This window comes from Variovorax gossypii (assembly GCF_003965815.1).
GTDB lineage: Bacteria > Pseudomonadota > Gammaproteobacteria > Burkholderiales > Burkholderiaceae_C > Variovorax > Variovorax gossypii.
In genome coordinates this window covers 218,226-264,779 of record NZ_RXOE01000009.1, presented here as the reverse complement: position 1 = coordinate 264,779, position 46,554 = coordinate 218,226, and the positions used below count along the sequence as shown (strand labels likewise).

Annotated in this window: 30 protein-coding genes (1 of these 30 cut by a window edge); 12 read left to right on the top strand and 18 right to left on the bottom strand. The window is 68.9% G+C overall.

The annotated features are described in order from the left end of the window. Nucleotides 1–8 precede the first annotated feature (8 nt). Entirely contained in the window at nt 9–878 is an 870-nt protein-coding gene (gene fghA / locus EJP69_RS26360) for an S-formylglutathione hydrolase (RefSeq protein WP_126473235.1), read from the top strand. Between the two features lie 24 nt (nt 879–902). Next, nucleotides 903–1,508, top strand: a complete 606-nt coding sequence (locus EJP69_RS26355) for a glutathione S-transferase family protein (RefSeq protein WP_126473223.1) — start codon at nt 903–905, stop codon at nt 1,506–1,508. Between the two features lie 193 nt (nt 1,509–1,701). Here EJP69_RS26355 and EJP69_RS26350 read toward each other — a convergent pair whose 3' ends face one another. Then, the gene (locus tag EJP69_RS26350) at nt 1,702–2,268 is read right to left on the bottom strand and encodes a TetR/AcrR family transcriptional regulator (RefSeq protein WP_126473221.1); all 567 of its coding nucleotides are present in this window, start codon (nt 2,266–2,268) and stop codon (nt 1,702–1,704) included. A 211-nt stretch (nt 2,269–2,479) separates the two neighbouring features. Between EJP69_RS26350 and EJP69_RS26345 the strand changes: the two genes are divergently transcribed. Then, nucleotides 2,480–3,046, top strand: a complete 567-nt coding sequence (locus tag EJP69_RS26345) for a hypothetical protein (protein WP_126473219.1) — start codon at nt 2,480–2,482, stop codon at nt 3,044–3,046. Nucleotides 3,047–3,246: 200 nt separating this feature from the next. Here the strand turns inward: EJP69_RS26345 and EJP69_RS26340 are convergent, their stop codons facing one another. The 3 genes from EJP69_RS26340 to EJP69_RS26330 form a co-directional block, all read right to left on the bottom strand. Next, nucleotides 3,247–6,339, bottom strand: coding sequence for a bifunctional diguanylate cyclase/phosphodiesterase (locus EJP69_RS26340; RefSeq protein WP_126473217.1), 3,093 nt, complete (start codon nt 6,337–6,339; stop codon nt 3,247–3,249). Then, nucleotides 6,336–7,355, bottom strand: coding sequence for a TRAP transporter substrate-binding protein (locus tag EJP69_RS26335; RefSeq protein WP_093199649.1), 1,020 nt, complete (start codon nt 7,353–7,355; stop codon nt 6,336–6,338). The genes EJP69_RS26340 and EJP69_RS26335 overlap by 4 nt, the downstream gene beginning before the upstream one ends. A 356-nt stretch (nt 7,356–7,711) precedes the next feature. Then, entirely contained in the window at nt 7,712–9,142 is a 1,431-nt protein-coding gene (locus EJP69_RS26330; protein WP_126473216.1) for an MFS transporter, read from the bottom strand. 137 nt (nt 9,143–9,279) lie between these two features. Here EJP69_RS26330 and EJP69_RS26325 point away from each other — a divergent pair, with 137 nt between their 5' ends. Then, nucleotides 9,280–10,203 (top strand): LysR family transcriptional regulator, encoded by a 924-nt coding sequence (locus EJP69_RS26325; RefSeq protein WP_126473214.1) that lies wholly within the window; start codon nt 9,280–9,282, stop codon nt 10,201–10,203. A gap of 109 nt (nt 10,204–10,312) precedes the next feature. Here EJP69_RS26325 and EJP69_RS26320 read toward each other — a convergent pair whose 3' ends face one another. From EJP69_RS26320 to EJP69_RS26305, 4 genes are read right to left on the bottom strand one after another with little or no spacing between them, the layout of a single operon-like run. Next, entirely contained in the window at nt 10,313–10,966 is a 654-nt protein-coding gene (locus EJP69_RS26320; RefSeq protein WP_126473212.1) for a TetR/AcrR family transcriptional regulator, read from the bottom strand. A 9-nt stretch (nt 10,967–10,975) separates the two neighbouring features. Continuing rightward, nucleotides 10,976–12,466: an AdeC/AdeK/OprM family multidrug efflux complex outer membrane factor gene (gene adeC, locus EJP69_RS26315; RefSeq protein ID WP_126473210.1), complete on the bottom strand. Its 1,491-nt coding sequence runs from the start codon at nt 12,464–12,466 to the stop codon at nt 10,976–10,978. A gap of 14 nt (nt 12,467–12,480) precedes the next feature. Further along, the gene (locus tag EJP69_RS26310; protein WP_126473208.1) at nt 12,481–15,648 is read right to left on the bottom strand and encodes an efflux RND transporter permease subunit; all 3,168 of its coding nucleotides are present in this window, start codon (nt 15,646–15,648) and stop codon (nt 12,481–12,483) included. Nucleotides 15,649–15,667: 19 nt separating this feature from the next. Then, nucleotides 15,668–16,876 carry an efflux RND transporter periplasmic adaptor subunit gene (locus EJP69_RS26305; protein ID WP_126473207.1) on the bottom strand — a complete coding sequence of 403 codons (1,209 nt, stop codon included), beginning with the start codon at nt 16,874–16,876 and terminating at the stop codon, nt 15,668–15,670. Between the two features lie 143 nt (nt 16,877–17,019). Here EJP69_RS26305 and EJP69_RS26300 point away from each other — a divergent pair, with 143 nt between their 5' ends. After that, complete coding sequence (locus tag EJP69_RS26300; protein WP_093199147.1) at nt 17,020–17,643, top strand: TetR/AcrR family transcriptional regulator; 624 nt, start codon at nt 17,020–17,022, stop codon at nt 17,641–17,643. A 43-nt stretch (nt 17,644–17,686) separates the two neighbouring features. Here the strand turns inward: EJP69_RS26300 and EJP69_RS26295 are convergent, their stop codons facing one another. The 4 genes from EJP69_RS26295 to EJP69_RS26280 all read right to left on the bottom strand — a co-directional run bounded on the left by EJP69_RS26295 (nt 17,687) and on the right by EJP69_RS26280 (nt 30,675). After that, on the bottom strand, nt 17,687–17,926 hold the full coding sequence (locus EJP69_RS26295) for a hypothetical protein (RefSeq protein WP_093301053.1): 240 nt from the start codon (nt 17,924–17,926) through the stop codon (nt 17,687–17,689). Nucleotides 17,927–17,978: 52 nt separating this feature from the next. Continuing rightward, the gene (locus EJP69_RS26290; protein ID WP_093199153.1) at nt 17,979–18,284 is read right to left on the bottom strand and encodes a hypothetical protein; all 306 of its coding nucleotides are present in this window, start codon (nt 18,282–18,284) and stop codon (nt 17,979–17,981) included. Nucleotides 18,285–18,295: 11 nt separating this feature from the next. Beyond that, nucleotides 18,296–22,534, bottom strand: a complete 4,239-nt coding sequence (locus EJP69_RS26285; RefSeq protein WP_170217233.1) for an OmpA family protein — start codon at nt 22,532–22,534, stop codon at nt 18,296–18,298. A 65-nt stretch (nt 22,535–22,599) separates the two neighbouring features. Beyond that, nucleotides 22,600–30,675, bottom strand: a complete 8,076-nt coding sequence (locus EJP69_RS26280; RefSeq protein ID WP_126473203.1) for an SdrD B-like domain-containing protein — start codon at nt 30,673–30,675, stop codon at nt 22,600–22,602. Between the two features lie 232 nt (nt 30,676–30,907). Between EJP69_RS26280 and EJP69_RS26275 the strand changes: the two genes are divergently transcribed. Then, entirely contained in the window at nt 30,908–31,744 is an 837-nt protein-coding gene (locus tag EJP69_RS26275) for a response regulator transcription factor (protein ID WP_093199160.1), read from the top strand. A gap of 19 nt (nt 31,745–31,763) precedes the next feature. Further along, complete coding sequence (locus tag EJP69_RS26270) at nt 31,764–34,085, top strand: sensor histidine kinase (RefSeq protein WP_170217232.1); 2,322 nt, start codon at nt 31,764–31,766, stop codon at nt 34,083–34,085. Between the two features lie 28 nt (nt 34,086–34,113). Here the strand turns inward: EJP69_RS26270 and EJP69_RS26265 are convergent, their stop codons facing one another. The 5 genes from EJP69_RS26265 to psrA form a co-directional block, all read right to left on the bottom strand. Further along, entirely contained in the window at nt 34,114–34,335 is a 222-nt protein-coding gene (locus tag EJP69_RS26265; protein WP_240652289.1) for a hypothetical protein, read from the bottom strand. A gap of 111 nt (nt 34,336–34,446) precedes the next feature. Further along, nucleotides 34,447–35,895, bottom strand: coding sequence for a phosphonoacetaldehyde dehydrogenase (gene phnY, locus EJP69_RS26260; protein WP_126473199.1), 1,449 nt, complete (start codon nt 35,893–35,895; stop codon nt 34,447–34,449). A 24-nt stretch (nt 35,896–35,919) separates the two neighbouring features. Then, on the bottom strand, nt 35,920–37,146 hold the full coding sequence (gene phnA, locus EJP69_RS26255) for a phosphonoacetate hydrolase (protein WP_126473198.1): 1,227 nt from the start codon (nt 37,144–37,146) through the stop codon (nt 35,920–35,922). A 57-nt stretch (nt 37,147–37,203) separates the two neighbouring features. Then, nucleotides 37,204–38,514, bottom strand: coding sequence for an MFS transporter (locus EJP69_RS26250; RefSeq protein WP_126473196.1), 1,311 nt, complete (start codon nt 38,512–38,514; stop codon nt 37,204–37,206). Nucleotides 38,515–38,613: 99 nt separating this feature from the next. Continuing rightward, nucleotides 38,614–39,705, bottom strand: a complete 1,092-nt coding sequence (gene psrA, locus EJP69_RS26245) for an iron-containing alcohol dehydrogenase PsrA (protein WP_126473194.1) — start codon at nt 39,703–39,705, stop codon at nt 38,614–38,616. A 255-nt stretch (nt 39,706–39,960) separates the two neighbouring features. Here psrA and EJP69_RS26240 point away from each other — a divergent pair, with 255 nt between their 5' ends. From EJP69_RS26240 to EJP69_RS26220, 5 genes are all read left to right on the top strand, one after another. Next, on the top strand, nt 39,961–40,827 hold the full coding sequence (locus tag EJP69_RS26240; RefSeq protein WP_126473192.1) for a LysR substrate-binding domain-containing protein: 867 nt from the start codon (nt 39,961–39,963) through the stop codon (nt 40,825–40,827). A 149-nt stretch (nt 40,828–40,976) separates the two neighbouring features. Then, nucleotides 40,977–42,788 (top strand): FAD-dependent oxidoreductase, encoded by a 1,812-nt coding sequence (locus EJP69_RS26235; protein WP_126473190.1) that lies wholly within the window; start codon nt 40,977–40,979, stop codon nt 42,786–42,788. Beyond that, the gene (locus tag EJP69_RS26230; protein ID WP_093199190.1) at nt 42,785–44,632 is read left to right on the top strand and encodes a 2-oxoacid:acceptor oxidoreductase subunit alpha; all 1,848 of its coding nucleotides are present in this window, start codon (nt 42,785–42,787) and stop codon (nt 44,630–44,632) included. The genes EJP69_RS26235 and EJP69_RS26230 overlap by 4 nt, the downstream gene beginning before the upstream one ends. After that, complete coding sequence (locus EJP69_RS26225) at nt 44,629–45,684, top strand: 2-oxoacid:ferredoxin oxidoreductase subunit beta (protein ID WP_093199194.1); 1,056 nt, start codon at nt 44,629–44,631, stop codon at nt 45,682–45,684. The genes EJP69_RS26230 and EJP69_RS26225 overlap by 4 nt, the downstream gene beginning before the upstream one ends. Before the next feature lie 48 nt (nt 45,685–45,732). Next, entirely contained in the window at nt 45,733–46,170 is a 438-nt protein-coding gene (locus EJP69_RS26220) for a CBS domain-containing protein (RefSeq protein ID WP_093199197.1), read from the top strand. Between the two features lie 18 nt (nt 46,171–46,188). Here EJP69_RS26220 and EJP69_RS26215 read toward each other — a convergent pair whose 3' ends face one another. Beyond that, nucleotides 46,189–46,554, bottom strand: partial view of a GntR family transcriptional regulator gene (locus EJP69_RS26215; protein WP_093199199.1) — the 3' portion only. Its footprint extends 324 nt past the window's final position; 366 of the gene's 690 nt are visible here — the last part of the coding sequence; the start codon falls outside the window, past its right edge; it ends in the stop codon at nt 46,189–46,191.

The window sequence follows — 46,554 nt, the reverse complement described above, 5'->3', positions numbered from 1 at the left end:
CTGTTCTGATGGAGTTCGTGCAACAACTGCGGACGCTGGGCGAGCACCGTTGCTTCGGCGGCATCCAGCGCTTCATCGAGCACGACTCGCACGAAATCGGCTTGCCGATGCGCATTTCGGTGTTCCTGCCGCCACAAGCCGCGCTGGCCCGCGTGCCTGCACTGGTGTACTTGGCCGGGCTCACCTGCAACGAAGAGACCTTTGCGGTGAAGGCGGGCGCACAGCAGCTCGCAGCCGAGCTCGGCATGGCCCTCATCGCACCCGACACGAGCCCGCGTGGCGCGGATGTGCCGGGTGAGGCGGAGAGCTGGGACTTCGGTGTCGGCGCAGGCTTCTACCTTGACGCGACGCGGGCCCCGTGGGCCGCGCACTGGCGCATGGAGAGCTACCTGCTCAACGAACTGCTGCCGCTGCTCGGCGACCGCCTGCCCGTCGACACGCAGCGGGTGGGCCTCACCGGTCATTCGACGGGCGGCCACGGTGCGCTCACGCTGGCGCTGCGGCATCCGGGGAGATTCCGATCGGTGTCGGCGTTGGCGCCGGTGTGCGCGCCCACGCGATGCCCGTGGGGCCGCAAGGCACTGGCGGGCTATCTGGGGGCGGACAGCGGGCACTGGGCCGAACACGACGCCTCCAGCCTGATGTCTCGCCAGAAGGCCGCCCCCTATCCGCAGGGCATCCTGATCGACCAGGGCCTCGAGGACAAATTCCTCTCCGAGCAACTGCATCCGCATCTCTTCGAGGCGGCATGCCTCGCGGTCGGCCAGCCGCTCACCATGCGCCGGCACATCGGCTACGACCACGGCTACTACTTCGTGCAGAGCTTCATGGCCGACCACCTGAGGCATCACCACCGCATTCTTTTCCAACCCTCCTGACCTTCATCAACGAAAGAAGAAACCATGCCCAAGCTCTACGACTGCGACATTTCCGGCAGCTGCTACAAGATCCGTCTGTTCCTCAACATCCTCGATGTGTCCTACGAAGCGGTGCCCGTCGACTTCGTCAACAAGGAACACAAGACGGCTCCCTACCTCGCGCTGAACCCGTTCGGCGAGATCCCGATCTTCGAGGACGGCGATCTGCGCCTGCGCGACGCGCAGGCCATCCTGATCTACCTGGCACGCAAGTACGACAAGTCGGGCAACTGGTTTCCCGAAGACGCCAGGTCGCAGGGCCAGATCGCGCAGTGGCTGTCGACTGGCGGCGGCGAGATCATGAATGCAGCGGGCGCGCGATTGGTGAAGGTGTTGAACTACCCACTCGACCTCGAGAAGCTGCATGCCGGCGCGAACCGTGTGTTCGGCATCATGGACGCGCACCTGGCGAGCCGCGAGTTCCTGGAACTGGGCCACCCGACGATCGCTGATATTGCTTGCTTCCCGTACACGGCGCTGGCTGGCGAAGGTGGCATTGACCTTGCCCCGTATCCGAATGTGCTGGCATGGATCGAGCGAATGAAGCGGCTCCCGGGGTTCGTGGGAATGCCTGGTATCGCAAAGCCCTGATCCCCGGCAGGAGCTTCATGCTGCCGCATTCAGGTGGCATTTCGACGCCGAGCCGAATGATCCGTGCTCACGCGAAGCAGCAACGGAGCGTGAGGCGCCATGCCGTGGCATAGGCGGCTCGAGAGATGTGGCCATCTGCACCCGGCCTCTCGAGCGTCTCTCCGGATCGAGTGACGGAGCGGGAAGGCCGGCGTTAACCTGCGCTGGCCGCTTGGCGCACGTGGGCCATCAGCTGCTGCGCGACCGCCTCGAAGGGTTCAAGGCTCTGGTCGGCTCGGCTTAGCACCACCGCGCCTTCCGCCGAGGCGATCAGCATCATGGCGAGCGAGCGGGCCCGCGCCGGCGGGAGGCCACCCTTGTGCAGCAGATCCGTCAGACGCTCGCGCCAGGCGCGAAACACGGCGGTGGCGTGCGAGAGCAGCTCGGCTGAGTCAGTGGCCACCGTGACGGCCAGCACGGCGCAGCCGGCCTCGCACTGGGAGCGCGTGAGTACGGCGCGCCAGATCGCGAGGAAACGCTCGACCACCGCCTCGGCCGGTGCGCCGGCGATGGAGGCCATCGCGTCGGTCAGCACGGCGCCCGCGCGGTCGACGGCTGCGGCCACAAGCTGGTCTTTGCCATCCGGGAAGTGGTGGTACAGCGATCCGCGCGGTGCCCCCGTGGCCGCGAGTACCTCGGAAAACGACGTGGCCTGCAAGCCGCGCTGCGCCAGCAGCGCCATCGCCCCTTCGACCATGCGATCGCGTACGTCACCCGCCATGCCGTTGTTTCCTTGTTCGAGTCGGACTCGCAAAAATCTATGACGGCCATCATAATTTGAACTACTATGACGACTGTCATAGTTTCAATCCGAGGAACACACAGTGCCCGTTCGCCGACATGCCCTCCTGTCCATGACCCTGCCTCTGGTCCTTGCCGCCTGTGGCGCGATCCCCTCCACCTCTTTTTCACCCTCTCCAGGAGCTTCATCTATGACCATCGAACAGACCAGGCAGGCCATCATTGGCGACTGGATCAGCATCGCCCCCGAGATCCGCCCCAGCGCCCAGAAGGCCCCCGATGGCACGCTCAAGCCCTTCTATCTGAAGCGCGAGTTCAAGGTGTTGGTGGGTGATCGTTTCGAGCTGGTCATCGCCAACTCGGCCGATCCCTACGGCAAGGTGCCGCTGGCGAAGATCCTGATCAGGGGGCACATGCACTGGAAGGGCGAGCATCCCATTGCCCCCGGCGCGCAGAAGGTGGACTTCGTGGCCGACGAGGCCTACGAGGTCACGCCCTTGCTGCAGGCCTTCGCCGATGTGCTCAACCAGGTCGCCGTCCAGGGTTACGCCAAATGGGAGGTGGGCCAGACGCAGAGCATCTTCGGCAAGAGCTTCACGCCCTTCGGCCTGAGCGCGGGCAAGAACTTCATGGAGTACGACTTGGTGTACGTCTCGCACGGCCTGCTGTTCTGGGGCGCGCGCAACGTAGACGGCCGAGGTTTCGACACCGAGCAGAACCGGCCGACCAATCTGCAGATCCCGCTGGCGCGCAAGTAGGGCCCCACACCTGGCCATCTCCAATGGGCCTCACGGCCGCGGCATGGCCTACGACGCTGTAAGGGGTGGAATCGAACGGAGATGACGAGGCTTGCCAAAGTCACCATCCAGATGGTGGAGGAGCAGGGGGCGCGCCGGCGCACGAGGGTGAATGGAGCCGTGATCCCGAAATGCATCCATTCGCCACGCCAGGCGTCTGCTTATTGCGGCAGGAATGCGGGATTCGATGCGGGAAGCTCTCCATCCAGCTCGCGTTCGTAGATTTCCAGCGGCTGTGGCACACCGAACAGGTAGCCCTGGCACAGGCCGCAGCCGTGGCGCACCAGGAAGTCGCGCTGCGCAGGCGTCTCCACGCCTTCGGCCACGATCTCCAGTTCCAGGCTGCGCGCCATGCCGATGATGGCCTGGATGATCGATTCCACCTTCGCATCGAGCCCGATGCGGTGCACGAAGAACTTGTCGACCTTCACCTGGCTCAGCGGCAACTGGGTCATGTAGGACAGCGACGAGTAGCCGGTGCCGAAGTCGTCCATGGAGAACCGGATGCCCAGCGCGGCGAGCGCCTCCATCTTTCCGATCGCGTCGGCCACCTTCTCGTGCAGCAGGCTCTCGGTGAGCTCCAGCTTGAGCTTGCGCGGATCGGCGCCGGTGCGCGCCAGCACCTGGCTCACCTGGTCGACGAAGTCTCCCTCGCGGAACTGCCGGGCGCTCACGTTGACCGAGAGCTGCAGGTGCTGCCGCTGCGGGTCATCGCGCCATGCCGTGAGCTGCCTGCAGGCTGTCTCCAGCACCCACAGGCCCAGCGCAATGATGAGCCCGGTGTCCTCCGCCACGTCGATGAACTGGCCCGGCAGCAGCAGCCCGCGCACCGGATGGTGCCAGCGCACCAGCACCTCCGCGCCCACCACCCGGTTCTCGCTGGTGACCTGGCTCTGGTAGTGCAGCACGAACTGCCGCGCCGCGATGGCGGCGTGCAGTTCGTTTTCCAGCGCGGCGCGTGCGGTGATGCGGGTCTGCATGTCCGCCTCGAAGAAGCGCAGCGCATTGCCGCCGTCCGCCTTGGCGCGGTACATGGCGATGTCGGCCTGCTTGAGCACCTCCTCGATCGAGGCCGCATGGGCATCGAACAGGCAGGCACCGATGCTGCACGTGCCGTGATGGTGCTGCGCGCCGAGCTGATAGGGCTGGTTCAGGTGCGCGAGGATGGCAGCGCCCACGGTCTGGGTTTGCGAGGTGGCCACCGCGACCTGGTCGCTCAGGTTCTCCAGGACGACCACGAACTCGTCGCCGCCCAGGCGCGCCACGATGTCCCCCGCGCGCAGACGACTCCTGAGCCGCTGCGCCACCTGCTTGAGCAGCAGGTCGCCGACATCGTGGCCGAGCGCGTCGTTCAGCGTCTTGAAGTTGTCCAGATCGAGAAAGAGCAGCGCGCACAGCCCCGGGTGCCGCGCGGCGTCGCCGGTGGCCTGGTGGAGCCGGTCGAGCAGCTGCCGCCGGTTGGGCAGGCCGGTGAGCGTGTCGTAGAAGGCCAGATGCTCGATCTCGCGTGCCGCGCGCTTGCTCTGCGTGATGTCGCGCAGGATCACGATGAAGCGCGCGCAAGGCGCCTCGGTCTTGCCGGCGAGATCGCCGGCCGTTTCATCGACTGTCTCGTCGACCGACTTGCGCGATGCAGAGATCTCGAACCAGGTGCGTTCGCCGTTGTCGCGTCGCTCGAACTGGCGTCCGGCCGAGTAGCCGTTGGCGTGGGCTTCGCGCAGCGCGGCCATCACGTGCGAGGCGGCCGCGGCCGGCAGCAGTTCCTGCAGGGTGCGGCCCACGGGGTTCTCGAGGCCGGCTGCGGGGAAGGGCACGCGCGGCGCGTGATGGCCGTGGCAGCGGCCCTCCAGGTCCACCTCGAGCAGCAGGTCGGGCAGGGCGTCGAGCGTGGCCTGCAGCTGCGCCTTGCTCTCGATGATGGCGGCCGTGTGGCGACGCCTCTCGGTGATGTCGTGGTAGACGCAGACCAGGCCGCCGTCCGGCGTGCGGCTGCGCGTGGCGCGGATCACCTGGCCGTTCTTCAGCAGCGCCTCCTGCTCGGAGTGCGGCTGCGTCATCTGCGGCGCATTCAATGCCGACCAGCCGGCGGGCCCCCGGCCGTGCACCACATGCTGCGCGGTTTCGTCCATGATGCGCCGAAAGGGCAACTGCGGCGCGATGATCGATTCGGTCCACGGGAACATCGCGACGAAGCTGCGGTTCCAGGTAAGCACGCGGTGCTCGGCGTCCAGCAGGATGAAGCCATCGACCATGGATTCCAGCGCCTGGTCCTGCGTGGCCTTGGACCGCACCAGCTCCATGCGGGAGCGCCATTGCCGGCGCAGCTGGACATGGGTGAAACGCGCCACCGCAACGATCATCAGAGCGATGACCGCGCCGGTCCACGCGATCAGGTCCCGCTCGCGACGCCAGTCCCGCAGCGCCGCGCTCAGCGGCATGCTCGCCACGATCAGCAGGTTGCGGTGCAGCGTGGGACGGGCCACCACGATGGCCGGTTCGCCGCTCAGGCGCGCGGCCATGCGCTGCGGCTTGCCGTCGCTCGTCTGCTCGTGCAGGGCCGGCTCGATCTGCCGGCCGCCGAGGTCGTCTCGCGGCGGCAGGCTCGCCAGGAGCGGGCCGGCGTCGCGTTCCAGCGTGACCTCCAGGTCGCGCACGCCGGTGCCCTGCGTCATGATCGTCGCGAGCAGCGACAGCTGCACCTCCGCCACCGCCAGCATGCGCGAGCCGTCCGCAAGCGTCACGGCGCGGGCGAAGTACAGCACCTTCTGCGAGGTCACCGGGCTGATGGCCGGCGCGCTGATCGCCAGTGTCGAGACGGGCTTGGCCAGCACGCTGTCCACGAAGCCCGGGGGCAGGGCGAGCGGCAGGTGGCTGCCGCGCCGGTCCGACGAGGCAGCCACCGCGCCGCGCGCATCGACGAAGGCGACGTGGCGCACGAGCAGGTTCTGCCGCACCATGTTCTCGAGCAGCTGGTGCGGAGCGGGGCTGCCCGCGTCGTCGCCGGCGCTGGCGGCTTTCGAGCCGCGCAGGATTTCGTTGGCGCCCGCGAGCAGCATGTCGACGCTCAGCAGCGCGCGATTGAGTGCGGCCTCGGAGCCGGTCACGAAGCGGACCGTCTGGTTCTCGTGATCGGTGATGGCCTTCTGCCTGGCCTCCCAGACGATCACGGAAGCCACCGTTCCCACGGTGACGAGGAAGGCCAGTGCCACGCCATAGATGATGGCGGTGATGCGGCGGGGGAATCGCGGTGTCACTGTGCCGTAGCCCGGGCCTGGATGCCGACCACCGGTGCGAGCGTCTGGTTCCACGCCGTGGCGCACACCGGGCCGCAGCGCTGCACCCACCCGGGCAGCACGCGGGTCGCGAAGATGTCTCGGCGGCGGGCCTCGTCCTGCGGCGAGGGCCGCACGGCCAGCATGCGCCCCTTGGTGGGCCTGCTGCAGCCCGCGGCGCCCGTGTTGCAGGCGATGCCTTCCTCGGTTTCGCGCTCCGACTGGGCCCACACCGCGGTTTCCAGCCGCGGCAGCTCCTTGCGCAGCAGCGCCTGAAGGTCGGGCGGCAGCGCATCGAAGCTCTCGCGGTTGGCGGCGAAGACCGCCACGCCCCAGTTCAACGGCATGGCATAGAGCACGCTGGTCACCTGATGCAGGCCCAGCGTGTGCCCGGACATGGTGCCGGTGACGGCGCAGTCGGTGTTGCCCGATTTCATGTTCGTCATGATCTGCGAGAACTCTGTGTACACAGGCGTGCCGCCGAGCGCGGTGATGAAGTCGGCCTGCGTCGAGCTGGACACGCGCGTGCGCCTGCCCGCGAGGTCTCCGAGCTGCTGCATCGGCTTGCTGCAGAACACCACCTGCGCCGGATAGATGTAGACCGCCAGCACTTCCACGCCATAGCGTTCGCGCAACGCCTGCGACAGGTAGGGTCGGAATGCACCGACCACCCGGCGCAGCGTGGCGATGTCGGGGTTCAGCCCGGCCATGTCGGGAGCGCCGAGCTCCGGCAACTGGGTGGAGATCTGGCTCATCAGCGCCGTGCCGAAGGGCACCACGCCCAGCTGCATCAGGTTCAGCATTTCCTGGCCGGGCACGCCGGCACGGTCGAAGGGCACGATGCTGGCGGTGTAGCGCCCGCCGGACAGCGCCGCGAGGTCGCGCGTCCAGAACTGCTCCTCCTGCCCCGTGTACTGCGTGACCCCGGCCAGCCCCCCGACGATGCGCAGGCGCTGCACAGGCGCCGTCTGCGCATGGCACAGCGATGCGACGAACATCAGAAGCGCGACGAGGTAGGCCAAGGTGACGCTGTGCGAGCAGGGCGGGGCAGCGCCCGGGTACGGGGGAGGAAGTGGATCGGTGAACTTCATCATGGCACAGGAACGCCGGGCAGCGATATGCCGGGGCGCCACGTGTTGTGTGGCGGGGACGCTTGCATTCGAATGACAACGAGCAGATGCAGTCGCACTCGACCGCGTGGAGGCCGCAGCCTGCTATCCCTGCAGAGTCCACAAGGCAATACCGGAATCGTTTAATGGGCAGTCCGTCCGAAAGCTGCCTGTAATGAGGCGAAATGGATTGGCGTGCTAAGAGGCGTCACAGCGACCAAATTTCAGTCTCTGTTCGCGGACGATCACACAGCCGCAGATCTGCCCGGACTCCTGAGCAGGCTCACCACGCTCCCTGCCAGAGCCGCCGATGCAGCCATCGCCAGCCCCAGATGTACAGCGCTGTGCGAAGGCAGCAGCCCGAACATCAGGCTCATCGCCAGGCTGCCGAGTGTCAGCCCCGTGAGCCGCGCCGTCCCTTGCGCTCCACCGGCCGCGCCGCTGCGCTCCTTGGGGGCGGAGAGCAGCATGTTCTGGTTGTTGGGTGTCTGGAAGAGTCCGAAGCCGAAACCGGCGAGGCTCGTGAAGAGCGCGATCGGCAAGGCAGGGTTGCCATGGATCGGCCACAGCGCGCACAGCGCCAGGCCTGTCGCGAGAAACGCGCTTCCGGCCGCGCAGAGCCAGGCTGTCGGCACTCGCTGGGCCAGGCGCGCGGACAGCGGTGCGGCCAGCATCACCGCGAGGGGCCACGGCGTCATCAGGAGGCCGGTGGTCGCGGTGCTCTGGCCCAACTCGTGCTGGATGTAGAAGGGCAGTGCCACGTAGCTCGCCATCTGGCCGGTGAAGCAGCAGACGGAGGCGATGACCGAGATGCGGAAGGAGTGCACGCGCAGCAGGTCGAGCGGGACGAGCGGCGCTTGCTTCGTCATCTCGCGGCGCACCAGCAGCACCATGCAGGCGATTGCCAGTCCGAGCAGCGCGCCGCCATGCAGCAGGTTCGACGGCAGCCTGTCGCTCCCGAGCACGAAGGAGGCGAACATGATCGCGTTGAGCGCGATGCTCCAGAGGTCGATGCGGTCCTGCGACGGCGCAGGGCGCGGCAACTTCGCGCAGGCGGCCAGCACGAGGATGCCGATCGGAAGGTTCACCGCGAAGAGCCACGGCCAGCTCGACGTGGAGAGGATGAAGGCGCCGATGGAAGGGCCCGCCGCGGTGGCACCCGCGATCGTGAGCGCATTCCAGCCGATCGCGCGCGCCAGCAGCCGGCGTGGATAGGTGAAGCGCAGCAGCGCCAGGCCGAGCGGCATCACCGCCGCCGCGCCCAGCCCCTGAAGGCACCTCGCAGCCACGAGCCATGGCAGCGATGGAGACATCGCGCACAGCACCGACGCCGCGGTGAAGAGCGCGACGCCGCCAGCGAACACGCGGTGATAGCCCAGCCTTGCGCCGATGGCCGAGGCGGGCAGCAGGAACATCACGACCGCGAGCTGGTAGGCCGTGATGATCCAGACCGCATCTGCGGGTGTCGCATGCAATTGCCGCGAGATGCTCGGCAGCGCGACATTTGCGATCGCGCCGTCGAGCACGACGAGGGTGCCCGCGCCCAGGATGGCGGCGACGGCCGCGATGCGCCGCGGCAGCGGCAGGCCATCGGCATCGTCCGCCGCCTGGGTATCGGCGTTGCGAGGGCCGGTGGAAGAGGAGGTACCGGATCGAAGGGGAGGTGAGAGCAACATGGGAGTGACCTGAAGAGACGCTCGATTGCGTCGACTCAGAATAGGACGCCATAAGGCGCCGGCCCAGAGCGCGGCGTGCAGGTTGTTCCTGCATGCTGCGCCTGTCCGGGGGGGGCGGCTCTGTGCTAGCGTCGGGCATGCCGGACGCCGACCTCAACCTGCTGACCGCGTTGAATGCATTGCTTTCCGAAGGCACCGTTGCCAAGGCTGCCGAGCGCATGGGATTGAGCGAATCGGCCATGAGCCGCACCCTGGCGCGGCTGAGGGAGGCGACCGGGGATCCGCTGCTGGTGCGCGCGGGACGCGGCATGGTGCCCACGCCGCATGCGCTCGCACTGCGCGACCGTGTGAGGGATCTGGTGCAGGAGTCGCACGCGGTCCTCCTGCCCGCCGACGCGAGCATGGACCCGCGCACGCTCCAGCGCCTCTTCACCATACGGGCCAACGACGGTTTCATCGAGGCCTTCGCCCATGTGCTGGTGGCGCGCGTCGCGCAGGAAGCACCCGGCGTCCGCCTGCGCTTCGCGCCCAAGCCCGACAAGGACGTTCGTCCGCTGCGGGAGGGGCTGATCGATCTCGATGTCGGTGTCCTGGGCGAGTCGGGGCCGGAAGTGCGCATCCAGGCGCTCTACAGGGACCGCTTCATCGCCGCGGTGCGCGAAGGTCATCCCCTGCTGGCCGAAGCCGAGATCACCCCCGAGCGCTACGCCGCCTGCGACCACGTGATCACCTCCCGCCATGGCCGCACGGAGGGCCCTGTGGACGTGGCTCTCGCGGCGATGGGACTGGCGCGCAACGCCGCGGTCGTCGTGCCCAGCTTCGGCACCGCCTTGTCGATAGCGGCAGCAACCGATCTGGTCGCGCTGATACCGGCCTCGTACTTCGAGCGCCTGAGAGCGCAGAGCACGCTGCGCTCGTTCCCGCTGCCCGTGCCCGCGGAGCAGATCACCATCTCGCAGATGTGGCACCCCCGTCTCGATCGGGACCCTGCGCATCGATGGCTGCGCGGGATGGTGCTGGAGCTGTGCCGGATGCTGACCGAAGGCGGGGCTGCTTCCTAGCTGGCCGGCTTTTCCTTCTCTGAAGCGCCTGCAAGGCTTCATTCCCATGCCGGGGAGCGCGAAGCCCTGACGAGGCGAGTCCGGAGCAGCCTGGCCCGGTATTCGCAGGCTACCGACGCAACGGGTTCGATGCCGGTTCGAGCTGGGGCACCTCCGCGGCGGCCCCTTTCATGAAGAGCTCGAGGCACAGCGGAGAAACAGGGCGTTGCGAGTGAGTCGGCTCGCTCGCGTGTTCCGCCAGCATGGCCCTGCCGACGGCGTGCAGGCCGCGCGCGACGGCCATGGGAGCCAGGCCGGCGCGCAGCTGGCCACGGCGATGGGCGATCGTCATCACGCGGCCCAGGCGTTGCACGGTGCGCGCCATCGCCTCCTCCAGTTGCGCCAGCGGGGCCCCGCCCAGTTCCGACCGCACGCCGTGGCCCAGCACCAGCTGCACCTGCTGCCATTGGCGCGTGGCGCTCACGCATCGCTCCATCTGCCGCCACAGCTGCAGGCGCAGCAGCCGAAGCGGCAGCGGATGCTCGCGATAGCTCTCGATGTCCGGGCCGATGTCGAGCGGCCATTCGAGTCCGGAGATCACTTCCGAGACCAGCGCCGGCTTGTCCGCGAAGTGCCAGTACACGGCACCGCGCGTCACTCCGGCGCAGGCGGCCACGTCCTCCAGCGTGGTCGCGCGCACGCCGCGCCCGGCAAATGCGGCCAGCGCCGCTTCGACGATCCGCGTGCGCGTGAGCTGTGCATCAAGCTTCGTCTGCCGTGCCACGAGCTGTCCTCATGGCGTTGCCCGGGCACTCTTTTCCGAAGGTGCCGCGGCCACGGGAACGGAGGCGCCCGTGGTCTCGTTCCATCCACCACCCAGCGTCTTGTAGAACGTCACCAGGTTGGTGAAGCGCGACAGCCGGGTGCCGATCAGGTCCTGCTGGGCGGTGTAGAGCGAGCGCTGCGAATCGAGCACGCTGAGGTAGCTGTCCACGCCGCGGCTGAAGCGCGCCTGCGAGAGCCGGTAGCTGTCCGCCGTGGCATTCACCAGCGATTGCTGCGCGTCGAGCTGGCGCCCGAGCGTGTTGCGCTGCGCGAGCGCGTCAGAGACTTCGCGGAATGCGGTCTGGATCGCCTTCTCGTACTGCGCCACCGAGATGTCGCGGCTCACCGTGGCGATCTTGAGGTTGGCGCGGTTGGCGCCGCCGTCGAAGATCGGCAGCGTGACCTGCGGCGCGAAGCTCCAGCTGCCGGAGCCGCCCTTGAACAGGCCCGAGAGTTCGCTGCTCGACGAGCCCGCCGAGGCCGTGAGGCTGATGCGCGGATAGAAGGCCGCGCGCGCCGCGCCGATGTAGGCGTTGGCCGCCCGGAGGTCGCGCTCGGCCTGCAGGATGTCGGGGCGGCGCTGCAGCAGTTCCGAGGGCAGGCCCGGAGGAATGGCCGCCAGCGGGTTCGTGGCCGCCGTCGCTCCGTCGGGCAGGGCCTGCGGCAGCAGTTCGTCAGGCACGTCCGCGCCCACGAGCAGCACCAGCGCATTGCGGTCCTGCGCGACCTGCGCGGTGTAGCGCTCGACGTCCACGCGCGCGCTGTCCACGCTGGTCTGCGCCTGGCTCAGCGTGAGCGCCGAGGCCGAGCCCAGCTCGAAGCTGCGCTGGTTGAGCCGGTAGGAGTCGCTCTGATTCTGCAGCGTGTCGCGTGCGAGCTTCAGCCGGTCCTGGTCTGCGGCGAGCGTGAGATAGCTGGTCGCCACTTCGGCCACCAGGCTGATCTGCGTGCTGCGGCGCGCCTCGGCCGTGGAAAGAAACTGCTGCAGCGCCTGCTCGCTCAAGCTGCGCACGCGGCCGAAGAGGTCGATCTCGTACGAGCTGAAGCCCAGCGAGGCGCTGTACTGGTGGGCGATGAGGGTCTCGCCGGTGGACGACAGGCTGGCCGGCGTGCGGCTGCCGCTGCCGCCCGCGCTCGCGTTGACGGTGGGGAAGAGCGCCGCGTCCTGCACGCGGTACTGGGCACGGGCCTTCTCGATGTTGAGCACCGCCACGCGCAGATCGCGGTTGTTGGCGAGGCTCATCTCGATCACGCGCTGAAGCGACGGGTCGGTGAACACGTCGCGCCAGCCGAGGTCGGCCACCGGCGCGGACGTGGAGCCGGCGTCCGTCGTATCGCCGGCGAACTTGCCGGGCACGGGGGCCGCGGGCTGCTGGTAGGCGGGCATCAGGCTGCAGCCGGCCATCAGGGCGGCGATCGTGAGCGATGCCGCGAGCGGTGCAAGGCGAAAGGGATTCATGGCATATGCCTCGTTCAGGATGCGGCCGCGGCCGGTTGCGGGTGCGTGGCCGGCGCGGCTGGCTCGTCGTGCGTGGAGGAGCCGCCCTTGAAGAGCCCGCGCACCAGCACGAAGAAAAGCGGCACGAAGAAGATCGCGAGCACGGTGCCCGACAGCATGCCGCCGATCACCGCGGTGCCCAGCGCGTGCTGCGCACCGGCCCCGGCGCCGCTGCCCAGCACCAGCGGCAGCACGCCGAGGATGAAGGCCAGCGAAGTCATCAGGATGGGGCGGAGTCGCAGGCGCGCGGCTTCCAGCGCCGACTCGATCAGCCCCTTGCCCTGCGCGTGCAGGTCCTTCGCGAACTCGACGATCAGGATGGCGTTCTTCGACGCGAGGCCGATCGTGGTGAGCAGGCCCACCTGGAAGTAGACGTCGTTCATCTTCCACGTGAGGAAGGCTCCGAGCAGTGCGCCGAACACACCCAGCGGCACCACCAGGATCACCGAAAGCGGGATGGACCAGCTCTCGTAGAGCGCGGCCAGGCACAGGAACACGATGAGGATCGACAGCGTGTAGAGCAGGGTGGTCTGGCCGCTGGAGGCCTTCTCCTGGCGCGAGAGACCGGTCCATTCGTAGCCGATGCCGGCGGGCAGCTTCGACACCGCCTCCTCGACGATGGCGAGCGCCTCGCCGCTCGATGCGGCGCCCGGCATCGCCATGCCCAGGATCTCGACCGAGGGAACACCGTTGTAGCGCTCCAGGCGCGGCGAGCCCGAACTCCAGCCGGCCTTGGCGAAGGAGGTGAAGGGCACCATGGTGCCGGCGCTGTTGCGCACGTACCAGCGGTCGATGTCCTCGGGCAGCATGCGGTACTGCGCGTCGGCCTGCAGCATCACCTTCTTCACGCGTCCCTTGTCGATGAAGTCGTTGACGTAGCTGCTGCCCCAGGCGGCGGAGAAGGTGTCGTTGATGTCGCTCATCGAAAGCCCCTGGGCCTGCGCCTTGTGCGGGTCGATCTCCAGCTTGAATTCCGGCGAGTCTTCCAGGCCGTTGGGGCGCACCGCCACCAGGCGCTTGTCCTTGCCCAGCGTGGCGAGCAGCTGGTTGCGCGCCTGCATCAGCGCTTCGTGGCCGAGGTTGGCGCGGTCCTGCAGCATCAGATCGAAGCCGGTGGCGTTGCCCAGTTCGGCGACAGCCGGCGGCGCGAAGGCGAACACCCTCGCGTCTCGGATCGTGTTGAAGAAGACGCCGGCCTTCGCCGCGACGCCGGTCACGCTCAGCGCCTCGCCCTTGCGTTCGTCCCAGGGCTTGAGCTTGATGAAGGCGAAGCCCGTGTTCTGCCCGCTGCCTGCGAAGCTGAAGCCGGCCACCGTGAAGAGGCCCGAGACCGCGTCCTTCTGGTCGACCAGGAAGTGGTGCTCCATCTGGCGCATGACCTCTTCCGTACGCGCGTTCGTCGCGCCCGGAGGAAGCTGCACCAGCGCGAACATCGTGCCCTGGTCTTCGTCGGGCAGGAAGCCCACCGGCAGCTTCATGAAGCCGGCCACCACCAGCGCCAGCACCACCGCGTACGCGGCCATGTAGCGCCAGCCCTTGCCGATCATGTGGCGCACGATGCCCTGGTAGCGCCGGTTGCCGCGGTCGAAGCTGCGGTTGAACCAGCCGAAGAAGCCGGTGCTCGCCATCGCGTGGCCCTTGGGCACGGGCTTGAGCAGCGTCGCGCACAGGGCCGGCGTGAGCACCATCGCGACCAGCACCGACAGCGTCATCGCCGAGACGATGGTGATCGAGAACTGCCGGTAGATCACGCCGGTGGAGCCGCCGAAGAAGGCCATCGGCACGAACACGGCAGCCAGCACCAGCGCCACGCCCACAAGCGCGCCGGTGATCTGGCCCATCGACTTGCGCGTGGCCTCCTTGGGCGAGAGACCTTCCTCTGTCATCACGCGCTCGACGTTCTCGACCACCACGATCGCGTCGTCCACCAACAGGCCGATGGCCAGCACCATCGCGAACATCGTGAGGGTGTTGATGGTGAAGCCGAAGGCCGCGAGCACGCCGAAGGTGCCCAGCAGCACCACCGGCACCGCGATGGTGGGGATGAGCGTGGCGCGGAAGTTCTGCAGGAAGAGGTACATCACCAGGAACACCAGCACCACGGCTTCGACCAGCGTGCGCACCACTTCCTCGATGGAGATGCGCACGAAGGGCGTCGTGTCGTAGGGCTTCTGTACCTTCATGCCCTGCGGGAAGAACTTCTCGAGCTCGGCCATGCGCGCGTCGATGGCCTTGACCGTGTCGAGCGCGTTGGCGCCCGCGGCCAGCTTGATGGCCAGGCCGGCGGCCGGCTTGCCGTTGTAGCGGCCGACCGTGTTGTACGACTCGCTGCCCAGTTCGATGCGCGCCACGTCGCGCAGGCGTACCTGGGCGCCGTTGGTCTGCGTGCGCAGCAGGATGTCCTCGAACTCCTGCGCAGTCTTCAGGCGCGTCTGCGAGGTGATGGTCGCGTTGATCTGCTGGTTGGCCGCCGCCGGCATGCCGCCGAGCTGGCCGGCCGACACCTGCGCGTTCTGCGCCTGGATCGCGGTCTTCACGTCCAGCGGCGTGAGGCTGAAGTTGGAGAGCTTGTTCGGGTCGAGCCACACGCGCATCGCGTACTGCGAGCCGAAGAGGGTGGTGTCGCCCACGCCTTCCACGCGGCTGATGGCTTCCTGCACGTTCGCGGCCACGTAGTCCGACAGGTCGGAGCCGTTCATGCTGCCGTCTTCCGAGGTGAAGGCCAGCACATTGAGGAAGTTGGTGGCCGACTTCGTGACGGTGACGCCCTGCTGCTGCACTTCCTGCGGCAGCAGCGGCGTGGCCAGCGAGAGCTTGTTCTGCACCTGCACCTGCGCCGTGTCGGGGTCGGTGCCGTTGTCGAAGGTGAGCGTGATGGTGACCGAGCCCGAGGACTCGCTGGTCGATGCCATGTAGCTCAGCCGGTCCAGCCCCTTCATCTTCTGCTCGATGACCTGGGTGACGGTGTCCTCCAGCGTCTTTGCGGAAGCGCCGGGGTAGTTGGCGGTGATCGCGACGGCGGGCGGCGCGATGCTCGGGTACTGCGCGATCGGCAGCGTGGCGATGGACATTGCGCCGCCCAGCATCACGATGATGGCGAGCACCCACGCGAAGATGGGGCGGTCGATGAAGAAGCGTGCCATGAAGGTCTCTCTCGATCGATCAGTTCGCCGCGCCGGCGTGCCCGGCCGGGGCCGCGCTGGCCGTGTCGGTGCCTGTCTTCGGCTTGGGGCTCCACTGCACCGTCTTCACGGCGACGCCGGGCGCCGCGCGCTGCTGGCCGTCCACCACGAGCTTGTCGCCTGCCTGCAGGCCGCTGCGCACCAGCCACTGGTCGCCGATGGCGCGTTCGGTCTCGAGTGCGCGTCGCTGCAGCTTGTTCTGCGAGTCCACCACGTAGGCCGTCGGCTTGCCGGCGCCGTCGCGCGACACAGCCTGCTGCGGCACCAGCAGTGCCTGCTCCTTCTCGCCTTCCTGCAGCACGGCGCGCACGTACATGCCGGGCAGGAGGATGGCATCGGGGTTGGGGAACACCGCGCGCAGCGTGATCGCGCCGGTGTTCTGGTCCACGGTGACGTCCGAGAACTCGAGCTTGCCTTCGAGCGCGTAGGTGCTGCCGTCTTCCAGCTGCAGCCGCACTTTCGCGGCATTGGCGCCGCTCTTCTGCAGGTCGCCGCGCGCCATCGCCTGCCTGAGCTGGAGCATCGCGGCGCTGGGCTGGGTCACGTCGACGTAGATCGGGTCGAGCTGCTGGATGGTCGCGAGCGCGCTCGACTGGCTGGCCGTGACCAGCGCGCCGGGCGTGACCGACGACTTGCCGATGCGTCCCGAGATCGGCGCGTCGATGCGCGCGTAGGCGAGGTTGATGCGGCTGGTCTCGACATTGGCCCTGGCCGCCGCGACATCGGCCTCGCCCTGGCGCAGCGAGGCCGCGGCGTCGTCGTAGTCCTGCTGGCTCACCGCCTTGATGGCCACCAGCTCCCTGTAGCGCTCGGCCTTCAGCCGCGTGGTGCCCAGGCTGGCCTCGGCCTTGGCGAGCGCGGCGACATTGCTGTCGTAGGTCGCCTTGTACGTGGCGGGATCGATCTGGTAGAGCGCCTCGCCGGCCTTCACGTCGCTGCCCTCGCGGAACTTGCGCGACTTCACGATGCCACCGACCTGCGGGCGCACGTCGGCGATGAGGAAGGGCACGGTGCGCCCGGGCAGCTCGGTCGTGATGGCCACGCGCTGCGGCTGCACGGTGACGATGCCCACCTCCGGCGTGCCGGCCGCCGGGGGAGGCCCGCCCGGCGGCTTGCCGCAGGCGACGAGCATGAGTGTAGACACGACGGCCGCTGCGAAGGTCAGGCCGTAGGTGAGAGGGGGGCGCATTGCGGTTCTCCTGGGAAAACGACCGGACGCTGAGAGGTTCAGTCGGCGTTTAAATAGACAGTGCTGTACGGAAATGTATTTTGACTTGAATGGCCTGTCAATTAAAATAGTCAGACGTGTACAGAAATAAGGAGGGACACGGTATGCGGGTAAAGACCGAAGCGAAGCGCGACGCCATCGTCCAGGTGGCATCGGAAGTCTTCAGGGAACTGGGATTCGAGGGCGCCTCGATGGTGGAAATCGCCGCGCGCGTGGGCGGCTCGAGGGCAACGCTCTATGGCTACTTCAGCTCCAAGGAGGAGCTGTTCGTCGCGGTGATCCACAACGCGGCGAAGCACCACTTCGAGCCGATCTTCGCGGCGCTGGCGCAGGAGGGCGACGACGATCTCGAACTCGTCCTGCAGCGCTTCGGCGAGAAGGTGCTGGTGGCCGTGTGCTCGCAGGAGGTCATCCAGGCGCACAGGGCGGTGATCGCCGAATCGGGCCGTACCGACATCGGACGGCTCTTCTACGAGGGCGGACCGAAGAAGGGCGTCGCCGAGCTCGCGGGCTTCCTGGAGCGGCAGATGCACAAGGGCCGGCTGCGCACGGCCGACACGCAGGTGGCGGCCCAGCACCTGATGGCCTTGCTGCACTCCGAGACCGTCACGCCCAGCTTGCTGGGCATCCAGGGACCGATGACCCGCAAGGATCTGCGCGAGGCGACGCGACGTGCATTGCAGGTCTTCCTTGGCGGCTACGCGCCGGTGGAAAAGACCAGCCGGTGAACTGACGGAGGCCGCTGCGGGCGCGCCGCGGCCTCCACTCGGGCTACTTCAGCGCTTCCCGCGAGAACGCCTCCGAGGACGGCTGCGCCAGCATGCCGTGCCTCAGGCTCCACACGCAGGCGCCCAGCCTGAGCAGCCTTTCCACGTTGGCGTCGTGGAACGGGCTCTCCGCATCCTCCTGTTCGATCAGCTCGGAGATGCAGGCGAGCGCATCGGTGGGCGTGAAGCCCAGGCCCGCGCGAGCCATTCCCATCACTGTCACGAGAACATCGGTCTTCTTCATTTCTTCCTGCTTCCGGTAGGCGGGGCGCGTTGTTCGCCGTTGCGGTTCGCCCTCAGCGCGCGCCGGCGATGAGCCTGACTTCGCTGCACAGCCGGGGGCCGTAGTCCTCGCAGCGTACCTCGAAACCGTAAGCGGCGGCCCGGCGCAGCGCGAAGGCGGTCACGTCGCGCAGGTAGGTGCACCCCGGCTTGCGGCCCGCGGCGGCGCGGGCCTCGAAGTCGGCCTGGAAGTCGCGCGCCCATTCCTCGTAGAGCCTGTAGCGGTCTCCATGGGCGTCGAGGAAGCCCGCGCGCGCCAGCGTCTGGGCGATGTCGACCAGCGGCACGGTGATGGGGATCTCGTCCTTGCGTTCATGCATGGCCGGCCCCGTCAGAACTTGCCCAGCACGTTCAGGAACCACCCCTTGCTGCGGTAGCTCATGTCGGTGAGGTTGTCGGAGTAGTCGGTGAAGTTGTAGCCGATGCCCACCTTCAGGTTCTCGTTGACGTGGTAGTAGGCGGCGGTGACCCAGCCGCTCTTGCGGTCCTTGAGTTCCTTCGCGCGCAGCGTGCGCCATTCGAGCATCCAGTCCCAGTTGCGCACCAGCTTCCAGTCGACGCGCAGCACCGCGAGCTCGGCCGAGCTCTTGAACCATGGCGACGAGTTGTCGCGGCTCGCGCGCAGTTCGCCGCGGCGCCAGGCGTACTTGCCGCCCAGCGTCCAGCGCTCGTTCAGGTCCCAGGTGGCGTCGATGGCGAACACGTGGCTGCGCTGCTGGTAGTCGATGCCGGTGGTCGACACGGTGCCCAGGCCCGAGTCGACGCCGCCCGACACCACCTGGCCCGGCGACGAGAGGTCGTACAGGTAGGTGTACTTGAAGAGCAGGTTCAGCCGGTCGTTCAGGGCCGGGCGCAGCGCGTAGCCGAGCATGGCTTCGGTGTACTTGGCGGCGGCCAGCGTGCCGGTGGTGCTGTCGCTGTCGGCCCAGTTGAACTTGCCGATCCAGCGCGAGTCGTCGTCCACCTTCCAGCTGAAGGAGTTCTTCACGAGCCAGCTGGTGCGCGTCTCGGCCGTGGTGCGGTCCTTGCGGTATTCGAGGCCGCCGCTGTACTTCAGGCGTTCGCTCGAATAGCCGCTGATGAAGGCCACCGCCTGGCGTCGCGTGGCGCCCAGCGTCTCGGCGCCGACCCAGCCGTTCTCGAAGTTCACGCCGAAGGTCCAGCGCGTGTCGAGCGCGTACTGCACGCCGTAGGCATGCGTGAGGCCCGGCTGCGTGCCGGTGGCCTGGCGGTGCTCGGTGAACATGGTGAGGCCGTCGCCCACGCGCGAGCGCACGCCGGTCACCAGCGTGCCGCCGCGGCCGATGAGGTTCTCGTCGGTGCGGCCGGTGTCGGACGCGTAGGTCATGTAGAGGTTGGAGCGGTCGTCGTACTGGTAGTCGATGCCCGCCTTGCCGGCGAAGCCGCCGTCGCCGGTGGAGACCTCGCCGCGCAGCGCCAGCTTGTCGTTGACGCGGTAGCGCCCGCCGAAGCCCAGCCGGTCGTTCTCCAGCCGCGTGCCGGTGCGCCGCAGCGTCTTCTGCGCGAAGCCGTAGGCGCTCCAGCGGTCGGCGCCGGTGTATTCGAGCTGCACGGCCGCATCGGCGCGCTCGCCAGATACCGCCTGCGTGGTCGGCAGCGACGGGCTGGTGATGAGCGCGTCGCCGGTCTTGTCGTCGTAGCGCAGGCCGAGGCCCAGCTTCCATTCGGGCGAGAGGGCCAGCGAATACTGCGCGTCGAACACGCTGCTGTTGTAGCCGTTGCGTTCATCGCGGCGGTCGGCCTTCAGGCGCAGCTCGCCGTTCTCTCCCTTCTCGCCGAAGGGCACGGTGGCCTGCACGCCGACCTGGCGCGTGGCGTTGCTCGCGTACTGGCCCGGCGCGGAGAAGCCCGCGTCGCGCGACTGCGCATAGGCGCTCACGCGGCCGCCGCCGCGGATGTCGAAGTCGCCCAGGTCGGCCTGGCCTTCGAGGCGCCAGGCGTTGGCGTTGCCCGTGGGACCGTTGCCCAGGCCGTTGGTCAACGAGCCGTTGCGGCCGGTGAAGCTGAAACCGCCGTCCATCGAGTCGAGCTGCGTGGTGCCCGGGCCCTTGCTGCGCGCGAACTCGCCCTTGAAGTAGGTGTTCTCGGTCTTGCGCAGCGTGAGGTCGACGCCGGCCAGGCGCTGGTCTCCGCCGATCTGGTCCTGGCGCGATGCGGTCACGCCCACGCCGACGTGGTCGTTGGCCCACCACGAGACGCGGCCGCCCACGGCGAGGGTGTCGAGCGAGGTGGTGAGCGGCGTGTATTCGTAGTCCACCACCAGGTAGGTCGGCATGCCGGTGAAGCCGCCGGCGCGCACCAGCGAGCCGTCGTCCGACAGGCTGGGCAGCGGCGCCGACAGCAGCACGCGGCCCTGCAGGTAGTCGATCTCGTAGTCGGTGCTCGGCACCAGCTGCGTGCGCTTGAGCACGAAGCCGGAGTCCTTGTCGCGGATTTCCAGCGTCACGCGTTCGGCGCCGCGCGTGATGTCCTGGTTGCGCAGGTAGTAGAGCGAGCCGCCGGTGCCGCGGAATTCTTCGCGCGCCGCCAGCGTGCCGGGCTCGGCCGCGTAGGCGTCGATCTTCAGGCGGGCTTCGCCGAAGGCGGTCGATTCCTCGCCGAGGTAGCGGCCGTGGAAGCCGTAGAGGCCGCGGCTCACGCGGGTGAGCTCGGTGTCGCCGAAATTGAGCTTGAAGTTGCCCCACATCGCCTGCGAGCGTCCGTCGTCCACGCGCAGGTAGAAGCGGCCCTGCGTGGGCGCGTCCTCGATGGTGGTGGAGTCGTCGCCGAAGGTGCTCCACGAGTCCTCCGGGTCGAAGCGGCGGAAGAGGGAGGTCGGGTCCTTGCGGTCGAGGTTGCGGAACAGCTCCTTCAGCGGGCGCTCTTCGGTGTCGACGCTGGCCGTGAGCGTCCAGCGGTCGTTGAGCTGGCCCTTGGCGTAGCCGGCGATGCGGCCTTCGCTCCAGCCGCCACCGCCGTAGCGGTTCTTGTCGTTGGTCATGATCGCGGCCGGGCCGCTCACGCTGTTGCTGCCCACGGTGAGGTCGGCCTGGCCCACGAAGAACCAGTCGCTGGTGGGCAGGTCGAAGTCGCGCCGGTAGACGCGCGTGGCGCCCTGCGCGTCGGTGACTGCGATCTCGCCGGTCTGCACGCGGCGCGGCACCAGCTGCTGGAACACGAAGCGCCCGCTCTCGTCCACCGGCACCGCGAAGCCCAGCGCCCGCACGCTCTCGCCGGGGCGGATGGCCGCGCCGCTGGCGGTGACGGTGCCGGCGCTCAGCGGAATGTTGGCGATGGCGATGTTGTTCTGGCCGTAGCCGCGCAGCAGCTCGCGCGCCGGGTCGGGCGGCGTGCCGGTCTCGGGCTTGTGGCGCTGGACCAGCGTGAGCGAGAGATCGTCGGTCTCGTCGAAGCGGCCCTGGCGGTCGTACACGCGCACGCGGTAGTAGAGCTTGCCGGTCACGCCCTCGGCCACGCGGTTGAGCAGGCCCTCGGGCACCTGCCATTCGCCGTGCAGGCCGGCGTCCAGCGGCACGGTGGCGACCTGGCGGCGCTGCATCGCCTCGTTGGCGGTGTACACGCGCAGCTCTGCCTTGGAGGTGAAGAGCAGGTAGTTGCTGTAGCCGGCGAAGCGCACCGTGTCGCCGGTGACCACGGTGGTGGGCCAGGCACTGGCGCTCAGGCGGCGCGGCTGCGAGAGGTTGTCGTACTGCAGGCGCAGCTGGTTGCGCTCGAGCTGCACGTCGACGCAACGCTGGCGGTCGGCGCTGGTGGTGCCATCGGCCGAAGGCTGCTTGCCGTCCGGCGAGAGCAGCTGGCCGTCCACGCTCAGGCGCAGCGGCGCGTCGTCGGTGCCGAAGGCGGTGAAGGTGCGGCATACGCCGGGGTCGGCTGGCGTTGCGACGGGCGTTGCAGCGACGGACGTGTCGCGCCAGTACGCGCGCACCTCGACGCGGCGGTTGGCGGGCCAGTTGGCCGGGTCGGTGGCTGGCGTCGCAACGGGCGCATCGGGGCCGCGCGAGCTCGCGGACGCGGCCGTCTCCGGCAGCCCGAGGCGTTGCGTGAGATAGCGCGCGGCCTGCTGCGCGCGGGCCAGGCCCAGCGCGTGGTTGTCGACGAAGCGTTCGCGCGACTTGGCGCTCAGCGCTTGCGTGTCGGTGTGGCCGACGATCTCGAAGCGCAGGCCGTCGCGGCCCTTGACCTGCTGGGCGATGCGGTCGAGCTGCGCGCGGTCGGCGGGGGAGAGGCCGTCCGCGCCGGAGTCGAAATGCGGCGTGCTGGCGTCGCTGCGTTCGGCGGGTGCCGCAACAGGAGACACCGTTGCAGCCGCTGGCATTGCGCGCTCGTCGCCGAGCACGAATGTGGCCTTGGGCAACTCGCGCTCGCTGCTGCGCGGCAGGTGGCGTGCGCCGTCGATGTCGATCGCGCGCGGGTCGGCCGCGGCGCGGTCGAGCATGCGGCCGCGCACGGAGGTTTCCTGCGCGGCGGCCAGGCCCATGCTCAGGCAGGCGGCGGTCACGGCGCCGGCAATGGCCATGCGCCTGGGCAGCGTCTTCTTCTTTCTTCTCATGTCGGCTCGCTGAATCGGGTTCGGTGTCTGAGGGCGGGGCATGGCGGTGGTGTTTCTTCCTCGCGTCATGGCTTTGCCTCCCCGGAAGAGGCGGCGGCAGGCACCAGCTCGATCTCGACGTCCAGGTTGAAGAGCGGCGGCTCGTTGCGCGAGGCGCGCTGCTCGCCGAGCTGCTTCCAGCGCGAGAGCACCGCGGCCTTCACCGCGTCGGTGCGGTCGCGGCCCAGCGATGCGGGCTCGCCCGGCGCGGCCTTGTAGGCCAGCCGCAGCACCGATGTCTTCTCGGCCAGCACGGCCACCGTGCGGTCGAGTTCGCCTGCGAAGGCGGCGCGCAGCGTGGCGGCGCCGTCGTCGAAGGCCGCGCCCTGCAGCGCGAGGCGCACCACGCGGTGCACGGTGGCGCCGAAGTTGATCTTCAGCACCTTGCCGCGCGTGGCGCGCTCGGCCGCCGGGTTCTCGCTGGTGGTGCGATAGCCCGAGGGCAGGGTGCGCTCGTCGAGCTTGAGCACCAGGTTGCTGCCGGTGCCTTCCTTCGGAATGGCGGCGCAGGCGATGTGGTAGCGGCCCTCGGCGTCGGTGGTGGCCAGCACGCCGTTGACGGTGGCGATGCGCACGTTGGCCAGGCCCGGTTCGCCGTCGTCCTGGTAGCCGTTGGCGTTCCTGTCGTCGTAGACCTTGCCGATCACGTCGGTGCAGTCGAAGAGGGCATCGGGCACCACGCGCACGCTGGCGGTGGCCAGGTTCGACAGCGTCCTGCCGCCCACGCCCTGCAGCGCGACGACCTGGTTGACGAACTCGCCTTCACCCACGCCGACACCCACGCCCGCGACCATCAGGTATTCCTTGGTCTCGTTGGGCGCGAAGTTCTGGCCCGGCATCACGATCTGGCGGCCGTTGATCTGCGGGATCACCGGCAGCGCCACGCCGCCCGGCAGCGTGCGCACCGTGAGCGAGCCCTGGATGTAGCGGAAGCCCGGCGGCAGCGTGTCGACCACGGCCACGCCCGGCAGGGCGGTGCCGCGCGTGTTGCGCGCCGTGATGCGGTAGGGCAGCAGCTCGCCCTTCTTCACGCTGAGCTTCGAAGTGGTCTTGCGCAGCTCGATGAGCGTGGCGTCCGACGGGTCGAGCGGGATGTTGTTGGCCACCACGTGCTGGCCGCCGCCTGCCGGCTTCTGGAACAGCAGGTAGTAGCCAGCGCCGGGCACCAGTGCCGCGCCGGGGCTCACCACGCAGGGGTTGGTCTGCGCGGGCGCCGGTCCGTTGGCGGGCGCGGAGCACGACTGCGTGCCCAGCGCGCCGGCCGCGGCCGGGTACATCGACGAGGGCAGGTAGGCGCCCGGCGGCGTGATGACGAGGCGGTATTCGCCCGCCGGCGCGCCCGGCAGCACGAAGAAGTCGTAGTAGCCGTTGGGGCCGGTGGTGTAGCTGTCGCGCTTGTCGAGCAGGTGCTGCTCGGGGTCGAAGCCGGCGGGGCCGACCATTCGCACCACGGCGCCGGGCACGGGCGTGCCGCTCACGCTGTCGTACACCACGCCGCCCGGGTCGTAGGGCAGGTCCTGCTTCTGGATGTTGGCGCCCGCGCTCACGCGCACCTTGATGCTGAAGCGCGGATCGCTCGCCGCGGGCGTCGGGTAGGGGCCGTTCGCGCCGTTCTGCGCGGTGTCGGTCGGCCACACGCCGCCCACGACGCGGCCGTCCGGTGAGCGGAAGCGCACGCGGTACTCGCCGGGGACCAGGTCGCCGAAGCGGTAGCTGCCGTCGGCGTTGGTGGTCACGGTGTAGAGCACGGTGGCCGCGTTCTCGGCGCAGGCGTTGCCGCCGTCGGCGCAGCGCAGCAGCTCCACCGTCCAGCCTTCGCCCTGGCCTTCGCCCGATTCGCGGCTGCGGTTGTGGTTCTGGTCGAACCACACGGTGCCGGTGAGCGATGCGGGCTGGCTGCTGTGCTCGGTGAAGTCGTAGCCGGTGCCGTGGGCTTCCAGGCCGGTGAAGTTCACGCGGATCTGGTTCGTGCCCTGCGCGGTGCCGCCCAGCGTGCCGGGGATGGCGATGCCTTCGTCGTAGCCGGTGGGCTGCGTCTCGGTGACGGTGTAGCCGCCGCTGCCGGGCAGGGGCAGGCCGGGCAGCTCGTAGCGGCCGTTGGAATCGGTGACGGCGGTGCGCGTCACCGGCTGGCCGGCGGCGTCGGTGCCGGTGAGCGTGATGGTCACGCCTGCGATCGGCAAGTCTTGCGGCTCGCGCTTGCCGTTGCGGTTGGCGTCGTTGTAGACGGTGCCCGCCAGCGATGCGCCGCGTTCGCCGAAGTTGTAGTTGTCGCCGTTGCCGCCGCGGTAGGCAATGGCGCCGATGACGTCGTTGCCCAGCGTGCCGGTGGCCGCGCCCTCGACCGTGCCCACGGCGTCGAGGCCGTCGGCATACGTCACGGGTTGCGTCTCGCGGATGGTGTAGCCCGCCGCGTCGGCCGGCAGCAGGCCGGTGAAGACGTAGCGGCCGCTGGCGTCGGTGACCACCGTGGCGTTCACCGCGAGGCCGCTGGCCGAGCGGCCGGTGAGCGTGAGCGTCACGCCCGGAATGCCGGCCTCGGTGGGCTGGCGGATGCCGTCGTTGTTGGTGTCGACGTACACCCAGCCCGCGATCTGGCCGCCGCGCTCGCCGAAGTTGTAGTCGATGCCCGTGTCTTCCGACACGAGTGCGAGGCCGCCGAAGCGGTCGTTGGTGCCGCCGGGGTTGGCGGTGCCGCGCGGCGCGCCGCCCACGGTGCCGAGCGACTCGGGGCCGTCGGCCACGCCGGCGGGTTGCGTCTCGTCGATCTGGTAGGTGCCGGGCGTGAGCGCGTCCACCAGGTAGCGGCCGTCGGCGGCGGTCTGCACCGTGCGGTCGACCGCGTTGCCCTGGAAGTCGGTGCCGGTCACGCGGATGGTGGTGCCTGCGATGCCGGGCTCGCCGCTGTCGCGGGTGCCGTTGGAAGGCGCCACGTCGGCGTACACGTAGCCCGAGAGGCTCGCGGGCTTCACGGCCGAGAAGTTGTTGCCGGTGGAGCCCGCACCCGCCGCGCCGAGCACGATGTTCTGGATGACGTTGGCGTTCGAGCCGTTGGGGCCGTTGGCCACGCCGGTGCCGCCGGTGGGAACCGCACCCGGCGTGCTGCCCGCGCCACTGACGTTGCCGGCGCGCGTGATGCCGGGCAGGTAGCCCGCGGGCCGCGCCTCGGTCACGGTGTAGCTGCCCGGCGCGAGGTTCGGGAAGCTGTAGTCGCCGCTGGCGTCGGTGACGGTGGTGCGCGACACCGGCTGGCCGTTGACGTCGGTGCCGGTGAGCGTGATGGTCACGCCCGCCAGGCCCGGCTCGGTGGCCGGCGCGCCCTGTGCGCCGTTGCCGTCGCGGTCGTAGTACACGCGGCCCGAGATGCCGCCGGGCAGCAGCTCTCCGAACCAGTACTCGCCCTGCGTCGACGGCACGCTGGTGCCCGAGACGGTCACGCCGGCGATGACGTTGCCGCCGCCTTGCGGCGTGCCGGGCTGGCCGTTGTTGTTGGCCTTGCCGGGCGCGTAGTTGGCAGGCTGCGTCTCGGTGATGGTGTAGCCGCCCGCGCCCGAGGGAGGCACGTTGCGGAACTCGTAGGCGCCCGTGGTGCCCGTGGGCACGGCGAGGATGTTCACCGCGTTGCCCGCGGCGTCGGTGCCCGTCAGGCGCAGCTCGACGTTGGGGATGCCGGTGTCGCCGGCCTGCGGGATGCCGTCGTTGTTGCCGTCGACGAACACGCGCGTCGTGATGCGGGTGAGCTGCTCGCCGAAGTCGTAGCCGGTGCCGTTCACGTTGGAGTGCAGCGCGATCGCGCTCACCACGTCGTTGCCCGCGGTGCCGCCGGCGGTGCCGGCCGCGTCGCTGCCGTCGACGAAGCCGGCCGGCTGCGTCTCGGTCAGCGTGTAGCTGCCGGGCGTGAGGTTGTTGAAGGCGTAGTTGCCGGTGGAGGCGGCCGTGGTGGTGGTCAGCGACACCGGGTTGCCGTACATGTCGGTGCCGGTGAGGGTGACGCTCACGTCGGCGATGCCGGGGTCGCCCGCGCTCGAGGCGCCGCTGTAGTCGGCGTCCTGGTAGACGCGGCCGGCCAGGCTGGCCGCGCGCACTTCGCCGAAGTTGTTGGCCGTGGACGCGCCGCCCGTGCCGAGCACGATGTTGTCGATGCGGTTGGCGTTGGAGCCGTTCGGGCCGTTGCCGGTGCCCGGTGGCACGGTGCCGGCCGTGCTGCCCGCGCCGCTGACGGTGCCCGCGCGGGTGATGCCGGGCAGGTACGCCGCGGGCTGGTCTTCCACCACGCTGTAGGTGCCGGCGGGCACGGTGAAGCTCCAGTTGCCGGCGGCGTCGGTGGTGGTCGTGAGGGCGATGGCGTTGCCCGAGCTGTCGGTGCCGTTCAGGCGGATGGTCACGCCGGCGATGGCGGGTTCGCCGCTGTCGATCAGGCCGTTGCCGTTCAGGTCTTCGTACACGCGGCCCGAGAGCGCGCTGTTCTGCACCGTGACGCTGCCGTCGTTGAAGTTGTTGCCGCCGTCCGGGTCGGTGCCGCCGTTGGTGTCGCCCGAACCGGTGGTGACGATGTGCGCGCGGTTGGTGAGCACGGTGCCGTTGGCCGGCGCCGCGCCGCTGAAGCGCACCGGAATGCGCACGGTGGCCGTGCCGTTCGCCGGCATCGATGCGATGGCGCAGCTCACTGCCGTGCTACCGGCCGTGCCGGTGCAGGTGGGCGCGGCGGGCGTGAAGCTGCCGCCGGTCACGGTGAACACCGGCGGGCCGGCCAGCACCAGCGATGCGGGCAGCGTGTCGGTGAAGCTGGTGGTCTCGGCGCTGTCGGGGCCGTTGTTGCGCAGCTGCACGAGCCAGTCGAATGGCACGGCCGACGACACGGTGGTCACCGGCGTGGCGGTGCCTGCGGTGACAGCGGTCTTGGAGACCACCTGCACGTCGGCCTTGAAGCGGAAGGTGGTGTTCTCGGCCACCGCGTTGTTGCCCTGAACGGTGTCGAAGGCGTTGCGCGCGGCGTCGAAGAAATCGACCCTGGCGTTGTTCTGGAAGGTGCCGCGCGAGACGCCGCGCAGCACCACGCGGAACTGCAGCGTGTTGGGCTCGCCGGTGGAGGTGGCGCCCGAGCCGCCCAGCGTCGGGATGGTGAACACGATCTGCCCGCCGGCCGAGCCGATGGCGGCGCCGCTGGCCAGCGCGAAGGTGGTGCCGCCCGGGGCGGTCACCGACACCAGTGTGGGCGGTGCCTCGCCGCCGGGGCCCGGCAGCGGCAGCGTGTCGACCAGGCGTACGTCTTCCGCCGTCGAGGCGCTGTTGTTCGACACCGTGATGGTGTAGCCCACGTCGTCGCCCACGTTCACCGGGTCGACGTCGTCGCGCTTGGTGACGACCAGGTCGTAGGCCGGCGCGGTGACCGTGGCGGGCACGGCGGCGTCGTTGTTGGTCGTATTGAGCTCGGGCGTGCCGGTGGAAACGTGCACGGTGTTGGTCACCGTGGAGCCGTTGAGCACGTACAGCGGCCGCGCGCGCACCGTGACGGTCTGCTGCACGTTGCGGTCGAGCGAGGTCCAGGCGCACTCGAGCTGGTTGTTGGTGACGCCGGTGCCCGTGGGCTGCGTCTTGCTCGGCTCCGTCGAGCAGCTGCCGCCGCCGGAGGCCGTGGCCGAGATGAACATCAGGTTGGCCGGCAGCGTGTCGACCACGTGCACGTCGTAGGCGCGGCTGAGGCTGCCCTGGGCGAGGCTCTGGTTGCGCGCGGTCAGCGTGTAGGTGAGAAGCTGGCCCACCGGCACCGAGGCGGGGCTGGCCGACTTGGTGACCGTCACGTCCGTGCGCGCGAGCAGGTAGGCGGTGGCGCTGCCGTCGTTGTTGGCCAGGTTCGGATCGGCCGGCGTGGTCGCCAGCGCATTGGCCGTGTTGTTGATCTGGAAGCCGTGATCGGTGGCCGAGGTGCCGTCGCCGTAGTGCTTGGCGACGACCTGGATGACCGGGCACAGCGGCAGGGCGCTCGCGGGGTCGGTGCTCGCGCGGCACACCGGCAGGGTCGACAGCGTGCAGTTGGAAAGCGACGCCTGCCCGAAGCCGCTGCCGTTGGCCGGCAGCGCGCAGGTGCCCGCGAAGGTGCCGCCGTTGGCCGTCTGCGAGACGCTGCCTGCGCCGATCACCTGTGCGAAGGCGTCGGTGACGACCACGTTCTGCGCCTCGGAGGGTCCGGCGTTGACCACCTCGAGTTCCCAGGTGACGTTCTGGCCCGCGACCTGGCGGTTGCCCGCGCTGTCACCGATGCCGACCACGCGCTTGAGCACCTTCACGTCGGCTGCGGTGGCGGTGTCGTTCACGCCGGTGCCCAGGCTCACGCAGTCGTTGCCGGTGTTGGCGTCGGGGTCGGCGCCGAGCGTGGGCGCGGCCGCGGGCAGCGCCACGTTCACGCACATGCTGTTGACGATCTGGCCGCCGCCCGAGGGCAGCGCCGGGATGGTGGCGTTCACGATGATGTAGCCGCCGTTGCGCGCGCTGTTGCCGGCGGACAGGTCGACGCTGATGTCGGAAGCGAGCGTGCGCGTGCAGGTCACCGTGGCGGGGCCGGGCACCGGCGTGGCGGGCGTCGGAACGACGGTGGCGCCGCCCTTGGTCACCATGCAGGTGTAGCCGTCGCGCTGCGTGACGCTGTTGATCTGCACGCCGGCCGGCAGGTCGTCCACCAGCTGGATCGTGCTGCCCGCGAGAAGGCGGGTGCCGCCGAGGTTGGTGCTGCCGACCTGGTAGTCGAAGGCCTGGCCCAGCGGCACGTTGTTCTGCGGCCAGCCGCGGCGCTTGTCGGCGCGGAAGTCGGTGGCCGATACGGCCACGTCGGCCGGCACGCTGCCGGTGGCCGAGTTGGCGATGGGGCCGGTCGCGCTCACGGTGGCTTCGTTGACGACGCCGGTGCCGGCGGTCATGGCCATGACCGGCACCAGGATGTCGCCGAGCGCCACGTTGGCGCCGCCGCTGCCGCCGATGTTGCTGCGCGTGCAGCTCACCGTCTGGCCGCTGACGGAGCAGGTCCAGCCGGTAGGCGGGGCGGGCAGCGGCTGGATCGCGAAGTTGGCCGGGATCGTGTCGCTCAGCGTCACGCCCGTGGGCGCGGTGCCGCTGAAGCTCGGGCTCAGCCTGAAGTTGAAGCGCTGGCCCACCAGCAGCTGGCCGCCGTCATGGCTCTTGGCCAGCGCGAGCACGTAGCCCGCCGTCACGGTGGTGTTGGCGGTGGCGCCGTTGTTGGTGGAAACGCCGTCGCCCACCGCACCCGCTGGCGCCACGGCCGGCTGGTGCGTGATGGTGGAGCCCGCGCCCGCGGTGACCACGCCGTTGATGGTGAAGGTGCGCGTGTTGCTGCCGGCGCCCGCGGGCGTGGCCGGCACGTTGCAGGTCAGCAGGCTGCCGCTGATCGAGCAGCCCGAGGGCAGGCCGGTGCCCGAGACCGACAGGCCCGTGGGAATCGGGTAGGTCAGCGTCGAGCCCGTGCTGGCGTCGGGGCCGTTGTTGGTGACCGTGAAGACGATCGGCACCGTGGAGCCGCTGGGCGCGGTGGCCGGGGCGCTGATGGCCACGGCCACGTCGGCGCCCTGGTTCACGGTGATCGTCTTGGTCTCGCTGGAGCCGCCGCCGCTGGGCGCGGCGGTCACGCTCAGCGTGCCCTGCGTGACCGTGCGCAGCAGCACCTCGAAGTTGCGCAGCTGGTTCGCCGCGAGCGTGATGCCCGAGCAGGTCAGCGTGCCGGGGCCGGCGGAGCCCACCGACACGGTGGCCGAGCATGTGCCCACGGGAACCGCGCCGGTGCCCATGTAGATGCTGTTCCCTGGGATCGTGTACGTAAAGGACGCACCCGGCGCGCCGATCGGCAGGCTGTCGGTCTCGGCGATGGTGACGGTGCTCGTCACCGTGCCGCCGGCGGGAAGGATGTCCGGCGAATGCACCAGGCTCGAAACCTGCGGCACCGCATGCGCGGCCGTGGCGAAGAGCAGCCCGGCAACGGGTGCGGCAAGGCGCGTGAGGCAACGGCGCCAAAGGCCGTGCCGCAGGCGCGCGGCGTTGGAAGACACGTCGCGCCGCGCCTGCGCGTGCGACAGATTCGATGGGGTCCTGAACATCCCGTCCCTCGTGATGGCTCTGGTGGCCGGGCACCGTTTCTTGTGGCGTCGCGAAGGCGACGGGTGCTCCGGAAAGGGCGGGATTCTTCGGCGGGGCCCCGAAGGGAGCCTTTGCGAATCAGGACGAAAGCTTTGCTAATGATGACATTTGTTTACCAATGCAACATAATGTGAACTGAGTGTGAACTAATTCACGCTGCTTTTCGGCGACGCACTCCTACGCTCGACGCCCATGTCCTACTGGTCGACCACGCCGCCCCGGCGCGCGCACATCCTCGTCATCGACGACAACATCGAAGAGCTGCAGTTGCTGCTGGGCGTGTTGCGCGAGGCGGGGCACCGCATCAGCCTGGCGTTCGATGCGCTGGAGGGCTATCGCCGGGCGACCGCGCTGCAGCCCGACCTGGTGCTGCTCGACGTGCGCATGGGCGCCACCGACGGCTACGCGACCTGCCGGCTGCTGAAGGCCGACCGCGCGACGGCGCGCATCCCGGTGATCTTCGTGACCTCCTCCAGCTCGGTGGAAGAGCGCCTCACAGGCCTGCGCGAAGGCGCGGTCGACTACATCCTCAAGCCCTTCGAGCCGGCGGAAGTGCTGGCGCGCGTGGCGGTGCACCTCGCGCTCGCGAGCTGCAGGCACCAGGCGCAGGCCTGCATGGAAGAGGCAGAGAGCGCGCTGGAGCACGCCAAGGGCGAACCAGCCGCCGACCACGCAGACCGCGTGCTCGCGCAGGCGGTCGAACGGCTGGTGCGTTCCGACCTCGCGAACGTGCCGGCGTTGCCCGCATTGGCCGCGAGCGTGGGCACGCACGAGAAGCGCCTGTCGCGCGTGTTCAAGGAACAGACCGGCCGCACGGTGTTCGAGTTCGCGCGAGAGGCACGCCTTGCGGAGGCGCAGCGGCTGCTCGTGAACTCGGCGCTCAGCGTGGAAGAAGTGGCCCTGGCCGTCGGCTTTTCGGGCGCGGCCAATTTCTCGACCGCATTCCGCGAACGCTTCGGCACCACGCCCACCGCCTTCCGCCAGGCGCGGCTGGCTCCGGTCGCGCCGCCGTCGGTGCCTTCGGCCTGACGCGGCACCGGCAAAGGCGGTGACCACCCCGGGCCTTGGCGGCACTCGCGCGCTCCTGCTTTGCGCCGTCTTCTGGCTGATGGCGACGGCGCTTCCCGCCGCCTGGGCGGACGTGCTGCGCATCGACGACGAGACCCGCTGGCCCATTGCGCTCGACACGCGCGTCGAAGTGTTCGAGGACACCGGCGCGCGCATGTCGCTCGACGAGGTCGACGCGCTGCCGGGCGACGGTCCCGACGGTTTCCAGCCCGGCACGCCCGCGCGCATGCGGCCGGGCTTTTCGAAGTCGGCGTTCTGGCTGCGGCTGACCGTGGTGAACGGCAGCGACGCGATCCAGCCGCTGCGGCTGGTGCTCGATGCGACATGGCTGCAGCACGTCGATTTCCATGCCCGCCGCGAACTCGCGGGCTGGGCCACGTGGACGCACGAACAGGCCGGCGTGTCGGTGCGTTCGAGCGCCGCTCGCGACCGCGACCGCGTGCCCACGCTGGACCTCGACCTGCGCCCCGGAGAGCAGGCGCGCGTGCTGGTGCGGGTGCGCACCAACAGCAGCGTCAAGCTCGTGCCGAAGCTGTATTCGGCGGACGCGTGGCGCATGTCGGAAAGCAGCCATGCGCTGCTCGACGGCCTGCTCATCGGCGGACTGCTGGTGCTGTCGGTGTATTCGCTGTCGCTGTGGGTCATCTCGCGCCACCTGGCGATGGCGCTGCAGAGCATGGGCTTCGCGCTGGTGGCGCTCTACGAGAGCACATACCGCGGCCACGCGCGGCTCGCACTGTGGCCAGACAGCATCGAGTGGAGCTACCGCGCGGCGGGCGTCACCGCGGGCTGCTGCGTGCTGTCGCTGATGTTCTACCTTTACACCGTGTCGCGGCGCGGTCCGGTGCGCGTGCCCGGGCTGCGCTGGCTCGTGGTGCTCGCGCTGGCGCAGTGCGTGGTGGTGCTGGGCACGCTCTTCGGGCCCTACGCGCCCTTCGCGACAGCGGGCACGCTGAGCGCGCCGCTGGTGGTGCTGTCGCTCACCGTCAGCACCTTCGTCTACATGCGCCGCGCGGGGCCCGGCGGGCGGCTGGCATTTCCGGTGATGACCATCGTCGCCGTCGGCGTGTGTTTGCGGTTGGTCGAACTGGCGATGCCATCGCACATGATTCCCGGCTTCGACGCCTACGCGCTGGGCTTCCCGGGCATGCTCGTCGGCCTGGTGGCGCTGGCAGTGTGGGCGCACCACCTGTCGCGCCAGCGGCATTCCGCGCAGCGCACGCTGGCGCACTGGCAGGCGGAAGAACAGCAGCGGCTGCAGGACGAGGTGGAGCGCAAGACGCACGCGCTGAACGCGGCGCTGGAGCAGGCCGAGCAGCAGTCGCGCGACCAGACGCAGCTGCTTGCCTACATCAGCCACGACCTGCGCGCGCCGCTGTCGACCATCGTCGGCAACGTGCGCCTGCTCGACGTCGACGGCCCGCCGCCGCCCGAGCGGCTGCAGGCCATCGAGCGCAGCGCGGCCTACCAGCTCGCGCTCATCGACGACCTGCTCGACTACGCGAGGAGCGAGCTGCTTCCCTTCTCGTTCGAGCCGCGGCCGGTGCACCTGCGCGCGCTGATCGACGACATCGCGCAGTACGCCGACACGCTCGCCCAGCGCCAGCGCAACCTCTTCGAGCTGGATGTGCTGGGCGCGCTGCCCACCGCCGTCCAGCTGGACAGCAAGCGCTTCCAGCAGCTGCTGCTGAACCTGCTGTCGAACGCCGCGAAGTTCACGCGCGACGGCAAGATCGGCCTGCGCGTGCAGGCGCGCCCGCGCCAGGACTCATGGCGGCTCGAGTTCGACGTGTGGGACAGCGGCGTCGGCATCGAAAAGGAAGACCAGGCACGCATCGTGAAAGCCTTCGAGCAGGGCGCACCCAGCTCGAACGGCCACGGCTTCGGGCTGACGATAGCGCGGCGCATCGTGCAGCACATGGGCGGGCGGATGCAGCTGGAAAGCCGCCGCAACCTGGGAACGCGCGTGCGCTTCTCGGTGATCGTGAAGGAGGCTCCGAAGGAGCTGGTGCCGGTGGTCGTGAAGCCGCCGCCGCGCCCCGTGCTGCCCGTTGCAGCGCCTGCCGGCAAGGCCAGGCGCATGCCGGTGCCCGCGATCGCGCCGCTGCCCGCGGCGGTGCGCGACGAACTCGAGACGCTCGCACGCGACGGCCGCTGGAGCGACCTGCACGAGTGGGCCGACCGCCTCGCTGCCGATGCGCGCCATTCGGCGCTGGTCGAGGCGGTGCGGCATGCGCTGGACCTGCTCGATTTCGAGCACATCCGGCTGCTGGCGCGCGCCACGCCGAACGCGGGCCAGTGAGTGATCTTCGACCTGGCTGCCGCCGCGGCTATTGCGGCGAGGCCGGTGCCTGTGCTTCCGGTGGCGGTGTCTGTGCCTGCTGCTGGGCCAGCTGCGCGTCGGGCGCGGCGGCCGCTTCGCTTTGGCCGTGATGTCTTATCGCGATGCCCTTGACGAGGTGGCGGGGCAGGTGGTGTGTCTTCCGCAACAGTGCCAGCGCCTCGCTGCGCGCCGGCTCGCATACCGGTAGAAACATGTGCAAAACGCTCATGGTGTCGTCCCGTGGAGTAACCGGCGGACATTGTGAGCGCATGAAGTCCGCAATGGGGGAATCGCCCTCCTGGCGCAGATGGCTTCGCCGGAGGGCGGCTTCACCTGGAGATCACCATGGCAGCGAGTAGGTCTTGGTGTTGGTGAAGCTCTTCATCGCCTCCAGCACGCCTTCCTTGTAGCCAAGGCCCGAGTCCTTGATGCCGCCGAAGGGCGTGAGCTCCAGCCGGTAGCCCGGCACCTCGCGCACGTTCACGCTGCCCACGTTCAGCTCGCGGATGAAGCGCGTGATGTAGTCCATGCGGTTCGTGCATACGGCCGACGAGAGGCCGTAGGCCGTGCCGTTGGAGATGCGGATGGCCTCCTCGATGCTCGAGAAGCGGATCACCGGCGAGACCGGCCCGAAGGTTTCGTGCTTCGCGACCGTCATCCCCGGTTCGACGTGGTCGAGCACAGTGGGCGAGTACAGCGCGCCGCGGCGCACATTTCCGTACAGCAGCTTCGCGCCGCCGGCGATGGCCTCGCCGACCACCGACTCGAATTGCTTCGCCGCCGCCTCGTCGATCACCGTGCCCATGTCCGTGTGCGGGTCCATCGGGTCGCCGTATTTCAGTGCCTCGGTCTTGCGCACCAGCAGCTCGACGAAGCGGTCGGCCACCGCCTCGTGCACCAGCATGCGCTTGATGGCCGTGCAGCGCTGGCCCGAGTTCTTGTAGGAGCCGCTGGCGGCCAGCGTCGCGGCTTCCTCGACGTCGGCGTCTTCCATCACGATGATCGGATCGTTGCCGCCCAGCTCCAGGATCTGCCGCTTGTAGACCGCCTTGCCCGCGATGTACTTGCCGATGGCCACGCCGCCGGTGAAGGTGACGAGGTCGACGTCGGCGCTGGTGAGCATCTCGTCGGCAATCTCGCGCGGGTCTCCGGTGATCACCGACAGCATCTGCGGCGGAAGGCCCGCCTCGTACAGGATGTCGGCGAGGATGAAGGCCGAGAGCGGTGTCTTCTCGCTGGGCTTGAGCACCATGCGGTTGTTGGTGGCGATGGAAGGCGCCACCTTGTGGATCACCTGGTTCAGCGGATGGTTGAACGGCGTGATCGCCGTGATCGCGCCCTGCAGCGGTTCGCGCAGCGTGTAGACCTTGCGGCTCTTGCCGTGGTGCGTGAGGTCGCAGGAGAACACCTGGCCGTCGTCCACCAGCGCCTGGTTGGCGGCGAACAGCAGCACGTCGGACGCGCGGCCCACCTCGTACAGCGAATCCTTGCGGCACAGGCCCGACTCCAGCGTGATGGTGCGCGAGATCTCGTCCAGGCGCGAGGCGATGAGCTCGCCTGCGCGCATCAGGATGCGATAACGCTCGTAGCGCGTGAGCGTCGGCCTGTAGTCGCAGGCGATGCGGTAGGCGCGCCGCACGTCCGCCAGCGTGGCCTTCGGCACGGTGGCGATCACTTCGCCGGTGTAGGGATAGGTCACCTCGATGACCTCGTCGCGGTAGACGCGTTCGCCGGCGATACGCAGCGCTTCGTGATGGATCTCGGCGGGCTTGGGCAGGGCTTGGTTCATGGCGGTCTTCAGTAGGGGCGTGCGTTACTGGGCGTGGTTCAGCGCGAGGTCGAGCGCATCGAAGTTGCGCAGCCGGCGCCCGGCCGCGATGCCTGAGACGGGGCGGTTGCAGATCAGCGGCACGCGCTGCTCCGAGACCCCGCCGTGCGAGCGCAGAGGCACCTCGAGCGCCGAGAGGTCGTGCCGGCTCGCCGAGGTGCCGATGACCGTGCTGCGTTCGCTGACGACCACGATGTCGCCGATGCGGTCGGGCGGCAGCTCGAAGCGCTGGGCCGCGTCCTTGCGCGAAAGCACCAGCTCCATGCCCGGCAGGCTCTGCAGTCGGTCGATCCAGCCCGGCACGCGGGCCTCGTCGGGTGCGTACACGGTGGCGAAGGAACCGAGCGCGCCGTGGTGCACCACGTAGGGATCGGTGATCGGCAGGATGACGCGCGCCTCGTCCTGGCCGTACCAGTCGTCGAGCACGTCCTGCAGGTAGACGACCTTCGGCGCGCCCTGCGCGTCGTGCTTGTCGTTCATGCCATGGTCGGCGGTGAGCACGATGGTGGCGCCCAACGCGTCGAGCCGTGCGAGGTAGGCGTCCATCATCGCGTAGAAGGCATTGGCGGCGGGGCTTCCGGGCGCAGCCTTGTGCTGCACGTAGTCGGTGGTCGAGAGGTACATCAGGTCGGGGTGGCGCGACTCCATCAGCTTCACGCCGGCCGCGAACACGAACTCCGACAGCTCCGCGCTGTACACCGAGGGCACGGGCATGCCGACCATCTCGACCACGCCGTCGATGCCGTTCTCCTCCACGGTGGCCTGGTCGGCCTTCTCCGACGAGAAGCAGATGCCCTTCATGCGGTGGCCCAGCAGCTTGCGCAGCTTGTCCTTGGCGGTCACCACTGCCACTTTGGCGCCGGCATCCGCGAAGGCCGCGAGCACCGTGCCGGCGCGCAGGTACTTCGGGTCGTTCATCATCACTTCCTGGCCGAGCTCGCGGTCGAAGAAGTAGTTGCCGCAGATGCCGTGCACCGCGGGCGGCGCACCGGTCACGATCGACAGGTTGTTCGGGTTGGTGAACGAGGGCACCACGCAATCGGCCAGCAGGTCGGCGCCGGTCTTTCTCATGCGCTCGATGTACGGCGCCACGCCGGCGGCGATGGCTGCGTCGAGGTAGGCGGGCTCGCAGCCGTCGACGCACACGACCACGACGGGGCGGCTCATCCAGCGGTAGCTGCGGGCGTTGACTTCCAGCGATTCGGGTTTCATGGCAGAGGGTTCCTTGATACAGATGGATTGAACGAATGAAGGGAAGGGCGGCCCGCCTCAGCGCCGGATGAAGACCGCGATGGCGGCGCTGATGAGGCAGCTGGCCGCGACGATCGGGAAGACCATCGACGTGCTGCCCGAGTGGTCCAGCAGCCGGCCGATCAGCGGTTCGCCCAGGCCCGCCAGCAGGTAGGAGAAGAAGTTCATGACGCCGGTGGCCGTGCCCGAGCGCTTGGCTCCCACGAGGTCGGGGCACAGGGCCCAGAAGGAGGAAGCGGGGCCGTAGACGAAGAAGCCCGCGAGGAAGAGCAGCGCCAGCCCGGCGATGCTCGTGGGCGTGAGGTACATGCCGATCGAGGCGGCCGCGCCCAGCAGCATGTAGAGCACGATCGCCTTGTAGCGCTTCGAGCCGAACACGCGGTCGGAGATCCAGCCGTTGGTGAGCGCGCCGAAGGCCATGCCCACGGGCAGAGCCACCGAGATCCAGGCCGGATCGATCATGCCGTCGGCCATCTTGCTCCAGTCCTTGCCGAGGAAGTGCACGGGCACCCAGACGATCAGGCCGTAGCGCGCCGCGTTCTGGAAGCCGATGGCGAGCGCGGCGATGAGCAGCCTCGGGTTGCACAGCACGGCCTTGTAGCGGCTCCACGAGCTTTCCTCGGGTGGGGCGTGGCTCGCGGCGGCGGCCTTCGCGTCTTCCGCGTTGGCGATGCCGGTGTCGGGCGACTTGAAGCCCAGGTCCTCGGGGCGTTCACGGGCGATCAGGTAGAACGCGATGCCGCCCACCAGCATCAGCAGCACGGGCAGCCTGAAGATCCAGCGCCAGTCCAGGTGCAGCACGTTGACGACGATGATGGAGGTGACGAACGACAGGATCGACGCGCACCCCGCCGCGAAGGTGTAGAAGCCGAACACCTTGCCGCGCTCGCTCGCGCCCCACCAGTTCGACAGCAGGCGGCTGCCCGGCGCCCAGCCGAGCGCCTGGAAGTAGCCGTTGACGCCCCATGGAATCGCGAGCGTCTTGAAGCCGACGGCGAAGCTCACCACCCAGTTGGCCGCGCACGAAAGAATGGCGCCCGCGGTCATCACGCGGCGGCCGCCGAACTTGTCGGCGAGGTTGCCGTTGATCGCCTGACCGATGGCGTAGCACCACAGCAGGCTGGCCGATGCCCAGCCCAGCACTTCCTTCGACAACCCGAATTCCTTCTGCAGCCCCGGAATCGCGAAGCCGAAAGTCTGCCGACCGGTGTAGAAGAAGAGGTAGCAGAACATGGCGGCCAGCAGCATTCGCCACTGCGCACGCCGGAATGAAAACTCGTGGGGCTGCGCGTACGCGCCGGCCTGCAAACCCTGGTTCGCCAGTTGCATGTCTTGTCTCCTGTTTTTTCCTGTTCCCGACGGACCTGGGTCCGTGGAACCGGCTGTGGCGCCGGTATCTTTTTCTTGCCGTTCTTCGGCTTCGACCGGCTAGGCCGACACCGCGCCGATGAAGTTCCTGCCGCGTGCCCCGTCCATGGCGCGCGCGATCATGGCCGTGGCCTCGGCGTCCGCCACGCCGTAGTCCGCGAACTCGGTCTTCACGCCCAGCCCCTGCAGGAAGTCGCGCAGGCGCAGGGCACCGGCGCGCAGGTCGGGACCGAAGAGGCGCTGCAGCGTGCGGTCGCGATCAGGCGAGCGCGCCCATGCCTTCTCGAGAACGATCGGCAGCGTGAACGAGCAGGCGATGCCGTGAGGCAGGCCGTAGCGCAGCGTCATCTCGTACGAGATCGAATGGGCCAGTGCGGTCTTCGTGTTGGAGAACGCGAGCCCGGCCTTGAGCGCGGCCATCGCCATGCGCTCGCGCAGTTCGATGCTGCGCAGGTCTTTCACCAGGGCCGGCAGGCATTCGAAGATGTCCTGCACGGCGGAGATGGCGAAGGTGTCGGAGACCGGGTTCGCATTCACGTTCCACACCGACTCCAGCGCATGGGACAGCGCATCGAGCCCGGTCGACACGGTGATTCCCGCCGGCACCGAGAGCATCAGCTCGGGATCGACGATGGCTGCCTCGGGCCAGGTGGCCTGCAGGTGCAGCGAATACTTCTTCTGCCGGGCTGAGTCCCAGATCGTCGCCCAGGGCGTCACCTCGCTGCCGGTGCCGGCCGTCGTCGGCACGGCGATCAGCGGCTTGACGTTGGCGGGCTCGAAGGACTTGCCCGCCGACAGCAGGTCGACCAGTTCGTCGAAGCGACCGCTCGCCGTGCCCACCATCAGCGCCTTGGCTGTGTCGATGGCGCTGCCGCCGCCGACTGCCACGATCGCATCGCAGGCATCGGGCGACTGCCAGAAGCGGTCGTACAGGGCGCTCAGGTGCGCCACGTCGGGGTTGGGGCGCACGTCGTCGATCACCTCGACCAGCGAGCCGGGCAGGAGCTTCTCGAGGCGCTCGACCAGCCCGAGCTCGCGCGCCTCGGGAAAGGTGACGACCGCGACGCGGCGGCCGGCGAGTATCGATGGGAGCCGTTCAAGGCTGCCTCGGCCGCTGTGGATGGATACGGGGTTGTGATATGCGTGGGGCATCGGGTTTGTCTCGTGTCGGCGGTTGCTTCGGTGGCTTCTCTTTTCGCTGCTTCTGCATCGCGCTGTGCCGCGCGTTTCTTTCTTGGTGAAGGCAGTGTCGAAGCGGCCCGAAGTTCCGTCCAATCGCATTTCCGGTGTGCGCATGGTCGAAAACCGATGGATGAACGGCCCGCGCCGGCATCACGACCCGGGGAAAGCGCCCATTCGCGCGCGGGCGCGCCTGTGAGAGGCTGCACGCCCCCGGGGCCCGAATCCATGTTCCACCAGTACTACAAATCGATCAGATGCTTTCACGCCGTGGCGAAGACCGGCGGCTTCACCTCGGCGGCGCAATACCTGCACATCGGGCAGCCGACGGTGACCGACCAGGTCAAGTCGCTGGAGACCCGCTTCAGCGTGGAGCTCTTCCTGCGCAGCGGCCGCAGCGTGAAGCTCACTGCAGCGGGCGAGCGGCTCTATGCCATTACGCAGGGGCTGTTCGGGCAGGAGGAGGAAGCCATGCTCTTCCTGCAGAGCGCGCGCAAGCTCAAGGTGGGGCTGGTGCGCGTCGGCGCGGTGTCGCCGCCCATCGCGATGGAGCTGGCGCGCAACTTCAAGGAAGCACACCCGCCGCTGGACATCACGGTGTCGATCGGGTCGGAAGAGTCCACCTTGCAGGGCCTGCAGGACTTCAGCATCGACGTCGGCATCGTCGTCGATCCGGCCGGGGCGGAAGGCCTGCACATCGAGCCCTACCGCACGGAGCGCATCGTCGCGGTGGTGCCCGAGGGCCATGCATGGACGAAGCGAAAGTCCATCTCCACCCGCGACATCGAAGGCGAGACGGTCATCATGCGCGAGCCCGGCTCCAAGACCCGGCATCGCGTCGAGCGCGCCTGCCGGCAGCAGGACGTGAACCTGCACTGCGCGATGGAGATCAACAGCCGCGAGGCCATCCAGCACGCGGTGGCCAACGGAATGGGCGTTTCCTTCGTCACACAGGTGGAGTTCATCCCGCTGCCGGGACTCGTGGCGGTCGCCGTCGACGACGAGCAGCTGTCGATCAGCTATTCGCTGTGCTGCCTGTCCATCCGCAGGGACCGGCCGCTGATCGACGCCCTGTTCGCCGTCGCGCTCGGATGAGCCCTGGGTGAGGCCCCGGGCGGGGCCCCGGTGGCTGCGGGATTTCACCAAGCTTGCGCTCCAGCCTGAGCGGCGCATACTCCGCCAAAAGCGCCACAAGCCACTCGTCGGCCCCTCCGGGGTTCCGGGCGACAGCCAGGAGACACGTGTTGCAGCGAACGAACATTGCCAACCCGGCCTATTTCCACAAGGTCGTCGATTGCCAGTACGCCTGCCCGGCGCACACTCCCGTCCCCGAATACATACGCATGATCGCGCAGCGCCGATACGGCGACGCGTACATGGTCAACTGGGTCTCCAACGTCTTTCCGGGCATCCTGGGGCGCACCTGCGACCGGCCCTGCGAGCCGGCCTGCCGCCGCGGGCGGGTGGAAGAAAGCAATACGCAGGCTCCGGAGCCGGTGGCCATCTGCAGGCTCAAGCGCGTGGCCGCCGACATGAAGGAGGACGTGCGCGCGCGCATGCCGAAGACGGAACCGAGCAACGGCAAGCGCGTCGCATGCATCGGCGCCGGGCCGGCCTCGCTCACCGTCGCGCGCGACCTCGCGCCACTGGGCTACGAAGTGACGGTGTTCGACGGCGAGGCCAAGCCGGGCGGCTTCATCCGCACGCAGATCCCGCGCTTCAGGCTGCCGGAGTCGGTGATCGACGAGGAAACCGGCTACGTGCTCGACCTGGGCGTCGAGTTCCGCGGCGGCGAGCGCATCGATTCGATGACCGCGCTGATGGGGCAGGGCTGGGACGCGATCTTCGTCGGCTGCGGCGCGCCTCGCGGGCGCGACCTCGACATTCCGGGCCGGCGTGAAGCGGCCGAGAGCATCCACATCGGCATCGACTGGCTGAACTCCGTTTCCTTCGGCCACGTCAGCAGCATCGGCAAGCGCGTGATCGTGCTCGGTGGCGGCAACACGGCCATGGACTGCTGCCGCTCGGCGCGCCGGCTGGGCGGCACCGACGTGAAGGTCATCGTGCGCAGCGGCTTCGAGGAGATGAAGGCCTCGCCCTGGGAGAAGGAAGACGCCCAGCACGAGAGCATTCCGATCATCAACTTCCACGTGCCCAAGGCCTTCGTGCACGAGAACGGCAAGCTCGTCGGTATGAGCTTCGAGATCGTGAAGGCGGTCTACGACGACAAGGGCCGCCGCACGCTGGAGCCCACGGGCGAGCCCGACGCGTATTTCGAGTGCGACGAGGTGCTGGTGGCGGTGGGCCAGGAAAACGCCTTCCCGTGGATCGAGCGCGACTGCGGCATCGACTTCGACAAGTGGGGCCTGCCGGTGCTGGACGCGAGCACCTTCCAGTCGTCGGTGCCCAATGTGTTCTTCGGCGGCGACGCGGCCTTCGGGCCGAAGAACATCATCACCGCGGTGGCGCACGGCCATGAGGCGGCCGTGTCCATCGACAAGCTGCTGCGCGCCGAGCCGGTCGACGACCGGCCGCCGCCCATGACCAACCTGGTGTCGCAGAAGATGGGCATCCACGAGTGGAGCTACGACAACGACACCTCCAACGACCTGCGCTACAAGGTGCCGTGGGCCAAGGCCGAGGCGGCGCTGGCGAGCATCCGCGTGGAAGTGGAGCTGGGCTTCGACGCCGCCACCGCCTTCAAGGAAGCCGGACGCTGCCTGAACTGCGACGTGCAGACCGTGTTCACCGAAACCGCCTGCATCGAATGCGACGCCTGCGTGGACATCTGCCCGATGGACTGCATCAACTTCGTCGACAACGGCGAGGAAGAAGGGCTGCGCTCGCGCCTGAAGGCCCCGGCGCTGAACCTGGCGCAGGACCTGTACGTGTCCGGCGGACTCAAGACGGGCCGCGTGATGGTCAAGGACGAGGACGTCTGCCTGCACTGCGGCCTGTGCGCCGAACGCTGCCCCACGGGCGCGTGGGACATGCAGAAGTTCCTGCTGAAGATGTCGCTCGCCGGGCAGGCGCAGGGCCAGGAGGTGCCGGCATGAAGCAGATCGAGGCGGTGAACGACTTCGTCATCAAGTTCGCCAACGTCAACGGATCGGGTTCGGCCTCGGCCAACGAACTGTTCGCCAAGGCCATCCTGCGCATGGGCGTGCCGGTGAGCCCGCGCAACATCTTCCCCAGCAACATCCAGGGGCTGCCCACCTGGTACGAGGTGCGCGTGACCGAAGAGGGCCACCTCGGCCGGCGCGGCGGCACCGACATGATGGTGGCGATGAACCCCCAGACCTGGGACGCCGACGTCGCCGAGCTGGAGCCCGGCGGTTATCTCTTCTACGACAGCACGCGGCCGCTGCCGCCCTCGAAGTTCCGCGACGACATCCGCGTGATCGGCATGCCGCTCACCGAGATCTGCAACGCTGTCTATCAAGACCCGCGACAGCGGCAGCTTTTCAAGAACATCGTCTACGTGGGCGCGCTCTCGATCCTGCTGGGCATCGAGCCCGAAGTGGTCGAGAAGCTGTTCTCCGAGCAGTACAAGGGCAAGGAGAAGCTGCTGGCCTCCAACGTGCAGGCGCTGCACCTGGGCTGCGACTTCGCGCGCGAGAACCTGCGCGAGCCCGTCGGGCTGAAGGTGCGGCGCGCCGACCGCGTGGGCGACAGGATCTTCGTGGACGGCAACAGCGCGGCGGCGCTGGGCTGCGTGTACGGCGGCGCGACGGTGGCGGCGTGGTATCCGATCACGCCTTCGTCATCGGTTGCCGAGGCCTTCCAGAAGTACTGCACCAAGTTCCGCGTGGACCCGTCCACGGGCCAGCACCGCTTCGCCATCGTGCAGGCCGAGGACGAACTCGCGTCGATCGGCGTGGTGGTCGGAGCGGGGTGGAACGGCGCGCGGGCCTTCACCGCGACCTCGGGGCCGGGCATATCGCTGATGACGGAGTTCATCGGGCTGGCCTACTTCGCGGAGATTCCGGTCACGCTCATCAACGTGCAGCGCGGCGGCCCTTCCACCGGCATGCCTACGCGCACGCAGCAGGCCGACATACTTTGCTGCGCCTACGCGTCGCACGGCGACACCAAGCACGTGCTGCTCTTTCCCGAAGACCCGCACGAGTGCTTCGAACACGCGGCGGCGGCGCTGGACCTGGCCGACCGGCTGCAGACGCCGGTGTTCGTGATGACCGACCTGGACATCGGCATGAACCAGCGCCTGTGCAAGCCCTTCGAGTGGGACGACAGCAAGGCCTACGACCGCGGCAAGGTCATGAGCGCCGAGGAGCTGGAGGCCGGCCGCGACTTCGGCCGCTACAAGGACGTCGACGGCGACGGCATTCCGTGGCGCACGCTGCCCGGCACGCATCCGACCAAGGGCAGCTACTTCACGCGCGGCACGACGCGCGATGCCTACGCCCGCTATTCGGAGCGCGGCCCGGACTACATCTACAACATGGAGCGGCTGCTGAAGAAGTTCGCGACCGCGGCCACGCTGGTGCCTCAGCCCGTGCTGAAGCCTGCTGCCCGGAAGACCGACCTGGGCGTGATCTATTTCGGCTCGACCAGCCCCTCGATGCACGAGGCGCTGCAGGCGCTGGAAGAACGCGGCATCCATCTCGATGCGCTGCGGCTGCGGGCCTTTCCGTTCCCTGACAGCGTGGTGCAGTTCCTGGCCAGGCACGAGCGCGTGTTCGTGGTCGAGCAGAACCGCGACGCGCAGATGCGCAGCCTGCTGGTCAACGAGCTGGACGCCGATCCGGCGAAGCTGGTGCGGGTGCTGCACTTCGACGGCACGCCCATCACCGCGCGCTTCATCGTCCAGGCGATCGAGGCGCATGTCGGCAAGATGGCGCACACGCCAGGCACCGCCGGTGCGAAGGAGCCCGCATGACCTACCTCGCCAAGCCCAGGCTGCGGCACCCGACGCTGGCCACCAACAAGGTCGGCTACACGCGGCGCGACTACGAGGGGAAGATCTCCACGCTCTGCGCGGGCTGCGGCCACGACTCGATCTCGGCTTCCATCATCGAGGCCTGCTGGGAGCTCGACATCGAACCACATCGCGTGGCCAAGCTCTCGGGCATCGGCTGCAGCTCGAAGACGCCGGACTACTTCCTCGGCGCGTCGCACGGCTTCAACACCGTGCACGGCCGCATGCCCAGCGTGCTGACCGGCGCCAACCTGGCCAACCGCGACCTGCTGTACCTGGGCGTGTCGGGCGACGGCGATTCGGCCTCCATCGGCCTGGGCCAGTTCGCGCATGCGATGCGCCGCGGCGTGCGCATGGCCTATATCGTGGAGAACAACGGCGTCTACGGCCTCACCAAGGGCCAGTTCTCGGCCACGGCCGACCAGGGCTCGAAGAGCAAGAAGGGCGTGGTCAACACCGACAGCCCGGTGGACCTCGTGGCCATGGCGCTGCAGCTCGGCGCGAGCTACGTGGGGCGGGGCTTCTCGGGCAACAAGGCGCAGCTGGTGCCGCTCATCAAGGGCGCGATCAGCCATGGGGGCTCCGCCTTCATCGACGTGATCAGCCCCTGCGTGGCCTTCAACAACCATCCGGGCAGCACCAAGAGCTACGACTACATCCGCGAGCACAACGAGGCGGTGAGCCGCATCGACTTCATCAGCGGACGGGAGGAAATCGCCGTCGACATCGAGCCTGGCGAGGTGATGGACGTGCGCCAGCACGACGGCACGCTGCTGCGCCTGCGCAGCCTGCACCCGGACTACGATCCGGGCGACCGTTTCGCCGCCATGGCCTACATGCAGCGGCATCAGGAGATGGGTGAGGTGGTCACCGGGCTGCTGTACGTCGACCCGCTGGCCACCGACCTTCATACGGCACTCAACACCTGCGACCGGCCGCTCAACGCACTGGGGCCGGAACAGCTGTGTCCCGGCGCGCAGGCGCTGGAACGGCTCAACGCCTCCTTGCGCTGAGCAAGGGCCGGCGGCACCATTCAAGGTTGCACTCACGGAGGGCGCATCATGGCCGAGCGCACCGTTTTCCAATCGATTTCGCGCAAGCACGTGCTCAGCCTGGCACCGCAGGCCAGCGTGCGCGACGCAGCCTGCGCGATGACGCGGGCCAACTGCGGCAGCGTGCTCGTCATGGAGCTGCCCGACACGCTGCTGGGCATATTGACCGAGCGCGACCTCATGACGCGCGTGCTCGCCAAGGGGCTCGATCCCGACGCCACGCCGGTGCGCGAGGTGATGACGCCCAACCCGATCTGCGTGCCGCCGGAGACGCTGGTGTCCGATGCGGTGGTGCTCATGCTCGAGCGCGGCTTCCGCCATCTGCCGCTGGTGGCGGGTGCGAAGGTACTGGGCGTGTTCTCGGTGCGCGACGCGCTGCCGAGGGAGATCGGCGCGGCGGTCAGCCTGAGCGAGTTCAGGGAGCAGGTGAACGACGCGCTGGGGTGAAAGGGCAGGGAAGCCCTTTCAGGGAATCACGTAGTCGGGATACTGCTTGCAGATCTCGTTCACCGCGCTGAGCGTGCCCGACAGGTGCTTGCGCAGCGCGGCTTGGGCTGCGTCCGGGTCCTTCGCCTCGATGGCGCGCGTGATGGCGCGATGGTCGCGAAGAATCGCCTCTGTCTTGCCGGCGGTCGGCAGGTGCAGGCGGCGCAGGCGGTCGACGTGGCCCGAGACGCGTCCCACCAGGTCCCAGAGACCGAGCACGCCGCCGGCTTCGTACATCAGGCGATGGAATGCGCGATCGGCGTTGACGAAGTCGCCGTAGCGCTGCGACGTCGCAAGCGCGGCCTGCTGGGCGATGACGCCTTTCAGCTGGTCGACAAGGCCCGG

Excerpts from the sequence above, each read along its gene's own strand:
- fghA (WP_126473235.1), top strand. The coding sequence starts at position 9 with ATGGAGTTCGTGCAACAACTGCGGACGCTGGGCGAGCACCGTTGCTTC.
- EJP69_RS26355 (WP_126473223.1), top strand. The coding sequence starts at position 903 with ATGCCCAAGCTCTACGACTGCGACATTTCCGGCAGCTGCTACAAGATC.
- EJP69_RS26350 (WP_126473221.1), bottom strand. The coding sequence starts at position 2,268 with ATGGCGGGTGACGTACGCGATCGCATGGTCGAAGGGGCGATGGCGCTG.
- EJP69_RS26345 (WP_126473219.1), top strand. The coding sequence starts at position 2,480 with ATGACCATCGAACAGACCAGGCAGGCCATCATTGGCGACTGGATCAGC.
- EJP69_RS26335 (WP_093199649.1), bottom strand. The coding sequence starts at position 7,355 with ATGTTCGTCGCATCGCTGTGCCATGCGCAGACGGCGCCTGTGCAGCGC.
- EJP69_RS26330 (WP_126473216.1), bottom strand. The coding sequence starts at position 9,142 with ATGTTGCTCTCACCTCCCCTTCGATCCGGTACCTCCTCTTCCACCGGC.
- EJP69_RS26325 (WP_126473214.1), top strand. The coding sequence starts at position 9,280 with ATGCCGGACGCCGACCTCAACCTGCTGACCGCGTTGAATGCATTGCTT.
- adeC (WP_126473210.1), bottom strand. The coding sequence starts at position 12,466 with ATGAATCCCTTTCGCCTTGCACCGCTCGCGGCATCGCTCACGATCGCC.
- EJP69_RS26310 (WP_126473208.1), bottom strand. The coding sequence starts at position 15,648 with ATGGCACGCTTCTTCATCGACCGCCCCATCTTCGCGTGGGTGCTCGCC.
- EJP69_RS26305 (WP_126473207.1), bottom strand. The coding sequence starts at position 16,876 with ATGCGCCCCCCTCTCACCTACGGCCTGACCTTCGCAGCGGCCGTCGTG.
- EJP69_RS26300 (WP_093199147.1), top strand. The coding sequence starts at position 17,020 with ATGCGGGTAAAGACCGAAGCGAAGCGCGACGCCATCGTCCAGGTGGCA.
- EJP69_RS26295 (WP_093301053.1), bottom strand. The coding sequence starts at position 17,926 with ATGAAGAAGACCGATGTTCTCGTGACAGTGATGGGAATGGCTCGCGCG.
- EJP69_RS26290 (WP_093199153.1), bottom strand. The coding sequence starts at position 18,284 with ATGCATGAACGCAAGGACGAGATCCCCATCACCGTGCCGCTGGTCGAC.
- EJP69_RS26285 (WP_170217233.1), bottom strand. The coding sequence starts at position 22,534 with ATGAGAAGAAAGAAGAAGACGCTGCCCAGGCGCATGGCCATTGCCGGC.
- EJP69_RS26280 (WP_126473203.1), bottom strand. The coding sequence starts at position 30,675 with ATGTTCAGGACCCCATCGAATCTGTCGCACGCGCAGGCGCGGCGCGAC.
- EJP69_RS26275 (WP_093199160.1), top strand. The coding sequence starts at position 30,908 with ATGTCCTACTGGTCGACCACGCCGCCCCGGCGCGCGCACATCCTCGTC.
- EJP69_RS26265 (WP_240652289.1), bottom strand. The coding sequence starts at position 34,335 with ATGAGCGTTTTGCACATGTTTCTACCGGTATGCGAGCCGGCGCGCAGC.
- phnY (WP_126473199.1), bottom strand. The coding sequence starts at position 35,895 with ATGAACCAAGCCCTGCCCAAGCCCGCCGAGATCCATCACGAAGCGCTG.
- phnA (WP_126473198.1), bottom strand. The coding sequence starts at position 37,146 with ATGAAACCCGAATCGCTGGAAGTCAACGCCCGCAGCTACCGCTGGATG.
- EJP69_RS26250 (WP_126473196.1), bottom strand. The coding sequence starts at position 38,514 with ATGCAACTGGCGAACCAGGGTTTGCAGGCCGGCGCGTACGCGCAGCCC.
- psrA (WP_126473194.1), bottom strand. The coding sequence starts at position 39,705 with ATGCCCCACGCATATCACAACCCCGTATCCATCCACAGCGGCCGAGGC.
- EJP69_RS26240 (WP_126473192.1), top strand. The coding sequence starts at position 39,961 with ATGTTCCACCAGTACTACAAATCGATCAGATGCTTTCACGCCGTGGCG.
- EJP69_RS26230 (WP_093199190.1), top strand. The coding sequence starts at position 42,785 with ATGAAGCAGATCGAGGCGGTGAACGACTTCGTCATCAAGTTCGCCAAC.
- EJP69_RS26225 (WP_093199194.1), top strand. The coding sequence starts at position 44,629 with ATGACCTACCTCGCCAAGCCCAGGCTGCGGCACCCGACGCTGGCCACC.
- EJP69_RS26220 (WP_093199197.1), top strand. The coding sequence starts at position 45,733 with ATGGCCGAGCGCACCGTTTTCCAATCGATTTCGCGCAAGCACGTGCTC.